Source organism: Micromonospora sp. C41, from assembly GCF_018070485.1.
GTDB lineage: Bacteria > Actinomycetota > Actinomycetes > Mycobacteriales > Micromonosporaceae > Micromonospora > Micromonospora chalcea.
Genome location: NZ_JAGPXP010000005.1, coordinates 1 through 56,772, shown reverse-complemented (window position 1 = coordinate 56,772; position 56,772 = coordinate 1). Strand labels below are relative to the sequence as shown.

Annotated in this window: 50 protein-coding genes, 3 tRNA genes and 1 rRNA gene (1 of these 54 only partly in view); 25 read left to right on the top strand and 29 right to left on the bottom strand. The window is 72.0% G+C overall.

The features are described 5' to 3' along the window. A protein-coding gene (locus tag KBX43_RS07525) for a hypothetical protein (protein WP_043327772.1) crosses the window boundary here: on the bottom strand, nt 1-159 show its 5' portion. The gene continues 681 nt to the left of window position 1, outside the view; 159 of the gene's 840 nt are visible here — the first part of the coding sequence; the start codon lies at nt 157-159; its stop codon lies off the left edge, out of view. 84 nt (nt 160-243) lie between these two features. On the opposite strand from KBX43_RS07525, the gene KBX43_RS07520 reads away from it, so the two are divergent. After that, nucleotides 244-774: a peptidylprolyl isomerase gene (locus tag KBX43_RS07520; protein ID WP_030499381.1), complete on the top strand. Its 531-nt coding sequence runs from the start codon at nt 244-246 to the stop codon at nt 772-774. A 25-nt stretch (nt 775-799) separates the two neighbouring features. After that, nucleotides 800-1,741 (top strand): rhomboid family intramembrane serine protease, encoded by a 942-nt coding sequence (locus KBX43_RS07515; RefSeq protein ID WP_069089219.1) that lies wholly within the window; start codon nt 800-802, stop codon nt 1,739-1,741. A gap of 3 nt (nt 1,742-1,744) precedes the next feature. Here the strand turns inward: KBX43_RS07515 and KBX43_RS07510 are convergent, their stop codons facing one another. Beyond that, nucleotides 1,745-2,179, bottom strand: coding sequence for a PH domain-containing protein (locus tag KBX43_RS07510; protein WP_064448113.1), 435 nt, complete (start codon nt 2,177-2,179; stop codon nt 1,745-1,747). A gap of 99 nt (nt 2,180-2,278) precedes the next feature. On the opposite strand from KBX43_RS07510, the gene KBX43_RS07505 reads away from it, so the two are divergent. The 6 genes from KBX43_RS07505 (at nt 2,279) to KBX43_RS07480 (ending at nt 7,656) form a co-directional block, all read left to right on the top strand. Then, nucleotides 2,279-3,451 carry an acetyl-CoA C-acyltransferase gene (locus KBX43_RS07505; protein WP_210883889.1) on the top strand — a complete coding sequence of 391 codons (1,173 nt, stop codon included), beginning with the start codon at nt 2,279-2,281 and terminating at the stop codon, nt 3,449-3,451. A 108-nt stretch (nt 3,452-3,559) separates the two neighbouring features. Beyond that, nucleotides 3,560-4,072: a hypothetical protein gene (locus KBX43_RS07500; RefSeq protein ID WP_064448114.1), complete on the top strand. Its 513-nt coding sequence runs from the start codon at nt 3,560-3,562 to the stop codon at nt 4,070-4,072. 68 nt (nt 4,073-4,140) lie between these two features. Continuing rightward, a complete protein-coding gene (locus KBX43_RS07495) occupies nt 4,141-4,824 on the top strand; it encodes a response regulator transcription factor (RefSeq protein ID WP_064448115.1) in 684 nt (227 codons plus the stop codon). Further along, the gene (locus KBX43_RS07490; protein ID WP_210883888.1) at nt 4,817-6,223 is read left to right on the top strand and encodes a sensor histidine kinase KdpD; all 1,407 of its coding nucleotides are present in this window, start codon (nt 4,817-4,819) and stop codon (nt 6,221-6,223) included. The genes KBX43_RS07495 and KBX43_RS07490 overlap by 8 nt, the downstream gene beginning before the upstream one ends. A gap of 59 nt (nt 6,224-6,282) precedes the next feature. After that, on the top strand, nt 6,283-6,867 hold the full coding sequence (locus tag KBX43_RS07485; RefSeq protein ID WP_210883885.1) for a hypothetical protein: 585 nt from the start codon (nt 6,283-6,285) through the stop codon (nt 6,865-6,867). Between the two features lie 78 nt (nt 6,868-6,945). After that, the gene (locus KBX43_RS07480) at nt 6,946-7,656 is read left to right on the top strand and encodes a glycosyltransferase family 2 protein (RefSeq protein WP_043327778.1); all 711 of its coding nucleotides are present in this window, start codon (nt 6,946-6,948) and stop codon (nt 7,654-7,656) included. A gap of 70 nt (nt 7,657-7,726) precedes the next feature. Here KBX43_RS07480 and KBX43_RS07475 read toward each other — a convergent pair whose 3' ends face one another. After that, nucleotides 7,727-8,602, bottom strand: a complete 876-nt coding sequence (locus tag KBX43_RS07475; RefSeq protein ID WP_043330831.1) for a transketolase family protein — start codon at nt 8,600-8,602, stop codon at nt 7,727-7,729. Nucleotides 8,603-8,616: 14 nt separating this feature from the next. Next, a complete protein-coding gene (locus KBX43_RS07470) occupies nt 8,617-9,300 on the bottom strand; it encodes a transketolase (RefSeq protein ID WP_210883883.1) in 684 nt (227 codons plus the stop codon). Nucleotides 9,301-9,346: 46 nt separating this feature from the next. Here KBX43_RS07470 and soxR point away from each other — a divergent pair, with 46 nt between their 5' ends. Next, entirely contained in the window at nt 9,347-9,799 is a 453-nt protein-coding gene (gene soxR / locus KBX43_RS07465) for a redox-sensitive transcriptional activator SoxR (RefSeq protein WP_174535741.1), read from the top strand. 3 nt (nt 9,800-9,802) lie between these two features. Here soxR and KBX43_RS07460 read toward each other — a convergent pair whose 3' ends face one another. Then, nucleotides 9,803-10,777 (bottom strand): NAD(P)H-quinone oxidoreductase, encoded by a 975-nt coding sequence (locus tag KBX43_RS07460; protein ID WP_210883882.1) that lies wholly within the window; start codon nt 10,775-10,777, stop codon nt 9,803-9,805. A 9-nt stretch (nt 10,778-10,786) separates the two neighbouring features. Then, complete coding sequence (locus tag KBX43_RS07455) at nt 10,787-11,326, bottom strand: AAA family ATPase (RefSeq protein ID WP_307851481.1); 540 nt, start codon at nt 11,324-11,326, stop codon at nt 10,787-10,789. Between the two features lie 96 nt (nt 11,327-11,422). Here KBX43_RS07455 and KBX43_RS07450 point away from each other — a divergent pair. The 3 genes from KBX43_RS07450 to KBX43_RS07440 all read left to right on the top strand — a co-directional run bounded on the left by KBX43_RS07450 (nt 11,423) and on the right by KBX43_RS07440 (nt 13,051). Then, nucleotides 11,423-11,512: transfer RNA gene (locus tag KBX43_RS07450), tRNA-Ser, on the top strand. Between the two features lie 275 nt (nt 11,513-11,787). Then, a complete protein-coding gene (locus KBX43_RS07445; RefSeq protein ID WP_210883881.1) occupies nt 11,788-12,477 on the top strand; it encodes a DNA alkylation repair protein in 690 nt (229 codons plus the stop codon). Nucleotides 12,478-12,517: 40 nt separating this feature from the next. Beyond that, the gene (locus tag KBX43_RS07440; protein WP_210883878.1) at nt 12,518-13,051 is read left to right on the top strand and encodes a YbhB/YbcL family Raf kinase inhibitor-like protein; all 534 of its coding nucleotides are present in this window, start codon (nt 12,518-12,520) and stop codon (nt 13,049-13,051) included. 53 nt (nt 13,052-13,104) lie between these two features. On the opposite strand, the gene KBX43_RS07435 is transcribed toward KBX43_RS07440, so the two are convergent. Beyond that, entirely contained in the window at nt 13,105-13,809 is a 705-nt protein-coding gene (locus tag KBX43_RS07435; protein ID WP_043327784.1) for a class I SAM-dependent methyltransferase, read from the bottom strand. 208 nt (nt 13,810-14,017) lie between these two features. Between KBX43_RS07435 and KBX43_RS07430 the strand changes: the two genes are divergently transcribed. Then, nucleotides 14,018-15,796 (top strand): hypothetical protein, encoded by a 1,779-nt coding sequence (locus KBX43_RS07430; RefSeq protein WP_210883875.1) that lies wholly within the window; start codon nt 14,018-14,020, stop codon nt 15,794-15,796. 4 nt (nt 15,797-15,800) lie between these two features. Here KBX43_RS07430 and KBX43_RS07425 read toward each other — a convergent pair whose 3' ends face one another. Next, nucleotides 15,801-16,583 carry an IucA/IucC family C-terminal-domain containing protein gene (locus KBX43_RS07425; RefSeq protein ID WP_210883999.1) on the bottom strand — a complete coding sequence of 261 codons (783 nt, stop codon included), beginning with the start codon at nt 16,581-16,583 and terminating at the stop codon, nt 15,801-15,803. A gap of 320 nt (nt 16,584-16,903) precedes the next feature. Here KBX43_RS07425 and KBX43_RS07420 point away from each other — a divergent pair, with 320 nt between their 5' ends. Then, nucleotides 16,904-18,436, top strand: coding sequence for a peptide deformylase (locus KBX43_RS07420; protein WP_064448840.1), 1,533 nt, complete (start codon nt 16,904-16,906; stop codon nt 18,434-18,436). A gap of 66 nt (nt 18,437-18,502) precedes the next feature. Here the strand turns inward: KBX43_RS07420 and KBX43_RS07415 are convergent, their stop codons facing one another. Then, nucleotides 18,503-19,624, bottom strand: coding sequence for a globin domain-containing protein (locus KBX43_RS07415; protein WP_043327787.1), 1,122 nt, complete (start codon nt 19,622-19,624; stop codon nt 18,503-18,505). 122 nt (nt 19,625-19,746) lie between these two features. On the opposite strand from KBX43_RS07415, the gene KBX43_RS07410 reads away from it, so the two are divergent. After that, entirely contained in the window at nt 19,747-20,520 is a 774-nt protein-coding gene (locus tag KBX43_RS07410; RefSeq protein ID WP_030499361.1) for a CPBP family intramembrane glutamic endopeptidase, read from the top strand. 91 nt (nt 20,521-20,611) lie between these two features. On the opposite strand, the gene KBX43_RS31385 is transcribed toward KBX43_RS07410, so the two are convergent. Beyond that, on the bottom strand, nt 20,612-21,667 hold the full coding sequence (locus KBX43_RS31385; protein ID WP_247677232.1) for a hypothetical protein: 1,056 nt from the start codon (nt 21,665-21,667) through the stop codon (nt 20,612-20,614). Nucleotides 21,668-22,160: 493 nt separating this feature from the next. On the opposite strand from KBX43_RS31385, the gene KBX43_RS07400 reads away from it, so the two are divergent. From KBX43_RS07400 to KBX43_RS07390, 3 genes are all read left to right on the top strand, one after another. After that, a tRNA-Ser gene (locus tag KBX43_RS07400) sits at nt 22,161-22,251 on the top strand. A 35-nt stretch (nt 22,252-22,286) separates the two neighbouring features. Beyond that, nucleotides 22,287-22,359, top strand: a tRNA-Arg gene (locus tag KBX43_RS07395). A 276-nt stretch (nt 22,360-22,635) separates the two neighbouring features. Then, nucleotides 22,636-23,703 (top strand): polysaccharide deacetylase family protein, encoded by a 1,068-nt coding sequence (locus KBX43_RS07390; RefSeq protein WP_043327788.1) that lies wholly within the window; start codon nt 22,636-22,638, stop codon nt 23,701-23,703. A gap of 104 nt (nt 23,704-23,807) precedes the next feature. Here KBX43_RS07390 and KBX43_RS07385 read toward each other — a convergent pair whose 3' ends face one another. The 4 genes from KBX43_RS07385 to KBX43_RS07370 all read right to left on the bottom strand — a co-directional run bounded on the left by KBX43_RS07385 (nt 23,808) and on the right by KBX43_RS07370 (nt 26,546). Beyond that, nucleotides 23,808-24,314 (bottom strand): hypothetical protein, encoded by a 507-nt coding sequence (locus KBX43_RS07385; RefSeq protein ID WP_210883873.1) that lies wholly within the window; start codon nt 24,312-24,314, stop codon nt 23,808-23,810. A 496-nt stretch (nt 24,315-24,810) separates the two neighbouring features. Beyond that, nucleotides 24,811-25,509: a hypothetical protein gene (locus KBX43_RS07380; protein WP_210883871.1), complete on the bottom strand. Its 699-nt coding sequence runs from the start codon at nt 25,507-25,509 to the stop codon at nt 24,811-24,813. Further along, on the bottom strand, nt 25,502-25,990 hold the full coding sequence (locus tag KBX43_RS07375; protein ID WP_210883862.1) for a SigE family RNA polymerase sigma factor: 489 nt from the start codon (nt 25,988-25,990) through the stop codon (nt 25,502-25,504). The genes KBX43_RS07380 and KBX43_RS07375 overlap by 8 nt, the downstream gene beginning before the upstream one ends. Nucleotides 25,991-26,135: 145 nt before the next feature. Beyond that, nucleotides 26,136-26,546, bottom strand: coding sequence for a RidA family protein (locus KBX43_RS07370; protein ID WP_064448836.1), 411 nt, complete (start codon nt 26,544-26,546; stop codon nt 26,136-26,138). A 79-nt stretch (nt 26,547-26,625) separates the two neighbouring features. Here KBX43_RS07370 and KBX43_RS07365 point away from each other — a divergent pair, with 79 nt between their 5' ends. Beyond that, nucleotides 26,626-27,003, top strand: coding sequence for a helix-turn-helix domain-containing protein (locus KBX43_RS07365; protein ID WP_166456754.1), 378 nt, complete (start codon nt 26,626-26,628; stop codon nt 27,001-27,003). Nucleotides 27,004-27,018: 15 nt separating this feature from the next. On the opposite strand, the gene KBX43_RS07360 is transcribed toward KBX43_RS07365, so the two are convergent. From KBX43_RS07360 to KBX43_RS07345, 4 genes are all read right to left on the bottom strand, one after another. Further along, entirely contained in the window at nt 27,019-28,311 is a 1,293-nt protein-coding gene (locus KBX43_RS07360; protein ID WP_210883853.1) for a hemolysin family protein, read from the bottom strand. 88 nt (nt 28,312-28,399) lie between these two features. Continuing rightward, complete coding sequence (locus tag KBX43_RS07355; protein WP_084789675.1) at nt 28,400-29,401, bottom strand: P1 family peptidase; 1,002 nt, start codon at nt 29,399-29,401, stop codon at nt 28,400-28,402. A 47-nt stretch (nt 29,402-29,448) separates the two neighbouring features. After that, nucleotides 29,449-29,790 (bottom strand): DUF1330 domain-containing protein, encoded by a 342-nt coding sequence (locus KBX43_RS07350; protein WP_030499352.1) that lies wholly within the window; start codon nt 29,788-29,790, stop codon nt 29,449-29,451. A gap of 96 nt (nt 29,791-29,886) precedes the next feature. Next, nucleotides 29,887-30,495 carry a class I SAM-dependent methyltransferase gene (locus tag KBX43_RS07345; RefSeq protein WP_210883851.1) on the bottom strand — a complete coding sequence of 203 codons (609 nt, stop codon included), beginning with the start codon at nt 30,493-30,495 and terminating at the stop codon, nt 29,887-29,889. Between the two features lie 166 nt (nt 30,496-30,661). On the opposite strand from KBX43_RS07345, the gene KBX43_RS07340 reads away from it, so the two are divergent. Together KBX43_RS07340 and KBX43_RS07335 are read left to right on the top strand one after the other, a co-directional pair. Continuing rightward, on the top strand, nt 30,662-34,123 hold the full coding sequence (locus KBX43_RS07340; RefSeq protein ID WP_210883849.1) for an NACHT domain-containing NTPase: 3,462 nt from the start codon (nt 30,662-30,664) through the stop codon (nt 34,121-34,123). Nucleotides 34,124-34,164: 41 nt separating this feature from the next. Next, nucleotides 34,165-35,085, top strand: coding sequence for an alpha/beta fold hydrolase (locus tag KBX43_RS07335; protein WP_064448831.1), 921 nt, complete (start codon nt 34,165-34,167; stop codon nt 35,083-35,085). On the opposite strand, the gene fxsT is transcribed toward KBX43_RS07335, so the two are convergent. The 7 genes from fxsT to KBX43_RS07300 all read right to left on the bottom strand — a co-directional run bounded on the left by fxsT (nt 35,063) and on the right by KBX43_RS07300 (nt 48,192). After that, nucleotides 35,063-38,998 (bottom strand): FxSxx-COOH system tetratricopeptide repeat protein, encoded by a 3,936-nt coding sequence (fxsT, locus tag KBX43_RS07330; protein ID WP_064448830.1) that lies wholly within the window; start codon nt 38,996-38,998, stop codon nt 35,063-35,065. The genes KBX43_RS07335 and fxsT overlap by 23 nt on opposite strands. Next, nucleotides 38,995-40,185, bottom strand: coding sequence for a TIR-like protein FxsC (locus KBX43_RS07325; protein WP_064448829.1), 1,191 nt, complete (start codon nt 40,183-40,185; stop codon nt 38,995-38,997). Before KBX43_RS07325 ends, fxsT begins: the two co-directional genes overlap by 4 nt. 129 nt (nt 40,186-40,314) lie before the next feature. Next, on the bottom strand, nt 40,315-41,130 hold the full coding sequence (locus KBX43_RS07320; protein WP_187692642.1) for an aminoglycoside N(3)-acetyltransferase: 816 nt from the start codon (nt 41,128-41,130) through the stop codon (nt 40,315-40,317). After that, complete coding sequence (locus tag KBX43_RS07315; protein ID WP_210883847.1) at nt 41,118-43,421, bottom strand: FxsB family cyclophane-forming radical SAM/SPASM peptide maturase; 2,304 nt, start codon at nt 43,419-43,421, stop codon at nt 41,118-41,120. The genes KBX43_RS07320 and KBX43_RS07315 overlap by 13 nt, the downstream gene beginning before the upstream one ends. A 6-nt stretch (nt 43,422-43,427) precedes the next feature. Beyond that, nucleotides 43,428-43,601: a hypothetical protein gene (locus KBX43_RS07310; protein WP_166456745.1), complete on the bottom strand. Its 174-nt coding sequence runs from the start codon at nt 43,599-43,601 to the stop codon at nt 43,428-43,430. 273 nt (nt 43,602-43,874) lie between these two features. Next, entirely contained in the window at nt 43,875-46,136 is a 2,262-nt protein-coding gene (locus KBX43_RS07305) for a hypothetical protein (RefSeq protein WP_210883845.1), read from the bottom strand. A gap of 10 nt (nt 46,137-46,146) precedes the next feature. Then, nucleotides 46,147-48,192, bottom strand: coding sequence for a hypothetical protein (locus KBX43_RS07300; RefSeq protein ID WP_205797524.1), 2,046 nt, complete (start codon nt 48,190-48,192; stop codon nt 46,147-46,149). Nucleotides 48,193-48,498: 306 nt separating this feature from the next. Between KBX43_RS07300 and KBX43_RS07295 the strand changes: the two genes are divergently transcribed. Together KBX43_RS07295 and KBX43_RS07290 are read left to right on the top strand one after the other, a co-directional pair. Beyond that, the gene (locus KBX43_RS07295) at nt 48,499-50,040 is read left to right on the top strand and encodes a non-reducing end alpha-L-arabinofuranosidase family hydrolase (RefSeq protein ID WP_209963658.1); all 1,542 of its coding nucleotides are present in this window, start codon (nt 48,499-48,501) and stop codon (nt 50,038-50,040) included. A gap of 175 nt (nt 50,041-50,215) precedes the next feature. Next, entirely contained in the window at nt 50,216-50,509 is a 294-nt protein-coding gene (locus KBX43_RS07290) for a DUF4287 domain-containing protein (RefSeq protein WP_069089878.1), read from the top strand. Nucleotides 50,510-50,655: 146 nt separating this feature from the next. Here the strand turns inward: KBX43_RS07290 and KBX43_RS07285 are convergent, their stop codons facing one another. The 4 genes from KBX43_RS07285 to KBX43_RS07270 form a co-directional block, all read right to left on the bottom strand. Then, nucleotides 50,656-51,177, bottom strand: coding sequence for an alpha/beta hydrolase (locus tag KBX43_RS07285; RefSeq protein ID WP_210883842.1), 522 nt, complete (start codon nt 51,175-51,177; stop codon nt 50,656-50,658). A gap of 70 nt (nt 51,178-51,247) precedes the next feature. Further along, nucleotides 51,248-52,966, bottom strand: coding sequence for an arginine--tRNA ligase (gene argS, locus KBX43_RS07280; RefSeq protein ID WP_210883838.1), 1,719 nt, complete (start codon nt 52,964-52,966; stop codon nt 51,248-51,250). 270 nt (nt 52,967-53,236) lie between these two features. Continuing rightward, nucleotides 53,237-54,295, bottom strand: coding sequence for a tryptophan--tRNA ligase (trpS, locus tag KBX43_RS07275; RefSeq protein WP_210883837.1), 1,059 nt, complete (start codon nt 54,293-54,295; stop codon nt 53,237-53,239). Nucleotides 54,296-54,565: 270 nt separating this feature from the next. Further along, entirely contained in the window at nt 54,566-55,009 is a 444-nt protein-coding gene (locus KBX43_RS07270; RefSeq protein WP_064448820.1) for a PRC-barrel domain-containing protein, read from the bottom strand. A 125-nt stretch (nt 55,010-55,134) separates the two neighbouring features. Between KBX43_RS07270 and KBX43_RS07265 the strand changes: the two genes are divergently transcribed. Next, nucleotides 55,135-55,398 (top strand): SCO4848 family membrane protein, encoded by a 264-nt coding sequence (locus KBX43_RS07265; RefSeq protein WP_064448843.1) that lies wholly within the window; start codon nt 55,135-55,137, stop codon nt 55,396-55,398. A gap of 632 nt (nt 55,399-56,030) precedes the next feature. Beyond that, a 16S ribosomal RNA gene (locus tag KBX43_RS07260) occupies nt 56,031-56,772 on the top strand; the annotation flags it as partial.

Sequence of the window (56,772 nt, the reverse complement as noted above, 5' to 3'; positions counted from 1 at the left end):
CGGGCCGACAGTGGCGCCGGCACCCTTCGCCGCGTGCGTCGCGGCTTGCCTCAGGTGACCGATGCCCTGGTTCAGCTCCACCTTGGCGAGCTGGCCCTGGGTCTTTCGCCGCCCGATTCCAAACACGGTCCCACCTCCTGGGAGTTGTTCCTTCGTCATCCTCCACCTTCGGATGCCTCCGCATGGCCAGATCGGGCACATGGGAGGATCCGCAAGGAACTGACCAACGAGTGAGGAGTACCCGTGGCCGAGGCTGTCTACGCCACCTTGCACACCAACGCCGGCCCGATCCGGCTGGAGCTCTTCCCGAACCACGCGCCGAAGACCGTCCGCAACTTCGTGGAGCTGGCCGAGGGCACCCGGGAGTACATCGACCCGCGTACCGGTCAGCCGGGCAGCGGGCCGTACTACGACGGCACCGTCTCGCACCGCGTGATCAGCGGTTTCATGATTCAGATGGGCGACCCGACCGGCACCGGACGCGGTGGCCCGGGCTACAAGTTCGGCGACGAGTTCCACCCCGAGCTGCGCTTCGACCGGCCGTACCTGCTGGCCATGGCGAACGCCGGGCCGGGCACCAACGGCTCGCAGTTCTTCATCACGGTGTCGCCCACGCCACACCTGAACAACCGGCACACCATCTTCGGCCAGGTCGCCGACGAGCAGTCCGCCAAGGTCGTCGACTCGATCGCCAACACCCCGACCGGCCCGAGCGACCGGCCGCTGCAGGACGTGGTGATCGAGCGGGTCGAGATCGAGCACAAGCAGGCCTGAGCGACACGCGGGTACCTTTGCTCGCATGACTGAGCGCTCCGGCCAGCCCGGCGACACCACCGGGGACCCGGTGCCGACCACTCCGGTCTGCTACCGGCACCCCGGCCGGGAGACGTACATCCGCTGCTCTCGATGCGACCGGCCGATCTGCACCGAGTGCATGCGGGACGCCTCCGTCGGCCACCAGTGCCCGGAGTGTGTCGCCGAGGGACGCCGCAGCGTGCGGCCGGCGCGTACCGCCTTCGGTGGCGGTGCCGCCGGCCGCCAGGGCAACGTCACGAAGGCGCTGATCGCGCTGAACGTGCTGATGATGCTGGTCTCCATCGCCTCGGCCCGCAGCGGCAACGCGGTGGCCGGCGGTGGCCTCGGTGGCCTGATGGGCGACCGCACCCCGCTGACCGACTGGGGCTCGGTGCTGGGGCTGGCCGCCTTCCCCGACGGCACCATCGGCGGAGTGGCCGACGGCCAGTGGTACCGGCTGGTCACCGCCATGTTCCTGCACTTCGGCGTGCTGCACCTGCTGCTGAACATGTGGGCGCTCTGGGTGCTCGGCCGGACGCTGGAGGCGGTGCTCGGGCCGCTGCGCTTCCTGGCGCTCTATCTGCTCGCAGGGCTGGGCGGCAACGTCGCGGCGTACGTCTTCACCGCGCCGAACCGCACCACGGCCGGCGCCTCGACGGCGGTCTTCGGCCTGTTCGCCGCGATCTTCGTGATCATGCGGCGGCTCGGCCGGGACACCTCGGCGATCGTCCCGATCCTGGTGATCAACCTGATCTTCACGTTCACCGTGCCGAGCATCTCGGTGGCCGGCCACCTCGGCGGTCTAGCAGCCGGCGCGGTGGTGTCGCTGATCCTGGCGTACGCCCCCCGGTCACGCCGGACCGCGTTCCAGGTGGCGGGCTGCGCGATCGTGCTGGTCGCGATGATCGGCCTGACCCTGGTCCGTACCGCCGCCCTGCTCGGCTGAGCCTCAGCCCGCGGCGGGGCGGGCCTCGTCCAGCGCCGCCGCCACCTCGTCCAGCGGCGCGTCCAGGTCGCGGTGGCCGAACAGGTGCAGCGACTCCCCGGCGTCGATCTCCAGCGTCTCGGCGGTGATTCCGCGCCGGGCGCGCCGCTCCAGGCGGATCGCCTCGACCGAGTCCCACGGCAGCCGGCGTCGCCCGGCGAACCCCCGCAGCACCGTCAGCCCGTCCCTGTCGACGGCGAGGCGGACCGGCGCGACCACGTCGCGCAGCGCCCAGAGGAGCAGGCCGGCCGCGGCCAGCCCGGCCAGCCCCGGGCGGACCGGGTCACCGCCGGCGAAGAGCAGCCCCAGGGCCAGCAGCGCGAGCGCGCCGAGCGCCTTGAGCACCGGCGCCTCCCGGGGCACCCGCCACTGCCGGACCGGTGGCGACTGTGGATCCATCCGACCAGCATGCCAGCCGTACCGTCGGCACGCCGGGGGAGGACGGCCGGTCCGGTCAGCACGTACTATCGGGGCAAGCGAGGTTACCCGGGAGTAGACATGAGTGACGCGGTCATCGTCGGCGCGGTACGGACCCCGGTCGGGCGGCGCAAGGGCAGCCTCGCCGGAGTGCACCCGGTCGACCTCTCGGCGCACGTGCTGCGTGCGCTCGCCGAGCGCACCGGCATCGACCCCGGCCTGGTCGACGACGTGATCTGGGGCTGTGTGTCGCAGGTCGGCGAGCAGTCCTGGAACGTGGCCCGCAACGCGGTGCTGGCCGCCGGCTGGCCGGAGTCGGTCCCGGGCACCACGCTCGACCGTCAGTGCGGGTCGAGCCAGCAGGCGCTGCACTTCGCCGCCGCCACTGTTCTCTCCGGCCAGGCCGACCTGGTGGTGGCCGGTGGCGTCGAGTCGATGACCCGGGTGCCGATGGGGTCCAGCGTCGCCGGTGGGATGCCGTTCAGCGCGGCGATCTTGGAGCGCTACCGGGGTGTCGAGGGCGTCGCGGCGGACTCGCCGCTGCCGTTCAACCAGGGCGTCGGGGCCGAGCTGATCGCCCAGCGGTGGCGCTTCTCGCGTACCCAGCTGGACGAGTTCGCGCTGGCCAGCCACGAGAAGGCGGCAGCCGCGCAGGACGCCGGCGCGTTCGAGGCCGAGCTGGCGCCGGTGGCGCTCGCCGACGGCGGCAAGTTCTCCGCCGACGAGGGCATCCGCCGCGACACCTCGCTGACCAAGCTGGGCGAGCTGGCCACCCCGTTCCGCGCCGACGGCGTGGTCACCGCCGGTTCCGCGTCGCAGATCTCCGACGGCGCCGCCGCGCTCGCGGTCACCACCGCCGAGTGGGCCAGCCGGCACGGCCTGCGCCCGCTGGCCCGGGTGCACACCGCAGTGGTCGCCGCCGACGACCCGGTCACCATGCTCACCGCGCCCATCCCGGCCACCGCGAAGGCGCTGCGCCGCGCGGGGCTGGGCATCGAGGAGATCGGCGTGTACGAGGTGAACGAGGCGTTCGCCCCGGTGCCGCTGGCCTGGCTGGCCGAGACGGAGGCGGACCCGGAGCGGCTCAACCCCCGGGGCGGGGCGATCGCGCTCGGTCACCCGCTCGGCGGGTCCGGCGCGCGGATCATGACCACGATGCTCCAGCACATGCGGGACAACGGCATCCGCTACGGCCTGCAGACCATGTGCGAGGGCGGCGGGATGGCCAACGCCACCATCGTCGAGCTGCTCTGAGCCGACCGGCCGCCGGTGTCGCACCTCAGGTGCGACTTGCACGTGTGGAAGTTCCAGAAATCGGGCGTGACCCATATCACCCCTGGTCATCGCGTCGTTGGACCGGGCATGGACGTGTTCTCGCGAACGTTCCTTCCGGCCGCCGCCGAGACCGGCCTGGCGACCCAGACCGTCACCCGGCACATGCCGGTGTTCCGCCGGTGCGTCGGCTCCGGCGACGCCACCATCCTGGTCACCCGGTGCAGCCGCCCGGACGACCCGGTCGGCGGCGACTACCTGATGCTGCTCACCCACCGCCGCCTGGTGGTCACCCGGCAGACCCGGGTGCTGCACCGGCTGCGCCTGCACCTCAACACGGAGCTGCGCGAGCTGAGCAACGTGACGTGGAGCCCCGACCCCCGCGCGCACAGTGTGGAGCTGGCAGCGACCGCCATCGACGGGGCGCGGGAGCGTTTCGTCATCCGTACCCACCACCCGAAGCAGGTGTGGCAGCTCGACACGCTGCTCAACCACGCCTTTCGTACCCGCCTGCGGGCTCCGGCCGAGCGGGTCGTCGCCACGATCGGCGAGCCGCCGGCGAGCGCCCGGCCCACAGTGCTCCGGCCGGCGCCGGCCCGCTGACGCCCTCCTTACCGGATCCGAACATTTCCTGACCGGCCGGGCGGTCGACCGTCGGTCATCATGAGCCGGTGACCACCGCCGCCCCGCCCGGGCTCGTCCTCGTGGTGGAGGACGAGCCCGCCATCGCCGACCTGGTCCGGCTCTACCTGACCCGGGACGGGTTCGGCGTACACCTGGAACGTGACGGCGAGGCCGGGCTGGCCGCCGCGCGGCGGCTGCGCCCGGTGGCCTGCGTGCTCGACATCGCGCTGCCCGGCCTGGCCGGCACCGAGATCTGCCGCCGGCTGCGCGCGGCCGGCGACTGGACGCCGGTCATCTTCCTCACCGCCCGGGACGACGAGGTGGACCGCGTCGTCGGGCTGGAACTGGGCGCCGACGACTACGTCACCAAGCCGTTCAGCCCGCGCGAGCTGCTCGCCCGGCTGCGGGCGGTGCTGCGCCGCACGTCCGGCGTGTCCGCCGAGCAGCCCCGCACGCTCGGCGCCGTCACGCTCGACCCGGCCCGCCGCACGGTGACCGCCGCCGGTACGCCGGTGCAGCTCACCTCCACCGAGTTCGACCTGCTCGCGCACCTGATGGCCCGTCCGGGCCGGGTGTTCACCAGGGAGGAACTGCTGGCCGGCGTGTGGGGGTACGCGGCGCACGCCGGCACCCGGACCGTCGACGTGCACGTGGCGCAGGTCCGGGCCAAACTCGGCCCGGACAGCGTGATCCGCACCCACCGGGGCGTCGGGTACGCCGCCGATGCCTGAGCAGCCGCCCGGACCGATGCCGGGCCGCCCCGGGCGGACGCTCACCGCCCGCGCGGTAGTGGCCACCTGCGCGGTGGCGCTCGTGTCGGTGCTCGTCACCGCGCTGGTGGCGGTGCCCCTGGCGGTACGCGGCGCGGAGCGCCGGGACCAGGAGGCGCTGGCCGCCCAGGCCCGGCTCGCCGCCGACGTGCTCCGGGTGCGGGCGGTACGCCAGCGCGACGGCGCCGGGGACCGGCTCATCCGCCAACTGGGTCAGCAGCGGATCGAGGTGTACCTGATCCGGGACGGGCAGGCCGACCGGCCGGGCCTGCCCCGACCGCTCGTGACACGGGTGGCCGGCGGCGACAACGTCTCCGGCCGGCGGCTGGTCGACGGGGAACGCCGGCTGGTCGAGGCGCGGGCGCTGCCCGGCGGGGACGGTGTGGTGCTGACCCGCGCCCGCAGCGCCGCGCCGTGGCAGCAGGTGCTGCGCGGACTCTGGCTGCCGCTGCTCGCCGGACTCGCCGCCGGGGCGGCCGCCGGACTGCTGCTCGCCCGCCGGCTGGCCCGGCCGATCCGTACCGCCGCCACCGCCGCCGCGCGGCTCCGGGCCGGGGACCGGACGGTCCGGGTGCCGGTCGAGCCGCCCGACGAGGTGGCCGACCTGGCGTACGCGCTCAACGGCCTCGCCGCCGCGCTGGCCACGAGCGAGGGTCGGCAGCGCGAGTTCCTGCTCTCCGTTTCGCACGAGTTGCGGACCCCGCTGACCGCGATCCGTGGCTACGCCGAGGCGCTGGCCGACGGGGTGATCGAGGCCGACGCGGTGCCGGCGACCGGCCGGACCGTGCTCGCCGAGGCCGAACACCTGGACCGGCTGGTCCGCGACCTGCTGGCGCTGGCCCGGTTGGAGGCAGTCGACTTTCCGCTGGAACCGGTGCCGGTCGACCTGACCCGGCTCGCCGCCGACGCGGAGCGTGCCTGGTCCGGCCGGTGTGCGGCGCTCGGGGTGCCGTTCCGGCTGGAGACGCCGGACGCGCCGGTGCCGGCGTACACCGATCCGGGCCGGATCCGGCAGGTGGTGGACGGGCTGCTGGAGAACGCGCTGCGGGTCGTACCGCCGGGGGCGCCGGTGGTGCTCGCGGTCCGGGCCGCCGGTCCGGCGGGCGGTGGGACGCTGGAGGTCCGGGACGGCGGACCCGGCCTCACCGACGACGACCTGGACGTGGCGTTCGAGCGGGGCGCGCTGCACCAGCGGTACCGGGGGGTGCGCAAGGTGGGCAGCGGTCTGGGCCTGGCGCTGGCCGCCGGGCTGGTCCGCCGGCTCGGCGGCGACATCACCGCCGGGCACGCCCCGGAGGGCGGGGCCGCCTTCACCGTCGTGGTGCCCCCGGATCCTTACCGGGCTCGAACATCGGCTTGACCGTTCCCTCGTGTCGGTGCGGAACGCTCGGGGTCGTCACCGCGAGGAAAGGACCACAGATGGCACGTCAGCGAATCGTCACCGGCGCCACCGCGCTGCTCGCCGCCGCCGCGCTCGGACTCGCCGGGTGCGGCGCGAGCCGGCCCGGCGCGGAACCCGACCGGGCGGTCGAGGTGAGCGCCGCCATGGGCGCGGAGGGCCAGGCGCTCGCCGCGCTCGGCCTCGACGCCGGTGACCTGGACGTCGAACCGGTAGCCGCACCGGCGTCCACCGGTACGCCGCAGGCCGGGCCGGACGGCAAGGGCGAGCGGGCGGAGGGGAACAAGCGCCACCGGGCCCGGGTGCTGCTGCGGCGCAACACGCTGCACGGCGAGGCGGTGGTGCGGAACAGGGACGGCGGCACCAGGACGGTGGCGGTCCAGCGCGGCGAGGTGACCGCGATCGACGAACGGTCGATGACCGTGAAATCCACCGACGGTTTCACAGCGACCTGGACGTTCGGCGACAAACTGCGGGTGGTCGAGCGCCGGACCGCGATCCGATCGAACGACATCAAGATCGGCACGACTGTCGCGGTGGCCGGAGCGAAGGACGACGGCGGGAACGTGGCCCGGCTCGTGGTGGTGCCGATTCGCCAGGAATAGGTGCCTGGGCTGTCGTGACGGAAGCAATGTGCCAGGCTACGCTATGCCCCGACCCGACATCGCCTCCGTGGAGAATCCGTGAAGCTCTCGATCCTCATGCCGGTCTACAACGAGGAAGAACGTATCGCGGATGCCCTCAAGCAGGCATTGGCGGTCGACTACCCGTGCGAGATCGAGCTTGTCGTCGTGGACGACGGCAGCCGGGACGGCACCGGCGAGATTCTGGGCCGGGTCGACGACGCGCGCCTCCGGGTGATCACCCACCAGCGCAACGCCGGCAAGGGCGCGGCCATCAAGACCGCCGTCGACAGCGCCGAGGGCGAGTACATGGTCATCCTCGACGCCGACCTCGAGTACGACCCGCAGGACATCCCGCGTCTGCTGGAGCCGGTGCTCGACGGTCGGGCGACAGTCGTCTACGGCAATCGGACCTTCGGCAGCCACAGCTCGTACAGCTTCTGGTACGTGATGGGCAACAAGGGCGTCACGCTCGCCGCGAACGTGCTCTACAACTCCTACATCGGCGACCTGGAGACCTGCTTCAAGCTGATGCCGCTGGAGCTGTACCGCTCGCTGCAGGTCCGCTCCCGGGGCTTCGGCATGGAGGCGGAGGTCACCGGCAAGCTGCTCCGCCAGCGCATTCGCCCCTACGAGGTGCCGATCAGCTACCGCGCGCGGGGCCGCGAGGAGGGCAAGAAGATCACCTGGAAGGACGGCGTCGAGGCGATCTGGATCCTGGCCCGCGAGCGCGCCCGCCGCCGCCCGGCCACTCCCGCCGCCGCGCACTGAGCCCGCACCGCCGCAACCCCGCGATCCCGGCACGAGCCGAGGCCGCGGGGTTGCGTCGTGTCCGGGGCGCTCAGCCGAGGAACGTGTCCACCGAGCGGCGCAGCCCCGCGGCGTCCAGGCCGTGCCAGCGTTCGTGGTCCTCGGCGCTGCCGTAGCGGCGCAGGTCCTCGCGGCCCACCCCCAGCGACAGCAGCCGGTGCGGCCGGTCGGCCAGCGCCTCCGACACCACCCGCGCCGAGGTGCCCGCCAGGTACGGCTCGACCACCATCACCTCGGTTCCGGCCAGCGCCCGCAGCCCGGCCGTGTCGAACGGGCGCGGCCGGTGGGTGTAGGCCACGGTCACCGCCCGGTCGGCGGTCGCGGCCAGCGCCGCGTCCAGCACCGGCCCGACCGCCACCAGCAGCGCCGCGCCCGGCCCGGCGTCGCGCACCACCCGCAGGTCACCCGCCTCCGGGTACGCCCGCGCGTTGGCCCGGATCGACAACCGCAGGTACGCCGAGTCCTGCCCGCACACGACGTCGCGCAGCAGCGGCCGGACCTCGTCCGGGTGCCCCGGCACGTGCACGGTCCAGCCGTGGAGCGTGTCGATCAGCGCCACGTCGGCCGGACCGAGGTGGGTGCGTCCCGCCTCAGCCCGGTCGTACGAGCCGCCGATGCCGACGAGCACCGCGCCGACGCCCTGGTGGTCGAGGTCCAGCTTGATCTGCTCGTACGCCCGCTCGACCAGGAACGGGGCGTAGCTGTGCACGATCGGCCGCTGCCCGGTCAGCGCCAGCCCACCGGCGACCCCGACCATCAACTGCTCCCGGATTCCGACGTTGATCACCCGGTCCGGGTACCGGGCGGCGGCCGGCTCGAACGCGGCGGCGGAGATGTCGGCGAGCACGACTGTCGTACGCGGATCGGCGAGCACCTCCTCGGTGCTGGTGACGAACGCGTCCCGCATGGTGCTGCTCATGCTCACTCTCCGTCCGTGACGACCGCGACGACGACGTGCGGCCGGTGATCGTCGTGCCCGGTGAGGGCGGCGTGCAGGGCGTCGTGGTCGCGCCCGTCGACGGTGGCGGCGCTCCACCCGTTCACCGCGAACCGGCTCGCCGCACCACCCGGCCAGCCGTACGTGGCCGAGCGGTTGTCCAGCACGATCGCGGTCAGGTTGCCCAGCCCGGTCGCGCCCGCGTACGCGATCGCCTCGTGGTTGGAGCCCTCGTCCAGTTCGGCGTCGCCGAGCAGCACGTACACCCGGGGGTCGGTGCGGCCCTGGGCCCGCAGCCCGAGCGCGGTGCCCACGCCCAGCCCGAGGCCGTGGCCGAGCGAACCGGAACCGATCTCGACGCCCGGCACGAGCGTGCGGTCCGGGTGGTCGCCGAGGCGGCTCGCCGGGCCGCCCTGGTCGTCCAGCCACTCGGGCGGTACGAAGCCGCGGGCGGCGAGCAGCGCGTAGTAGCCGGCGACCGCGTGCCCCTTGGAGAGCAGGAAGCGGTCCCGGTCCGGGTCGTCCACGGTGGCCGGGGTGATCCGGAGCACCCGGTCGTAGAGCACCTGGAGCACGTCCAGCGTCGAGTACACGTTGGCGCCGAACTCGCGGCCGGCGCGCACCCGGTCCAGCAGCGCGCCCAGCTCGGTGGCGGTGGTCGTCGTCATACCGATAGCCTCGGACTTGAAGCGAACTTCAACTCAAGGCCGTGTGATGCACGAAGCAACACTGACCATCGGGCAGCTCGCCGAACGCAGTGGCGTCGCCCCCTCGGCGCTGCGCTACTACGAGCGGCTCGGCCTGATCCACGCCGCCCGCACCGGCGGGAACCAGCGCCGCTACGCCCGCACCGAGCTGCGCCGGGTCGCGTTCATCCGGATCTCCCAGCAGGTAGGTGTCTCGCTGGAGGAGATCCGCGCGGCGCTCGACTCGCTGCCGTCGGGGCGTACCCCCACGCCCGACGACTGGGCCGCGCTGTCCCGCGCCTGGCGGGACCGGCTGGACGAGCGGATCCGGCTGCTCGGCAAGCTCCGCGACGACCTGGACGGGTGCATCGGCTGCGGCTGCCTGTCGTTGCAGCGCTGCACGCTCTACAACCCCGGCGACTCGCTCGCCGACGAGGGCCCCGGCCCACGCCTCATGCTTCCACGCCCCGGCCAGGGCTGACCGTCACCGGACCAGCAGCACCTTGCCCAGGTGGTCGTTGGTCTCGACCAGGCGGTGCGCGGCGGCGGCGTCGGCCATGTCCACCCGGGCGTGCACCACCGGCCGGACCCGGCCCGCCTCCACCAGCGGCCACACCTGATCGCGTACGCCCCGGACGATCGCCGCCTTCTGCTCGTCCGGACGGGACCGCAGCGCTGTCGCGTGCACCGCCGCCCGCTTCGCCAGCAGCATCCCCAGGTCGAGTTCGCCCTTGCGGCCGCCCTGCATGCCGATCACCACGAGCCGCCCGCCGGTCGCCAGCGCCGCCACGTTCCGGGGCAGGTAGGACGCGCCCATGATGTCCAGGATCACGTCCGCGCCTCGGCCGTCGGTCACCCGGCGTACCTCGTCCACGAAGTCCTGCTCCCGGTAGTCGATCGTGTGCGCGGCGCCCAGCTCCTGCAGCCGGTCGTGCTTCGCCGAGCGGGCGGTCACCACCACTGTCGCGCCGAGCGCCACGCCGAGCTGGATCGCGAACGTGCCGATCCCGCTGCCGCCGCCGTGCACCAGAAGCGTCTCCCCCTCGGCCAGCCGGGCCAGGTCCACCACGTTCGACCAGACCGTGCAGGCCACCTCCGGCAGCGCCGCCGCGTCGACCAGGTCCACCCCGGCCGGCACCGGCAGCAACTGCCCGGCCGGCACCGCGACCTGCTCGGCGTAGCCGCCGCCGGCGAGCAGCGCGCAGACCTCCTGACCCACCGACCAGCCGGTCACGCCGGGACCGAGCGCCCGCACCGTCCCCGAACACTCCAGACCGGGGTACGCGGACGCGCCCGGCGGCGGCGGGTAGTGCCCCTGCCGCTGCAACAGGTCGGCCCGGTTCACCGCGCTGGCCCGCACCTCCACGACCACCTCGCCGGGGCCGGGCTCCGGGTCCGGCACGTGGGTCCAGACGAGCGCCTCGGGTCCGCCGGGTTCCGTGATCGTGATCGCGCGCATGACTCAGTCTTACCCGATCTGCCCGTCGGTCCACGCGCGGGCGAGGATCTCGGCCACCGTCTCGTCCGGCGTCTGGTCGGACGTGTCCAGCCAGAGCCCGATCCGGGGCGTGTCGGCCCGGAACCCGGCGTCCAGGTCCGCCACCGGCCAGTCCCCGTACCCCGTCTTGGGCCGGTCCCGCTCGCGGGCCGCGACCACCTCGGCGCGGGGCGCGAGCACCACCACGGCGAGCGGCCGGTGCCGGATCCGGCCGACCATGGCCGGCAGGTCCGCGCCGAGGACCACATCCTGGAGTACGACGGTGAAGCCCGCCGCTGCGTACCGGTCGGCGGTCGAGGCGGCCAGGTCGTAGCGCAGCCGGAGCTGCCGCAGCGCCTCGTCGGTCGGCTCGGCGGTCATGTCGGCCCGCCCGTTGACGATCACGCGGCGGAACACGTCGCCGCGCAGATGCACCGAGCGGGGCAGCCGCCGGGCCAGCCCTTCGGCCACTGTGGACTTGCCTGCGGCCATGATTCCGCTGATCAGCACCACTGCCGGACTCTCCCACACGCACACATTCTCGCAACGGAGGTGGGACGGCGGCTTGCCCGGTACGGGGTTCGTGGCAGACTGGGTCCCGGTCGCGCACCCCTCGGGGGCGTGCCGGGAGGGTTCGCCTAGTGGCCGATGGCGCTGGTCTTGAAAACCGGTAAGGCAGCGATGTCTTCGTGGGTTCGAATCCCACACCCTCCGCCAACTCCCACCCCGCCTCGCCTCGGTCTGCCGCGCGTGCGGACACATGGGCGTGTCGCCCCGGAAGTAACCATCGCCTCTGCGGCTTATGACTGCTCTCTTCTTCGGCGACCCCCACGGCGAGTCTCGGCCGCACCGGATGTGCCTGACACCGCGGGAGTTGCCGGAATCGGGGGAACGCGATGAGACGGGACGACGCTGACCGGCGGGGCGGCGGAACAGCGGGAGCGCCGGGCGCGGCCGTAGGCTGCGGGGCACGGATACGGCGGGAGGGCCTGGTGGCGGAGACGACGACGGTGGCCGAGGTGACGGCCGAGCTGGCCGCGCTCGACGATCCGAAGATCCGCGCGGTCAACGAGCGGCACGGCGACGACCATGGGGTCAACCTGGGCAAGCTGCGGGCGGTCGCGAAGCGGCTGAAGACGCAGCAGGACCTCGCGCGGGAGCTGTGGGCGACCGGCGACAGCGCGGCGCGGCTGCTGGCGCTGCTGATCTGCCGGCCGAAGGCGTACGGACGGGACGAGCTGGACGCGATGCTGCGCGAGGCGCGTACGCCGAAGGTGCACGACTGGCTCGTCAACTACGTGGTGAAGAAGAGCCCGCACGCGGAGCCGCTGCGCCTGGCCTGGTCGGCCGATCCCGATCCGGTGGTGGCGAGCGCCGGCTGGGCGCTGACCACCGAGCGGGTGGCGCGGAACCCGGACGGGCTGGACCTGGCCGGTCTGCTCGACGAGATCGAGGCGGAGATGGCCGGCGCGCCGGAGCGCCTCCAGTGGGCGATGAACCACTGCCTCGCGCAGATCGGGATCGAGCATCCGGCGTACCGGGAACGCGCGGTCGGCATCGGCGAGCGGCTCGGGGTGCTCAAGGACTACCCCACGCCGCCGGGCTGCACGTCGCCGTACGCGCCGGTCTGGATCAACGAGATGGTGCGCCGACAGCACGGCGGCCCGGACAACGGGGTATGAAGGGGCGCAGGACATTCGCGTACCCGGAAGGACCGTTTCGATGACCCTGGAACGACCGATCGCCCCGGACCCGTACGAGCTGTTGCCGACGGTGCCGTCGTTCGACCTGACCAGCGAGGACGTGCACAACGGCGAGCCGATGGACGCGCGGTACGCGCACGGCAGCACCGGCGGCGAGAACGTCTCCCCGCAGCTGTCCTGGTCGGGCTTCCCGGCCGAGGCCAAGAGCTTCGTGGTCACGTGCTTCGACCCGGACGCCCCGACCGGCAGCGGCTTCTGGCACTGGGTGCTGGTGAATGTGCCCGCGTCCGTCACCGAGCTGCCCAGCGGCGTTGACGAGGGCGACCTGGGCGGCGCGTTCAGCGTCCGCAACGACTACGGCGAGACCGGCTACGGCGGCGCCGCGCCGCCCGCCGGGGACCGCCCGCACCGGTACGTGTTCGCGGTGCACGCCGTGGACGTGGACCGCCTCGACATTCCCGCCGGGGCGAGCCCGGCCTTCGTCGGCTTCAACCTGGCGTTCCACACCCTGGCCCGGGCGGTCATCCGCCCGACGTACCAGATCAAGGAGTGAGGTGTAAGGAAGGGCCCCTTGTTAACAGACGTCTGTTAACAAGGGGCCCTTCCTTACACGCGGGCGACCGCGAAGACGGACTGGCCGAACGGCGGGCGGACGCGCTGCTCGGCGGCCTTGGTGACGGGGAGCACGAGCGTGTCGTACACCTTCACCATCGGGCCCTCCTTCGGCATCAGCCGGAAGACCTTGGTGGCCATGAAGTAGCCGATCAGGCCGAGCGCGTTGGCGTAGTGGATCCGCTCCACGGTGAGGCCGGCCTCGGTCATGGCCGCGGCGAGCGTCTTCTTGGTGTAGCGGCGGACGTGGCCGGTGGCGATGTCGGCGGGGCTCATGGCGAACTGGAACGCCGGCACGATGATGACCACCGCGCCGCCGGGGCGGACCAGGTCGCGCATGCTGCGCAGCGCGCCCACGTGGTCGTCGATGTGCTCCAGCACGTTGTACGAGACGGCCGCGCTGTAGTCGCCACGCTCGTGGTGCGGGAGCAGCATCTGCCGGACCTCGACGCCCGGGTGGTCGGCCAGCCGCTCCTTGAGCTGGACCAGCCGGTCCGGGTCCGCCTCGGTGGCGGTGATCCGGGGCACCTGCTCGGCCCACGCGGAGGCGTAGTCGCCCAGGCCGCTGCCGATTTCGATCGGGTTGTCACCGAGGTAGGGCACCGCCAGCTCGACGAACCACTGCCGGTGGTTGACAGCGGTCGCGAGGCCTTCGAGCACCTCGGACTGGACGCGCTGGTCCCCAGTGATTTCTGCCATGCGTCGATTCCTCACGATATGACTGACCCGCGCCTGGACCGTCAGAGTCAACCATCTGGATGGCTGAGGGGGAAATCGGGGGACGGAGGGGGGCCGAATTGTGATGCGGAGGGGTGCCTGATCGGCGGTCGGCGAACTCGGCACATAGTACGTGAGTCTGCGGAACATTGCACCTGCCGGTCATACCCTGACTACGCTCTGAAATGTCATGACTACTCCGGAATCAGCGGCGGACCCGGCGAAAACGGGGCACGGCAGGCGGATCGATGTGCTCGCCGTGCTCAGCTTCGTGCTGCTCGCGCTCTGGGTCACCGCCCGGTTGTGGGTGGACCCCCGCAACGGGGTCCGGGACAATCGGACAGATCAGGCGCAATTCGAATGGATGATGGCGCATGGTGCGCGCGTCGTCACCGATTTCGCCTATCCGTTCACCTCGGACCGGATGAATGTGCCGGATGTCGTCAATCTCATGGCCAATACGTCCGTATTATCTGTTTCATTACCGCTGACCCCGGTCACGCTCTGGGCGGGTCCGCGCTGGTCATTCCTGATTTTCCTCACCCTCGGGCTCGCCGCCACCGGCGTGTCCTGGTATTTCCTTCTCTCCCGAGTTGTCGTGCAGTCTCGCGGTCCGGCCTGGCTGGGTGCCGCCTTCTGCGCGTTCGCGCCGGCGATGATCTCGCACGCCAACTCGCACCCCAACATCGTCAGCCAGTTCGTGGTGCCGCTGATCATCTGGCGGACGCTGCGCCTGGCCGAGCCCGGCCGGTGGCTGCGCAACGGCGTACTCCTTGCCCTGGTGATCGTCTGGCAGGCGTTCCTCAACCTGGAGATCCTGCTGATGACCGCCATCGGCCTCGGCGTGGTGGTGCTGGCGCTCGTACTCGGCCGTCCCGCGCTGCGCTCGGCGGCCCGCCCGTTCGCCGCCGGACTCGCCGTGGCCGCGGTGGTCGCCGGGGCGCTGCTCGCGTACCCGCTCTGGGTCCAGTTCTTCGGTCCCGGCGCGTACAGCGGGCTCTCCACGCTGATCCGGGGCTACTCCACCGACCTCGCCGCGTACGTCGCCTGGTCCCGGGAGTCGGTGGCCGGTGACGCCCGGGGCAGTGAACCGCTGGTCAAGAACGCCACCGAGGAGAACGCGTTCTTCGGCTGGCCGCTGGTGATCCTGGTGGCCGCGCTGGTCTGGTGGATGCGCCGCAACGCGGTGGTGCTCGGCCTGGCCGCGGTCGGCCTCGTGTTCGCGCTCTTCTCGCTCGGCCGGGAGATCCGCTACGACGGACGCGACACCGGCATCCCCGGCCCGTGGGCCGCGCTGGAGAACCTGCCGGTCCTGCACTCGGTGGTGCCCACCCGCTGGTCGCTCGCGCTCACTCCGATCATCGGCGTGCTGCTCGCGCTCGGCGCCGAGCGGGTCCGCCGGCTGGCCGCCCGGCATCCGGACGCACGCGGGCAGATCCGGTTCGCCACCGTCACCGTGCTCGCGATGGCGCTGCTGCCGATCCTGCCCACCCCGCTGCCGGCCAAGCGCCTCGAACCGACCCCGGCGTTCGTCACCTCCGGCGCCTGGCGCCCCTACGTCGCCGACGGACGCAGCATCGTCACGCTGCCGCTGCCCGACACCACGTACGCGGTTCCGCTGCGCTGGTCCGCCGAGACCCGGCTGGACATGCCGCTGGCCCGCGGCTACTTCCTCTATCCGGACACCCGCCCCGGCGGGGACCGGATCGCGCTGTTCACCGCGCCGCCGCGTCCCACCAGCACGTTCTTCGAGACGGTACGGCGCACCGACGCGGTTCCGCCGATCACGCCGCAGGACCGGGTGGCCGCCGTCGACGACCTGCGCTACTGGCGGGCCGGCGCGGTGATCCTCGACCCCCGGCTGCCGCAGGCCGACGCGCTGCGCCGGGCGATGACGGAGCTGAGCGGGATCACGCCCACCCGTACCGGCGGGGTGTGGTTGTGGGACGTCCGGCCGCTGGCCGACTGAGCGGTCAGCCCTGGCGGACGCAGCAGCCCTGGCACACCTTGGGCCGGGGCAGCGTGAACGCCAGGCAGCAGGTGCGCCGCTGCACTGTCGGCTCGCCGGCCGGGCCGGGCACCAGTTCGACCAGGTCGTTCAGGTCGAGCGCGCCGAGCAGCGCGCCGACGGTCGCCACGGACGAGCCGGGCAGCGCGTCCGCCGCGCGCAGGATGCCGTGCGCGATGCCGGAGGCCACCGAGCCGAGCAGCGTACGGGTGCCGATCCGCACCTCGCCCTGGATGGCGGCGATCAGCGGGGCGAAGTGCGCGTCGAGCAGGGACGCGCGCAGCGCGCCGAGCAGCGCGGCCTCGTCCGGCACCACGACCACACCCGGCGCGCCGGCCAGCGCCAGCGGGTCACCGGGCAGCACCGCCACCGGGGTGAACGCGCGCAGCCCCAGCGTGAGCAGCTGGTGGTGGTCCTCGAAGTGCACGAGGACGTCGGCCGGGTCGAGCAGCGGCACCCGCCGGGCCGACGCCCAGCCGAGCACCGCTGGGAGCGCCGTCCAGTAGCTGTAGGACTTCCACGCGAGCGCGGCACAGGCGTGCGGGGTGCCGCCCCAGCGGCGGCCGGCGCGGGTCAGGAACTCGGGAAGCAGCGTGCCGTCGATCAGCCGGGCGGCCGGGGACCAGCGGTCCAGCTCGTCGCGGACCAGCAGGCCGGGCGCGAGCCCGGGCAGGTCGTCGGTGCCGAACATGGCGCGCAGGGTCGCGGTCACCGGGGCGAACGGGGTGGCGGCGTCGCGCCCCGGCATCACCGCAGTCACCTGGCCGTCCCCTGTCTGGTCGCCCTGTCGGCCGGCGCGTGCCGTCGACCGAAGCTAAGGCTAGCCTAACCACTCCCTCGGCGGGAGGGGAAGTGACGTCGCGGTGTCGCGGGGAGGTCCCGGTCACTCCGGCGCCGGTCGCGTACTACCCGGCCCGGAAGACGAAAAACGCCGCCGGAAACGGCGACGCACGGTGTAAGGATCGATGCGCTCCGTTCAGATGTCAAGGTGTATGTCGAATATGAGGCAGTTTCCGTACACGTTCGGCCACCCAACGTGAAAATGGGCTTCCCGCCACGAGGAAGCTGATGACGACCTCACCGATCGAGCGTGCCGCGGACTCGTTCGCGGCGGAACTTGCCCGGCACCGGACCGGCCGAGGGCTGTCCAAGAAGCAGTTGGCGACGCTGATGGGCTTCGACCCGTCCTACGTCAGCCACGTCGAAGGGCGCCGGCACCGGCCCACCGAGGACTTCGCCCGCCGCGCCGAGGCCGTCCTGGAGGCCAGCGGCGCGATCTGGCAGCGCTTCCGGGAGTACGACGAGCTGCGGCACGGCCGCGCCGGCGGAGCGCACCGCGACCCGCCGGTCCCCGGGCAGTGGCTGCCGCCCGGCACCGGCCTCGTGGTCGAGCGCGAGGTGGCCACGCTCACCCACATCGGCGACGGCTACCACTGCGCGATCCGGCGGGAGCTGTACAACGCGGGCACCGAACCGGTCACCCGCTACCTGGTCCGGGTCGCCGTCGACCGCTACCCGAACGACCCGGGCCGCTCCAACCGGCACCACCGGGAACACCCGCTCACCTTCGCCGAGCTGCAACTGACCGCGTACCGGGACGACGGCAACGGACGCGAGCCGATGCACTGGCGGGCCAAGCACGACCGGGACGCGTTCAAGGAGATCTGGCTGCTCTTCGAGAACGACGAGGGACGCTTCCCGCTCTACCCGGGCGACCGGGTCACCATCGAGTACGCGTACCGCGTCGGCCAGGACAAGTGGGGCCCCTGGTTCCAGCGGGCCGTACGCCTGCCCACCCGGCACCTGGCGGTGCGGCTCGACCTGCCCGCGGACCTCGACCCCAAGGTGTGGGGCGCGGAGACCTCGCTGTCGGCCGAGGAAGGACCGCTGCGTACGCCGATCCAGCGTGCCTCCGACGGCGACCGGGTGATCTTCGACTGGGGGACCGACGACCCGCCGCTCAACGCCCGCTACCGGATGCAGTGGCGGTTCCGCAGCCCGCAGGCGGACGCCGAGCCGGACAGCGCGCCCACCGGCGGCGCCCGGGTTCGGGCCAGCGACCGGATGCGTGCCGTGGGCATCGTGCAGCGCGGCGACGACCTGCTGCGGCAGCCGGCCCGCCAGTTCGACCTGCCGGCCGAGGAACGGCACGCCCGGCAGGTCATCGACCGGCTCGCCGCGATGCTGGCCCGGCTGGACGAGCTGCACCCGTTCAGCAAGGGCGTCGGCCTCGCCGCGCCCCAGCTCGGCATCGGCTGGTCCGCCGCGCTGGTCCGGCCCGCCGACCGCGCGGCCGAACCGGTGGTGCTGCTCAACCCGCGCGTCGTGGACACCGCCGCCGAGACCGACGAGCAGTACGAGGGGTGCCTCTCCTTCTTCGACCACCGCGGCCTGGTGCCCCGGCCGCTGCGGATCGACGTGGAACACGCGCTCTGGGACGGCAGCCGGGTGATCACCTCGTTCGAGTACGCGATGGCGCGGCTGGTCGCGCACGAGATCGACCACCTGGACGGGCGGCTCTACGTCGACCGGATGGCGCCCGGCGTGCCGCTCGTGCCGGTGGAGGAGTACCGCGAGACCGGCACCCCCTGGCGCTACTGAAACGGGGGGCCGGGTCGCGTGCCCCAGGGGGCGGGGGCCCGCGACCCGGCTCGGGGGGAGCAAGGTTCAGAGGTTGCCGAACGTGTCGTACCGGATGTGGTCCGGCGGGACGTCGTCGGCGGCGAGCGCCCGCAGGGTGGCCCGGACCATCGCGGCCGAGCCGGAGACGTAACAGTCGTGCGTGGTCCACGGCCCGTACCGGGTGACCACCTCGGACACGTCACCGAGTTCGCCGCCGAAGTCCGGGTCCTCGCTGCACGACGGCGTCACCGACAACCACGGGTGGGTCGCGACCAGGTCCTCCAGGCCGGCCAGCCCGTACAGCTCGTCCGGGCGGCGCGCGCCGTAGAAGACGTGCACCCAGCGGGTGCGGTTGACCCGGGTCAGCTCCTCCACCAGCGCCTTGATCGGCGCCAGCCCGACCCCGCCGGCCACGCAGAGGACGTCCCGGGTGGACTCCGGATCAAGCGTCATCGAGCCCATCGGCGCGGCCACCCGCAGCAGGTCACCCGGCTTGGTGCGGCGCACCAGCGCCCCGGACACCCAGCCGGCCGCGCCGGGCGGCGTACGCACGTGGAACTCCAGCACGTTCTCCTCGTTCGGCGCGTTCGCCACCGAGTACGTCCGCCACACCCGCGGGTGGTAGCGGGGCACCTCCACGCTGACGTACTGCCCCGCCTGCCAGGGCAGCGGGTGCTGGAGCGCGCGTACGGTCAGCACCGCCGTGTCCGGGCCGTGCCGCTCGTGGGTGAGCACCTCGGCGTGCCAGTACGGCGGGTTGCCGTCGGCCTCCGCGCCGGCCAGCATCCGCGCGCTGATGCTCGCGTACGCCTCCCGCCACGCCTGGTCGTACTCCAGGTTCCAGCCGTCCCCGGCGGTGCTGCGCAGCGCGTCGAGCAGCGCGACACCCATGGTCGCGTAGTGCTCGGCCGTCACGTGGTACTTCCGGTGGTCCCGGCCCAGCGCCCGCAGGTACTCGTCGAAGCTCTCCGGGTCGCCCACGGTCTGGGTGGCGGTGACGATCGCCTCCAGGATCCGGTCGCCCTGCCCGTTCATCTGCACCGGGAATAGCTTGCGCAGCTCCGGGTCGAGGAGGAACAGCCGGGCGTAGAAGTGACCACTGAGCCGCTCCCGGTCCTCCTCGACCAGGGCCCAGCTCTCCTTCAGCAGCCGCGCGAAGTTCTCCACAGGGGCACGCTCCTTCTCCGTACGGGCGGATCGGCAGCCATAGAATCTCCACGGAGCGTGTACGTCGGTCGCACAGAATGTGCGATCGCCGGGCCGGGACGCCGAAGTGATTTCATGGTCCGGTGACGGTTGACGAGCTGGCCCGCCCGGTCTCCCGCCGGATGCTGGGCACCGAGACGCTGCTCGTGCTCGGTCTGTCCCTCGGCCAGTCGGCCGTGTACGCGCTGGTGTCGCTGATCGCGAAGCTGACCGCTACCGGTGGGCTGTCCAAGCAGACCGCCGCGCTGAACACCTCAGCGTCCGCCCGGCCGTACCTCGACCTGACGTACCAGCTGCTCGGGATCGTCTTCGCGCTGCTGCCGGTGCTGCTCGCCGTACACCTGCTGGCGCGCGACCCCGGCGACCCGGCACGGACGCTCGGCGTCGACTTCCGGCGGCCCGGCTCGGACCTGGCCCGGGGCGCGGGCCTGACCGCGCTCATCGGCCTGCCCGGGCTGGCGCTGTTCTGGGCGGCGGCGCAGCTCGGCCTCAACGCCACCCTGGTCCCGGCCGCGCTGCCCGACCTCTGGTGGACGGTGCCGGTGCTGATCCTCGCCGCCGTGCAGAACGCCGTGCTGGAGGAGGTGATCGTGGTCGGCTACCTGATCACCCGGCTGCGGCAGCTCAACTGGCGCATCGGCGCGGTGCTGGCCACGAGCGCCCTGCTGCGCGGCTCCTACCACCTCTACCAGGGCTTCGGCGCGTTCGTCGGCAACGCCGTCATGGGTGTGATCTTCGGGCTGTTCTACCTGCGCACCCGCCGGGTCGCCCCGCTGATCGTCGCGCACACGCTGCTCGACATCTTCGCGTTCGTCGGGTACGCGATGCTGCCCAAGTCCTGGTTCGACTGGCTCTGATCCCGGCTGTCGGCCTGATGGCTTCGCCGGGTCGGCGAGGTGGCGGTGTCGCGGCCCGACGGACCCCGCCACCTCGCCGAACCGGCGTCGATCAGGTACGGCCGGGCCGGTACCGGGCGACCGCCCGCGCGGCCACCCGCTCGGCCGTCGCCGTACCGCCGATCGCCGCCGCCAACGCCGCCGCACCCGGCAGGCGCCGGGCGGCCAGCCGCAGCCCGAGCCACCCGCCCGCCTGCGCCGCCACCGGCGTCGCCAGCCGCCACGCCGCCTCCGCCACCCGCCCCAACGGCCCGTCCGCCGGCTCGTCGGCCGTGCGAGCCGCCGCCAGCGCCGCCCGTGCGGTGCCCTCGTCCGGGTGCACCAACGTCAGCACCAGCAGCTCGGCCGCCCGATCCGGATGCGCCGGATCCCGCCCGTACGCGGCGGCCAGGTGCAGCACCAGGTTCGCCTGCGTCCACAGCACCGCTGCCAGCTCCGCGACCGGCGCGAACATCCCGGCGCCGGCCGCCAGCGCCCCACCCGTACCGGCCATCCGGACGAACCGCCGGGTCGCCAGCCGGGCCACCCCGTCGGCGTCCGCCTCCGGGTAGGCCCGCCGGACCTGCTCCACCCAGTCCCGGGCGCGCGGCCCGAGCGCGTCCACCGCCGCCAGCGCCAGCAGCTCCGGGGCGAACCCGGGGTGGTCGCGCAGCTGCGGCCCCACCGCCCGCCAGCCCTTTTCCTGGGTACGCGCGGCGTGCCGGCCGTCGACGGTGGCCGGCAGGTTCTCGGTCTTGTCGTGCGGCTGCGCTTCTTCCGGCGGGTCCAGGGCGGGCGGTTCGGTCTTGCGACTCTCGTCGACGGCGGGTTGATCGACGGCCAGGGCTTGATCGCCGGCTGCGGCTGCGGGCTCGGCGGGGTCGACCGCTGACGGGGGTGTCTCCGGTGCCGGAGGGGTCGCCGTGACGGCGGTGGCGTCCGTGGCCGCCGTCGAGGCCTCCGTGGTCGTGGGGGTCTTGGCGCTCTTGACGGTCCGGGTTGCCTTCTTGACGGCGGGAGCGGCCTTCTTGACCGGGGGAGCGGCCTTCTTCGGGACGGCCTTCTTCGCGGCGGGCGCACGGCGGGTCCGCTTCGGCGTCTCGTCCTCGCTCGGCGGCTCGGTCGGCACCGACTCCTCGGCCGGACGGCGTGATCGCGCGGCCGGCTCGGGGGAAGGCGTACTCGCTTCGGCCTCCGCGGGCACGGGGTCGGGCTGCGCGGCGGCAGGCGTACCCGGATCGTTTGTCGAAGGCTCGGCGGCCGGGCGTGGTCGCGGTGCCGGCGCTGCGGCGTCGGCCGCCGGCGGCTGGAAGACGACAGTCGGCGCGGCCCGGCGCGGACGCCGGGGTGGCGGTGTGTCGCTCGTCGCGCTCCCGGCGGGAGGCTCCGGCGTGGGTGGCGGGCTGAACGTGGGTCGGGTGGAGCGGGTCCGCCGGGCCTTCGCGGCAGGCTCGCGACGGGGCGGATCGCTCGGCGGCTGCTCCTGCATATCGATGGAGCGTAGCCGTGGACGTGATCTGGCACACGACGGAAACGCGTCGTGAGGGCCGGTCCCGGCATCCGCTTTGCCCCGGGCGGGTGCGGGCCTGTATCCTCGGGCGCGGTGACCTCAGGGTCGCCAGGGAGACTTCGCCTAGTCTGGTCTATGGCGCCGCACTGCTAATGCGGTTGGGGTCTTAAAGCCCCTCCCGGGTTCGAATCCCGGAGTCTCCGCGCGAAAGCCGGTTGTGTAGACTGGCCGAGCACAAGCGCCCGTAGCTCAACGGATAGAGCATCTGACTACGGATCAGAAGGTTAGGGGTTCGAGTCCCTTCGGGCGCACAGCAGTTGAGGGGCCGCTTCGGGAAACCGGGGCGGCCCTTTTTCGTGCGCTCCACCGGCGGTCATGCCGCCTCGCGTCGCCCAGCCACCGAGCGATGGCGACTGATGGGTCCGGATGCGCAGCGACTGACTGGGAGCCGATCCTTCCGGAAAACTTCCGGAAAATCATTGACCTGTTCGAAACGCCGCTGCAATACTCCGAACACTGCGACATCAGCATGCGTCGATTGAAGCCATGCGTCGTCGGGTGTCACTCGTCCCAAGGAGGACCTGCGCATGTACGCCAGCATCCGCGGCTCCCGCCGCCCGTCCACTCCCCGAAAATCGCGTCTCACCTTCCGGTTGGCAGTGCTCGCCTCCACTGTGGCGCTGGGCGCCGCCGGCCTTGCGGTCGCCGCCACTCCGTCCAGCGCCGCCACCTGCAACGGGTACGTCGGCCTCACCTTCGACGACGGGCCGACCGGCAGCACCAGCGCGCTGTTGTCCGTGCTGCGCGCGAACGGCGTACGGGCGACCATGTTCAACGTCGGCCAGAACGTGCAGAACAACCAGTCCGCCGCGCGGGCCCAGGTCGACGCGGGCATGTGGGTGGCCAACCACAGTTGGAACCACGCGCACATGACCTCGATGAACCAGAGCCAGATGCAGTCGGACCTCTCCCAGACCAACTCGGCGATCCAGGCGGCGACCGGCGTCCGGCCGCAGTTGTTCCGCCCGCCCTACGGGGAGACGAACTCGACCCTCCAGTCGGTCGCCTCGTCGCTCGGCCTGCGCCAGGTGATCTGGGACGTCGACTCCCAGGACTGGAACGGCGCCAGCGTCAGCCAGATCGTCTCCAACGCCAGCCGCCTCCAGGACGGCCAGGTGATCCTGATGCACGACGGCATTCAGAACACCCGCGACGCGATTCCGCAGATCATGGCCAACCTGACCAGCCGCAACCTCTGCCCGGGCATGATCTCACCGAGCACCGGCCGAGCGGTGGCCCCGGACGGAACTCCGCCGCCGACCACTCCGCCGCCGACCGGCACGCCGACCACTCCGCCGCCGACCACTCCGCCTCCCAGCGGCGGATGCACAGCGACGGCGACGACCCCCAACGTCTGGGGTGACCGGTACAACACCTCGGTGACGGTTCAGGGGGCCAGCAACTGGACCGTGGTCGTGGCTCTGACCCCGCCGCAGCGGGTCTCCACCACCTGGAACGGCTCCCCCAGTTGGGACAGCACCGGTTACGTGATGACGATGCGGTCCAACGGCAGCGGCAACACCTTCGGCTTCACCACGATGATGAACGGCAACAGCGGCGCCAGACCGCAGATCCGTTCCTGCACCGCGGGCTGATCCCGGTGGCCCACCCAGGTCACCGGAAACGGCTCGGGTGAGCGTGGTCGACCAGGTGCCCCTACGGTCCAGCTGACCCTGGACCGTAGGGGCACGGTTCGCTTCTACGCGAGCGTTTCGGTTCTGATGTAGAGCACCATTCCGACCAGAGCCAGCACGTCCACCGTCAAGAGACCGAGGTGCGCATACCGGTAGCGGCGCACCATCGTGCCGGCTACGGGCGTCGCCGGCGTGTGGTCCAGGAGCGCCGCGATCTTGTTCAAGCGCGTCTGGTACCCGCCCGGACGCACCCGGTGATGGCCACCCACGCTGGGGGTCAGGGCGGCAATCGGAACAGGCGGGTGCCCGGAGACTCGCAGCTCGATGTCGAACCCGTCGAGCCGGACTCCGTCGACCAGTGACCGTGGAACGCTGTATCTGACGAGTGGGTTGCCCACGACGACATGCGTGCGGGTCACCGCCACGAAGGCAGCCGGCCCCGCGAGGTACATGAGCAGTACGCACGTGCCGAGCGGCGTGAGAACCATCAGCAGCAACTGCTGGGTGTCGACGATGCGGGAGGGCGTTACGAGGCCGAAAGCGCCGGCCGCCGTGCACATGACGATCGTCATCAGAGCGAGCGGGTCGTTCCGCCGGATCACGGTCTCAACTCCCCAACAGGTCGTGACCTTGGCAAGGCAGGATCATGATGTACGCGTGGCCTGGCGTGCGCGAGAGGCGCTGTTCCGCCGACGCGGGCGGAGGCCCGGGAGAACAGCTCGGGTCGGCTGGTCTCTCGCCCTCCTTGCCGGCTATGCGCTGTGGAGTTGGGCCGTGTACGGCTGGGCTGATGCCCACGACTACCGCGGATTGCTCGACGGATGGCGTCCCTGGTATCTCGCCGTCGCCGCCGTGACCTACTGGCCACCCGCGTACCTCCTGTGGTGGTGGATCTATCCGAGGGAGGGGCTCGTTCCATGGATGCGCGGATGACGATGGACGCGGAAGTCGCAGGCCTCACCCAAGCGCGCTCGTAGCCGCTCGTACCCGAGCCGGCGACGGCGACGCTGGACGAGCGGAACCGGGCGACGCGGCCGCCGACGAGACTCGGGAGCGGCCCGGGCGGCGCTACGGTACGCGGACGAGTGACGCGTGGGCGGCGCGCCCTTCGGCCGCCTGGTCCGGCTCGATCGAGACGTAGACCTTCTTGGGCCAGGGCGCGCGCACGCTGAGGCTTACGCGCTCCGGCTCGTCACTGCAGGGCACCTGCGCCTCGGCGGCGTCGGGAGGGATGGGGGCCGGATCCCCGGCCTCGTCCGCCCCCGAGGTCGCGGCCCAGAACCGCGTCCGGAGCGTCCCTTCCCCGACGCACAGGACGTCGAGCACGTAGACGCCGGTCTTGTTCTCGTTGTACCCGGTGCCACTGATGCCGCCGCGCCGGGCGGGCTCGGAGCCGATCATGAGGATGGGCCCTTTTCCCTCACGTCTGCGCTGCTTGTTGTCCACGGAGGTGATCCCGAGCGCGGCGGCTGCTGTGGCGGCCATGCGGTCGAGTTGTTCGGCGGGCAGTTCCGACGGGGACGGCGACAGGCTCGGTGCCGCAGGCGGGGTGGCGGATCGCTCGCTTGTGGCCAGGTGGGTCACGGCGACGCCACCCGCCACCACGATCCCGACGCCGGCGGCGAGGGCGGCGATTCCGGTGCGGCGCCGGTTCCGTACGGTCCGCTGCGCCGCCGCGGTTCCCGGTGGGCGGATGTGTGTCAGAGTCTCCGCGCGCATGAGGGCGAAAGCGTTCCGGGTCTGCTCCTCGGTGATGTCCTCAGGCATGCGACTTCTCCATGTGTTCGGGGCCGAGCCGGGCGGCGAGCGTGGCCCGACCGCGATGCAGCCATGACCTGACGGTGCCTTCGGGCACCCCCTCGCGGTCGGCGATCTCCGCGACCGGCAGGTCGGCGAGATAGCGAAGCACCATTGCCCGCCGCTGCGCGGCGGGCACCGAGGCCAGGGCCTCGACCAGCGCGACGTGGTCCGGTTCCGGTCCCGCGACGACCGGCTCGCCGCGCTGGCGTCGGTGAAACGCCCGCATCACGCGCAGTCTCCGCCAGCGGCTGGTCGCGAGGTTCCAGGCGACCCGCCGGACCCAGGCGGCGGGGTCGTCGTAGCCGGAGACCTGCCGCCATCGGGCGAGCGCCCGGCAGAACGCCTCCTGAACGACGTCCTGGGCCTCGTGCAGGTCGCCGAAGTAGGCGTACACCTGCACCGTCAGGTCCGCGTAGCTCGCCGCGTAAAAGTCGTCGAAGTCCCTCATCGGCGACTACACGCGCGGCCTGATCGCAACGTTGCGGGTGTCCATCAGATTTCACCGCTCCCTCGACCACGCAGCAACCCGCGGCCGGCGGAAATCCGCCGACCGCGGCCCCGGGTCGCTGTCCGGTGATGCTGCCTGCTCCATCTCACTCCGCGACGGCGGTCGCCTCCAGCTCCACGAGTACGTCGGGCTCGAAGAGGGACTCGACGCCGATCAGCGACGCCGGCGGAAGCGGCTGGGGCAGCCCGAGTTCCTCGGCGACCGACTCGATGCCGGCCATGAACGGCCCGATCTTGTCCGGCGTCCAGCCGGTGACGTAGAAGGTCAGCCGGACCACGTCCTGGAACGAGGCGTCGGCGCCGGCGAGGGCGCGCCCGGTGTTGCGCAGCACCTGCGCGACCTGCCCACCGAGGTCGCCCGGTGCGACAGGGGTGCCGTCGCCCAGTCGCGCGACCTGGCCACTGACGTGGATGTGACGGGCGCCGGTGCCCACCGCCACGTGGTGGTACGGCGTGTGCGGCTGAAGACCGGCAGGGCTGAAGCGGGTGACGGACATCGTGTCTCCTCCATCGGGACCTAGGTGGTTTACCATTGATACCTAGTTGACGAAGGACACTTCAAGGAGACCTGGTTTCATGGGCGATACCGCAGGCGCTCGCGCCGACGAGCTGCGCATCGACGCCCCGCACCGCGAGCTGCTCGATCAGGTGCTGGACAAGTGGTCGCTGAGCGTCCTCAACGAGCTGTGCGAACGCCCTTGTCGCTTCAACGAGCTGCGCCGCGCGATCCCGGCGGTGACACAGAAGTCGCTCACGGCGACGCTGCGACGGCTCGAACGCAACGGCATCGTCGAACGCCACGTGGTGGCGACCCGGCCGGTCGCGGTCGAGTACCGGATCACGCGGCTGGGCAAGACCCTGCGTGCGCCGATCGACGTCCTGCTCGACTGGGCCGACGCGCACCTGCCCCAGATCGAGCAGGCCCGCCGGAGCTTCGACGCCGAGCCAGGCTGACGAGTACGGCCGGACTCAGGAGTCCGGCTCGTCGCGCGTCGGCGTCGTCCGCAGGCGTACCCGGGTGATGGCCCGGCCCGTCACCTCCGCCACCTCGGCGCTCAGGCCGGGCAGCTCGACCGTCTCGCCGGGGGCCTTCGGGATGTGGCCGAGATGCGCCAGGACCAGGCCGGCCACCGTCGTGTAGTCCCCGGCTTCGAGGGTGGCCTCGTCGAGGTCGATGCCCACGTCGACCAGGTCGTGCAGCGGGAACCCGCCGGGCATCAGCAGCGCGCCGTCCGCCTCCCGTACGACGGCCTGCACGTCCCGGTCGGTCTCGTCGTAGATCTCCCCGACGATCTCCTCGACCAGGTCCTCCATCGTGACGATGCCGTCGATGGACCCGCGCTCGTCGACCACGAGCGCGAACTGCTGCCGTTGGGCGCGCAGCTCCCGGATCGCCTCGGTCACCTTCAGCGTCTCCGGCAGGTACACCGCCGGGCTGGCGTGGTCGGCGACCGGCCCTTCCTGGTCGAGTAGGTCACGCATGTGCACCACGCCGACGGTGTCGTCCAGTCCGCCGCGACCCACGACCGGGGCGCGTGTCTGCCCCGACCTGCCCAGCTCGCGCAGCGCCTGCGGCGCGGACAGATCCGCCGACAACGTGACGACGTCGCGGCGCGGGACGAGGATCTCCCGCAGGATCCGCTCGGCCACCTCGAACGCGCCCGAGATGATCGTGCGGTGCTCCGGGGTGAGGTTGCGCTGCGCGGCGACCATGTCCCGCAGCTCCTCGGTGGTGACCTCCTCCCGGCGCGCCCGGGGGTCGCCGCCGGCCAGGCGTACGACGGCGTCGCTCGACCTGCTCAGGAGCCACACCGCCGGGCGGGAGAACGTCGACAGCGCGTCGATCGGGCGGGCCACCAGCAGCGCCCAGCCCTCGGCACGCTGCATCGCGATCCGCTTCGGCGCCAGCTCGCCGAGCACCAGCGTGACGAAGGTCAGGATGATGGTGACGACGACGACCGAGACCGGCTCGGCGGCCGACCCGAGGAATCCCAGCGGGCTCACCAGCGGCGCCGCGAGGGACACCGCGGCGGCGGCCGAGGCGAGGAAACCGGCCAGCGTGATGCCGATCTGAATGGTGGCCAGGAAGCGGTTCGGATCCCGCGCCAGCTTCGCCAGCACCCGGCCGCCCCGGGAGGTCCGCTCCAGGCGCTGCAGTTGGCTCTCCCGCAGCGACACCAACGCCATCTCGCTGCCCGCGAACACCGCGTTCACCAACACCAACACGAACACGAGCGTGACCTGCACGCCATAGCCGTCCACGGCCAGTTCGACGCCTCCTCGGCCGGACCCTCCGGCAGCGTCAACCGTAGCCACCGCGGCTGGGCGGGGCGGGCCGGGTTGCGAGCAATCAGCGCGTTTCCGCCGGTGATTCCGGAATCAGCCGGCCAGCCGCCGTCAGCCGCTCGAGCACGGCCCGGTGCGGAACCGCGTGACTGGTACGGCCACCCACGCCCGTGGTGGTGACCGCGGTGAACAGCGAGTTCAGCAGCGCCTCCTCGACCGCGTCCAGCACGGCCGCGAACACCGGGTCGATCTCCCCGTCCGGGATCGGCTGCTGATCCGACGTGGTGAACCCGATCGCGTAGTCGCCGCTGGTGCCGCTGAAGGACGCGCCGACCCGGGCCATGGCGAACACCGCCCGGCGGGCGACCCGCCCGAGCTGTCGCGCGTCCAGCGGTACGTCGGTGGCCACCACGATCATGCACGAGTTGCCGGGCGGCTCGGCCCGGTCGGCGGCGGGGACCAGTTCTTCGGCCGGCATCGGCACGCCGAGCACTCTGAGGACGCCGCCGAAGTTGGACTGGACCAGCGCGCCGACAGTCCCCGTACGGCCGGCGGCCCGCACGGTCCGGGACGAGGTGCCGATGCCGCCCTTGAAGCCCAGCGCGGTGGTGCCGGCGCCGGCACCGACGCAGCCCTCGGCGGGCGGCCCGTCGGTCGCCTGAGCGATGGCGGCCAGGACGTGGTCCTCGGTGATCGGGCGGCGGCGGATGTCGGACAGGTGCCCGTCGTTCGTCTCGCCGACCAGGGGGTTGAACGACACCCCGTCCGGCCGGCGCTCCATCAACCAGCCGAGCAGCGCGTCCGCCGCCCGGAACACCGACAGCGTCGCGGTCAGCACGACCGGGGATTCCAGTACGCCGAGTTCGTCCACCTGGGTCGAGCCGACGAGTTTCCCGTGCCCGTTGCCGGAGAACACCGCCGCCGGCAGAGTCCACCGTCCGGGGCCGAGCCCGCTCGGCACGATCGCTGTGACGCCGGTGTGCAGGTCGCCGCCGTCGTCCACGGTGGTGTGCCCCACCAGGACGCCGGGGACGTCGGTGATCGCGTTGTGGCGTCCGGTGGGCAGCGTTCCGACGACGACGCCGAGGTCACGGGCGCGCCGGCCGGTCCGGCTCAGGGCAGCGCCGCCCGGATCGCCTGCACGATGCCGGTCGGTGAGTAGTCGTCGGGGACGCCCTCGACCAGGATGATGTCGCCCTCGATGTGCCGGGAGCGCAGGGGCGCGATCTCCTGGTACGCGGGCGAGTCCCACCACGCGCGCGCCTCGGCGATCCCGGGGAAGCCGAGCATCACGACCGCGCCGGGCCAGGCGCCCTCCTTCACCTCGTGCGGCGTGGCGTGCACGAGGAAACGGCCGCCGTACGGGGCGAGGGTGGCCGGGAGACGCTCGATGTACTCGGCGATGTCCGGGTGCGGGGCGGCGTCCTGGAGGTGGGCGATGGCGTACGCGGGCATGGTGTCCTTCCGGCCGTCGAACTCCGAACGCCGATCCTGACACAGCGGACGGCAGACGTTCGCGCCCATTTTCCCGGCGCCGACGACGGCGCGCGCTCAGGCGCCGGACGCCACGGCCGCGATGGCGGCGTGCGGCCGGTGGGTCTCGTCGTACAGGCGTGTCAGGCGTTCGACCTCGGCGAACCCGGCCCGCCGCAGCCGCGCGGAGAACTCGTCCACCGGCCAGCGGTACGCGGTGGCGACCTTGTGGTCGAAGGCGCTCACCTCGTCACCGGCGAAGATGCCGACCACGAGCGGTCCACCCGGCACGATCGCGCGCCGGAACCCCGCCAGCACGGCGTCGAGATCCGGTGGCGGGAGGTGGATCAGCGAGTACCAGGCGAGGATGCCGTCGACGGAGTGGTCGGGGACGGCGAGGTCGTGCAGCGACCCGAGCCGGTACGCGCCGCCCGGATGGGTGGCCCGCGCGTGCGCGACGAACTCGGGAACCATGTCGATCCCGGTGGCGTCGACGCCCAGCGACCGGAGGTGGTCGGTGAGGTGCCCCGGTCCGCACCCGAGGTCGAGCACCGGGCCGGTCCGGCCGGCCAGGTGCCGCCCGATGAGGGCGAGGTCGTCCGGGTGCACCGCGGCGGTGCTGCCGAACAGTTCGATGTAGAGCTCCGCGAACGCCCCGTACGCCTGCCGTACCCGTGTGTCGTCCACCGCTCGACCATAGGGGTCCGACGCCTTGGCCGCATTTAGCAGATGAATGAGATGAATGAATGGAAAAGTCGTCGCAAAGCAGCCGCCCGGTGCGGAATCGATAGCTTTCCGTCACTGAAGTTTCTATCCTTGAAGAATCCCGATCGCCAGCAGCGGAAGGGGCGGCATGCCGCGCCGTTCGAGCCTCAGCTATCGAGATGCGTTGAAGCTGCTGGCCCCGGGCAGCACGCGCATCACCGAGACCGACAAGGTCGTCAGCGCGGGGATCCTCGGCGCCGGGGCGCTCACCCAGGGCGCGGCGCTCGCTCTGCTCGGCCCGAAGAACGCGCTCATGCAACTCGTCCGGGACGCCACCGGAAACCAGGCCGGCCGCATCCGCACGACCGGCGGAAAATCGTATTACAAGCTGCTGGAGGCCAGCCATACCGTGCTGGCGCTCTCCGCGTTCTTCGACGGTTTCCGGGACGAGGTCGGGCCGGGTTTCGACCGGCTGGAGCTGACCGACGCCGAAAAGGTGGGCATGGTGGCGGCCGACCGTCGCCAGCACACGCTGCCGAAGGAGATCGACGGCGGATACTTCCCGCTGCCGTCCTCGGTCCACGGCATGGACGACACCCGGCGCGACGTCGAGGCCGCCTACGTCAAGCTCTACGACGCCACCATCGCGTTCTGCGAGGGCCTCGCCGCCTGGCCGTCGGTGCGGCGTGGGCTCGACCTCACGTCGCTGCGGTCCCGGGTGGTGGGCCGGGCCATGTGGCACTACGAGGACCGTTTCGACCGGCTCGCCGCGGACCTCCCCGAGTTCGGGTTCCGGATGCTCCGGCAGGCGATCGAGCACAACCTGCTCGACAACCGGAACCTGACCACCGAGGTCTCGGCCCGGCTGGACGCGCTGGCGCAGCTGTACCGCAATCTCGCCGAGTTGTCCGGCCCGGCCCCGGCCGACCGCCCCGACCTGCTCCGGGAGTCACTCGACCGGCTCACCGGCTCGCTGGCCGCGGTGTTCCGGCAGCCGCTGCTGCGGATCAAGGACGTCGACTTCCACCTGCGTCTGCCCACGGTGGAGGAGGGGTTCATCAGCCCGGACTTCCGGGCCGCCGAGTACGGCAAGCACACGTCCCCGGAGCGTGATGCCTGGTGGGACGACCAGCCGCGCCGGGGCGACCTGGTCGGTTTCCTCTCCGAATACCTGACCGATCCGGCGAGCCTGCACCGTCCGCTGCTGCTCCTCGGTCAGCCGGGCGCCGGCAAGACGTTGCTGACCCGGGTCATCGCGGCCCGGCTGCCGGCGAGCCGGTTCACCGCGATAGTGGTGCCGCTGCGCCGGATGTCCGGGGACTCGTCGCCGACCGAACAGATCGAAGCAGCGATCGAGCAGATGATGGACGAGCGCATCCGCTGGGCGGACCTGCGCCGGGCCACCGAGCACACCACGGTGGTGGTGATCTTCGACGGGTTCGACGAACTCGTCCAGGTCACCGGCACCGCCCACTCCCAGTACATCGACCGGGTGGCCGAGTTCCAGGAGACCCAGTGGGACCTGGGCTACTCCGTCATCCCGATCATCACGTCCCGGATGCTGGTGATGGACCGCGCCAGCGTGCCGCAGGGCACCGCGCTGGTGCGGCTGGAAGACCTGACCGACGCCCAGGTGACGGCCTGGTTGGCCGCCGTCAACGCGGCAAACGAGGACCGGCCCGGCTACCGTCGGCTCTCCGCCCGCGAGCTGCTGTGGCACGGCGAGCTGGCCCGCCAGCCCTTGCTGCTCACACTGCTCGCCATCTACTACAACGAGCACTGGGCCGACCGCCGTCCCGGCGCCATGTCATCGTCCGACCTGTTCACCGGCCTGCTCACCGCGTTCATCAGACGGCAGGTGAGCGAGAAGGCGCCGACCGCCCTCCCGACGCACGAGCGGGAGGCCCGCGAACACCAACTGCGGCGCGATCTCGCGATCACCGCGTTCGCCATGTTCAACCGCAACCGGGAACTGGTGAACCGGGCCGCGCTCCGCGCCGACCTCGACTGTTTCGGGCCCGGGGCCGGCGACGGCTCCCGGTTCGAACTCGGCGACGTGCTCGGCCCGGAGCAACTGGTCACCGCCGCCTTCTTCGTCGTGTACGGCCCGGACGACGTGCAGGGCGAGGACGCCCGGCGCACGTACGAGTTCCTGCACACCACCATCGGCGACTTCCTGATCGCCGAGTACGTCATCGGGGCGCTGCGGAGTCTGGCCGAGCTGCGGCGGCGCACCCTCAGCCCGGCCGGGTTCGGCTATCAGCTGGACACCGGCCAGTTCCGGGCGCTTCTCTCGCACCAGCCGCTGGTCAAGCGGGAGGCGGTGGTGGGCTTCGCGCGGGAACTCGCCTTCCGGCACCCACGGGACCGGGACGCGATCGTGGAGACGGTCGCCGGACTGCTGGCCGAGGCCCGGCAGCGGACCAACCTGGCCGGTGTGGACGGCTACCGGCCCGCGCCGTACGACCCGGTGCGGTTGCTCGCCGCGTACACCGCGAACCTGGTCGCGCTGGCCGCGCTCGTGTCACCGGACGGGGTGCGCCACAGCGACCTGATGGACGACGAGACCTGGGTGTCCACGGTGCGGCTGTGGCGGGCGGGCCTGGACGAGAAGGGCCAGCTCGCGATGATCAGTTGGCTGCGCCGGGACGCCGACGGCCGGATCGTCGCCGGGCTGCGGCGGGAACGGCGGGGGGAGAAGGTGAACGTGGCGGCCGAGGAGGCCCGGCTGCTCGGCGACGTCACCACCTACGGCCAGTTGCAGGCCGGCGCGCGGACGTGGCGCGGCCAGGCGCCGACCAGCTTCGAGGCGGGCCGGTTCCACGCCGACCTGGTGGAGCTGGCCACCCGCCGCTGGCCGGTGCCGTCACTGCACCAGCTGATCCTGTACGACGAGCGCAGCTACCGGCGACTGTGGGCGCGTGCCGTCGAGTTCCCGGAGGCGGTGTCCAGCACGAGCGCCACGGTCCTGCTGGAATGCCTCGCCGAGGACGGCGCGCAGTTGCCACGCGAGGTGGTGTGCGGGCTGACCCGGGTGGCGCTGAGCCGCTTGCCCAGCTCACCGACAGCGCCGCCGGAGCTGATCATCTCGTGTCCGTACCTGATCGACGAGTTCCCCGAGCTGGTCGACTCGCTCGGCACGACCGACGACCACGCGGTCCTGCACGCGCTCATCCTGCGGCACGGGCTCGACCGGCTGCCGCAGCGGTACGTGGCCCGGGTGCGGGAGGTGCTCACCGACATCGAGGGGCGGCTCGCGGAGCTGCCGCTGGAGGACGGCGTGGTCTCGGCCGAGATGGCCGAGCAGTTCGCGGCCGCGCGGGTCGACAACCGCACCGCGCTGTGGCTGCTCATGGCGTTGACCGAGTACGGCGACCTGGCCTGGCGGAAGATACCGCCCCGGACGATGGCCGAGCTGCTGGCGCACCGGCTGCCGGACGAGTTCCTCGACGAGGCGAGCCTGTGCCGGCTGCTCGTGGACTACCTGCGGGCGCACGACCGGGCGCCGGCCGAGGTCTCGCTGGTGTCCGCCCTCGACACGCTGCGCGTCCTCGCAGCGACCGACCAGCCCGACCAGCCCGACCAGGTCCCGGCCGCCGAGGCGGTCTGACCACGCCACCCGTACCGCCACCACCCGTTCGGAGGCCCCGATTGGCACACTCGCCCCGGCATCGAGAGCACATCGTCCGAACAGGAAGGAGGGATCTGGCGGTCGACATCGCCGGGGCGGAACGCGGCTGGCCCGTGTTCCTGATGCACGGCACACCCGGCAGCCGGAACGGTCCACGACCACGCTCGATCGTGCTCCACCGCCTCGGCGTACGCCTGATCTCCTACGACCGGCCGGGTTATGGCGGTTCCAGCCGGCTGCCCGGCCGCCGGGTCGCGGACGCCGCCGCCGACGTCGCGGCCATCGCCGACGACCTGGGCCTGGACGGGTTCTCGGTGGTCGGCCGGTCCGGCGGCGGCCCGCACGCCCTGGCCTGCGCCGCGCTGCTGCCGGAGCGGGTACGGCGTACCGCCGTCCTGGTCGGTCTCGCCCCGGCGGGGGCGGCCGGGCTGGACTGGTTCGGCGGCATGACCGATGCCAACGTCCGTGACTACGGTGCCGCCGAGCGCGCCGTGCCGGTGCTCGCCGAGCAGTTGCGGCTGCGGGCCGAGCGCACGATGGACGATCCGGGCTCGCTGCTCGCGCTGCTGGTCGAGCAGATGACCGAGGCCGACCGCCGGGTGGTGGCCGGGGTGCCGATCCGCCGACAGCTCACCGACGCCTACGCCGAGGCGCTGCGCCAGGGGCCGGACGGCTGGATCGACGACGTGCTGGCACTGCGCGCCGACTGGGGCGTCACGCTGGCCGAGATCCGGATGCCGGTCCGGCTCTGGCACGGCGCCGACGACAACTTCGCCCCGGCCAGCCACACCCGGTGGCTGGCCGAGCAGATCCCCGGCGCGCAACTGCACGTGCAGCCGCGCAGCGCGCACTTCGGCGCGGTCGAGGTGCTGCCGGAGATCCTCGCCTGGCTGGCCGACCCGGTGGAGCGGGCCACCGTCAGATCGGATGCGGGTCGATGATGCGCCGCTGCAACCGGCTCTCCCGGACGGCCTCGACGGCCGGGTGGTTCTCGCCCAGCCGGTAGGTCAGCTCACGGGTGACCGCCTCCAGCTCCGCGCGCCGGCCGCTCTCCACCCGCTCCTGCATCACCACCAGGTTCGCCTGGCAGCGCAGCGTGTTCGTGTGGTCGCGGCCGAGGATCCGGACCAACCCGTCGTACGCGCGCCGCAGCAGGCTCAGCGCCTCCACGTCGGCTGCCTCCCGACCTTCCGGCGGGTCGGGCTGTTCGGCGATGCAGATGCCCTGGTTCATCCAGCCGGAGAGCGGGTACGGGTGCCCGCTGCCCAGCACGCCGGCGAGCGCGTCGGCGGACCGGCCGGCGAGCTGCCGGGCCTCGGCGAAGTCCCCGGCGCGGCGGGCCACCATGGCGAGGTTGACCATGCAGACCAGCGTCAGCGGGTGCGCCGGGCCGAGGTTGCGCTGGTAGATGCGGTGCACCTCGGTCAGTTCCCGGCTGGCGCGCTGGAACAGGTCGACGGTGAGCAGGTTGATCGACAGGCTCAGCCGGCAGGTGAGCGTCTCCGGGTTGTCCGGCCCGAACCGCTCGTTCAGCAGCTCGTAGGCGGCTTCGAGGAGCTTGCCCGCCTCGACCGCGTGCCCGGCCGCGCGCAGCGACACCGCCAGGTTCGTCTGCGTCCGCAGGGTGATCAGGTGTTCGGCTCCGGCCGTGTTCAGCAGTTCCCGGTGGACGCTGCGCAGGCGGGTGACCGACTGCTCGAAGTCGCCGGCGTCGCGCATGTCGATGCCGACGTACGCGGAGGAGGCGAGCGTGTCCGGGTGGTTCTCCCCGAGGATCGCGCGGCGCCCGGCCAGCACCATCTCGTCGTTCTTGCGGGCCTCCCGGAAGTCGCCCATCAGGCGCTGGGTGCTGGCGAGGTTGTTGAGCGCGGCGAGCGTACGCGGGTGCTCCTCGGTGAAGTTCCGCTTCCACGCGTTGAACGTGATCTCGTCGAGGCGCAGCGCCTCGTTGTACATGCCCATGCCGCGCAGGTCGCGGGCGAGCCCGCCGGCGGTCATCAGCGTGTGCGGGTGGTCCTCGCCGAGCAGTTCCCGTTGGGCTGCCAGCACCTCCTCGTCCAGCGCCCGGGACTCGGTGAACTGGCCGAGGAAGGCGAGGATGTTGGCGAGGTTGAACTGGAGGTGCAGCAACTGCCGGCGCAGGTCGTCGCGAGCCCGCGGGTCGGTCTCCTCGGCGAGCATCTGCTCCCAGGTCTGCGCGACCTCCTGCCCGAGCCGCCGGCCGGTCTCCAGGTCGCCGCGCAACTGGAGGTAGCGGACCCGGTCGATCATCAGCGCCCGCACCTCAACCTTGCTGCTCAGCGGCGCCTTGGACGCCTCCAGGTGCGGCCAGATGACCCGGAACCGCGGCCACCCGTCGGGGTCGTCCACCTCGCCCTCGGGCCGGGCGGCGGCGAGCACGAGGTGGACCTGCCGGCGGGCCTCGTCGAGTTCCGCCTCCGTCATCCGGGACCGGACGGCGTGCTGGAGCAGGCGGTGCATGAGCACCAGGCCGCCCCGGCCCCGCTCACCGCCCGCCGGGTTCTCGGCCCGCAGGTCGACCCGCACCAGGGCGAGCCGGTTGGCCTGCTGCACCAGTTGCTGGCGGACCAGCCGCTCCTTGGCCTGCGGGTGGAACGGCACCAGCGCTTCGGCGAACTCGTCGCTGTAGACCAGGTCGGCGGAGATCTCCGGCGCGAACACCGAGCAGAGTTGCAGCACCCGGTAGGCCGCCGGGTTGCGGGTGCGCAGGTGGTTGAGCGACAGCTCCCAGGTGGCCTCCACCGAGACGTTGCTGTTCGGCTCCATCACCGCGCCCGGACCGAACTTGGCGATCTCGGTGAGGTAGCTGTCGACGGAGTGGCCGGTGTCGGCGAGCCAGGCCGCGGCGGCGGTGACAGCGATCGGCAGGTCGCCGAGCAGGGCGGCGATCCGGTCGGCCTGGTCGACGCGCATGTTCGGCACCCGCTCGGTGAGGTGCTGGATGCTCTCCGCGCGCTTGAACACGTCGACCTGGACGGTGGTGGCCCGCTCGACCCACTGGAGGTTCCGGGACGTGATCAGGACGTGGCCCTTGCCGTCCGGCACGTACGGCAGCACGCCCTCGATCTCGTCCGCGTTGTCCATGATCAGCAACCAGCGCAGGTCGGTGCGGCGCAGCGCCTGGAGCACCAGCCGGGCGTTCTCCCGGTTCGATTCCGACGACGGCACGCCCAGGTAGGGCGCGAGGTCACCGATGGCCGACTCGATGAACGGCACCTGGTCGGCGTCGATCCACCACACCATGTCGTACGCGGCGCGGTAACGGTGGGCGTACTCCAGCGCGAGCTGGCTCTTGCCGATGCCGCCCATGCCCTGCAACGCCACCGGCCCGGTGCCGGAGAGCACCACCTTCGGGCTGCTGCGCAGCAGCGTCCGCAGCTCGCGCAGGTCCGCCTCGCGGCCGGTGAAGCGCTTGTTGCGGCCCGGCACCTCGAACACGGTGTTGTCCCGGCCGGGGAACCGGGGACCGGTGGGCAGCTCCAGGTCGGCCGGCACCCCCTCGCGGCCGACCAGGCGCAGGATCCGCGCGGCGGCGGTCCGCGCCTCCAGGCCGGCCACCGAGACGGTGTGCGCCGCGGGCACGTTCGCCAGGCGCCGTACGTCCGCCACGTAGACGACGAGCGGCACCTGGTCGGGCGAGCGGTCCGGCGCGGCGAGCACCGCCTCCTCGTTGGCGTTGGACTCGGAGACGATGATCAGCTCCCGGGCGGTCCGGGGCACCTCGTCGTCGGTGAACCACGGGTCGGTCACCCGGACGTCGGCCGAGACCAGCAGGTGGCCGATCCACTCCGCCCACACCCGGTCGTACGGGGCGTGCCGGAGCACGATCTCGCTCTCCACCGACGTGGAGGTACGGGTGAACCGGGCGTTCACCCGCTCGCGTACCGCGCTGCTCATCGGCGGCAGCGACTCCACCTCGCCCCGGGTGATCTCCCGGGCCAGCACCTCGTACGCGGACAGCAGCGACCCGTTGACGCCTGGTTGGTCGGCGAACGTGGCGAGCAGCTCCTCGTACGCATAGAACGCCTGGTAGGGCACCTGCATCCGGGCCCAGTACCGGTCCCGGTCGGCCTCGCTCATCCCGCTCGGCAGCCCGCTGAAGCGCTGCCGGGCCACCGCCCGACCGGTGTCCGCCTTGACCTTCTCCGCCGGGTCGATCCGCATCGGCACGGGCAGCACCCGGATCCGCCGCGACCCGTAGCGGTGCTCGACCAGCCGCGCCACCTTCGCCGCGCCGGTGATGCCCTGCTCGCTGAGGGTGAAGCAGGTGACCAGCACGTCCGGCAGTTGGATGGTGCAGATGTCGGCGACGTCGGAGAACCCGGTGCGGCTGTCGATGAGCACGTAGTCGTAGTTGCGTTTCATGTCGGCGCGCAGCGCGTCGAAGAAGTAGCCGCCGCCCTGCCGCTCGTAGAACTCGTCCCAGTTCATCCCGGCGAGCGCGCCCGCGTAGTCGTTGTTCTGCTGGCCGGCGCCGAGGAAGTCCAGCGTCCCGTCACCGGGGAAGTTGGACCAGTTCAGCGAGAACGAATACTTGTGCACGCGGGCGTACTGCTCGTGCCAGCGGTCGTCGCCCTTGTCCTGCTTGGTGGTGGTCGCCCACTCGTACTCGCGGATCAGGTCGATCACCCCGCCGGTGCTCTCCAGCGCGTCCCGGTCGATGAACGGCGCGAAGAAGCGCGACAGGCCGGGGGACTCCAGGTCCCAGTCGACGGCGAGCACCCGCTTGCCGTTGGCGGCGAGGATCCAGGCGACGTTGGCCAGCGCCATCGTCCGGCCGGTGCCGCCCTTGTAGGAGTAGAAGGTGACGACCTGTCCCTCGCGTCGGGTCATGTGTCCACTCCCTCGTCGGGCGGCGGGTTCTCCCAGAGCCGGGGTTTGCTGATCGGCCGTCCTGGCGGCGGGTAGGCCGGTCTCGCCTCCAGGTAGCGGCGGCGCATCCGGTCGACCAGGCCGTGGATCCCGGCCCGCCAGTCGTCGTACGTGGTGATCGCCAGGGGGCGTGCCGCGGCCGGGAAGATCGCGATGGCCCGGTCGAGCAGCACCGTCGCCTGGGAGCGACGGCCGGGTGCCGGGTCCTCGATGATGACCACGACGCCCACCCAGCGGTGCAGCGAGGCGGCGGCCGCGCGGACGGCCTCCGCACCGTCCGGCGTCTCGACCACCCGAGGATCGATCATGAGTACGCCCGGGCAGCCCCGGAACAGCCCGGCATCGGGTACGAAGTCGCGGACGTCGATCGGCATCCGCAGCCGCTGCACCGCGTCGGTCACGTCGTCGACCACGGGAGGCCGGCCGTGGAACGGGCGCCACCGGCCGGCGTGCGTGTCGGATCGTCCGTTGAGCCGGCCCGGCTCGTGCGGTTGCTCGGGCGCGATCACCACCGCCCGGAACGGCACCTCGCTGGTCGGCGACGACGGCAGGTCGGTCGGGCCGGTCGGCGGCTCGGCCGCCTGCAGCGGGGTCTGCTCGGCGGTGTCGACGATGTGCTGCGCGAGCCGGCCCAGCACCTCCTTGTAGGCGTGCTGGAACTTCTGCAGCCGGCAGAGCGCGCTCATGCCGTTCGCCGCGTACGCGTCCACGTCGGCGGCCATCGCCACCGCCCGGGCCTGGTCCGGCGCGTGCACGGCGGCGGGCGACGGGATCCACAGGACCGGCAGGATGTTGTCGCCGTCGGGCGGGCGGCCGGCCCGGATCAGCCGTTGCCGGAACCACTCCCGTTCCCGGCGCGAGTCGTCCCGGTTGAGATAGTCCGGCGAGTACAGCGGCACGAACACCTCGGCCTCGGCGAGCGCGGTGCGTTTTCGTTCCGTCCGGTCCTCCGGCGGCCGCACGATGAAGTCGGCGAAACCCTGCCGGCGTAACCGGTCGCCGGGCCGGCCGTCGATGGCCAGGTTGAGATCGTGGTAGAAGCGGCGGACCCAGTGGTCGCCCGGGGTGCGGTCGTTGTGCGTCGGCGGGGGGACGTAGCTGAGGAAGAAATAGGGCGGGCCCGGCAGCGCGGGCCGCTCAGAGGTCACGGCGACACGACCGTTCCACGGGTAGTGCGCCTGACCCCCAACCGTCAATGATCACGCGCTGCTCCCCGGTCGACACGATACGGCGTCTATCGATCAGGGTAGAGAGGTTGCGCTCGGGTTGCCAGGCCCTCACCGTCCGATGTGGGCGTCCATCCACGCGACCGTGGCGCGTACCGCCGCGGCCATCGGCAGCAGCCGTGCCGGGGCGCTCCCGACCGTGCCGCGCCGGGTGAACGGTTCCCTGTCGAGTTCCACTCCGACCTCGGCGAACGGGCTCGCGTCGAGGTGCGGCGCCTCGAAGTCCAGCCGTTCCCGGCGGCCGTCGCGCAGCACGTAGCAGCGGTACGGACGCCGCTGCGGCGGGCGGCGCAACCGGTACTCGGCGAGGTGCAACGCGGTACATGTCGAATAGCCGACACCGAGCAGCAGGGTCCAGGCCCCGGCGGCCTCCAGCGCGGCCAGCGGCGAGCGCTCGCCGAGATGCGAGTCCAGGTCGTGGACGCGCATCAGCTCCTCCGCCCGGGGGCCCCAGGCGCTGAACGACGTCTGCGGGTGCGGGCTGCGTACCGCGCCGGGCAACCGGCGTACGTGCTCGGCGAACGCGCCCACGCCGAACGACGGCGTGACGGCCGGGTCGAAGCCGGGCATCCGGTCCTCGTACGCCCGGCGTTCCTCGTCGGTGAGTCCGGCGGTCGCGGCGTGGTACGCGGGGCTGCTCACCGAGTTGTCGGGGGTCTGCGCCGGGACGACGACGGTGCCGGACGGCCCGACGACGGCCCGCAGCGCGTCGGCCAGCGTGGCCGGCCCGCCGGCCACCGGCCCGAGGGCACGCAGGGAGCAGTGCACGAGCACCACGTCACCGCTGCCGAGCCCGAGTGCCCGCAGGTCGGCGGCGAGCGTGTCGACCCGGTGCGCGGGCGGGACGGCGGTGGTCACGACGGCCATCCGGACATCGAGCGGGCCACCTGCCGGACCAGCCGTGAGCCGGCCGGGGTGAGCGCGTCCGCCCGTTGCAGCGCACCGATCGCCTCGGCCGTCCAGTCCCGGTACTGCCGGTAGACCGCCTGCGCGCCGTCGACCTGGCGGTCCGCCCGGACGCGCCAGATGTCGGCCACCGCCGCGTGCGCGTAGATGCCGTGCAGGACGGCCTCCGCCGGCCGCGGGTCGGGCCGCCAGCCCACAGTGATGTCGATCGGCCCGGTGCCGTCGACCAGGTCGCAGACGTCCAGCAGCGCGTTCATCTTGCTGTGCTGGAACTCGTGCACGAGCAGCACCGCCAGCGACCCGGCGTCGGTCTCCGTGGCCGCGACACCGCCGAACGCCTGCCGGGCGGTCGACGCCTCGCTGACCCCGTCGCCGCTGCGTCGCAACGGCACCACCGCCCGCAGCCCGGTACGCAGTTCCTCGGCGTGGCCCGGCACCTCGTCCCGGATCACCTGCCACGCCGCCGCGAACGTCTCCGCCCAGCGCACGGCGCCCGCGTCGTCGAGCCGGTCATCGGCGGGCAGCCGGTGGCAGTCGCGGTGCGGGTCGCCGTCCTCCAGCAGCACCGACACGTCCGGTGCGACGAGACGGCGGGTCGGCCACCAGCGGGGCCCGCCCGCCGCGCCCGGACTCACGGCCACCGTCACGTCCCCGGCCCGCACCCGCAGCGAGCCCGGGCCGGTCTCGACCCGTGCGGTGCCGTCACCCACCTCGGGCAGCAGCACCGTGCCGACCGTCGGCAGGTGCAGGCGGCCGGATCGCACCGGCACGTCGAGGCGTACCGGAACGCCTGCGTCGAGCGCGGCGGCGGCGGCGAGCGCGCTCAGATAGCCCGGCCCCTGGCGGGCACCGGTGCCGGTGCCGGCGAGGCAGTCGACAGCCCACGCGCGCACGTACGGATGGGCCGCGATCCGGGCCACTGATTCCGGCGCGCTGCGGTCGAGCGCGGTCAGCGCCTCCCAGCCGTCGGCTCCGGCCCCGCCGGCCGGCAGGCGGTCGGCCACCTCGGCGAGCAGCGCGCGGACGATGGCGATCTGTGCCTCGACGAGCCGGCCGATGGCGACCCGGTCGCCGGTCGGCGCCGCGAGGCGGTCGATGAAGTCGTCGGGCAGGCCGGCGTCGAGCCGGACGGGTTCCGGTGGGTTCTCGTTCACGTGCACGATCAGCTCTTTCAGATCGGCGCAGTAGACACTCGGATGGTCGAAGTGCCCGGCGCCGTACCGGTGGGCGAAGAGTCCGCCGCCGCACTGGTCGACCACCGGGCAACGCCGGCACTCGTCGCTGAGACCGGCCCGGCCGGAGCGGCGGCGGGCCAGGAGCGGGCTGGCCGCCACGTCATCGGCCGCGTGCGAGAAGACGGTCATGCCGGTGGCCGGCGCGCCGTCGTACGCGGTCTTGAGCGAGTCCGCCTGCTCCCACTCGCCGTCCGTCTCGATCACCGCCAGGTCGACCGGGTCGAGGCCCAGCCATTCGGTGCCGCTGGGCCCGCCGCGGGCGGTGGACAGGAGCGAGTCGAACAGGCGCACCGGGACGGGTCGGCCGCCCGCGCGCCAGCGGTCGTGGACGGCGCGCAGCCAGCGGGCGTACGCGGTGTCCCCGGCGGCCGGCCGCCACGGCGGGTCGTCCCAGGTGGCGTGCGGGAGCAGGAAGTCGATCCGCGAGGGCTCCTGGGCGAGCAGGGCCTCGTACACAGCGATCGGGTCGTTGCGCACGTCCACCGTGCAGAGCAGGCCGGACCAGAGCCGCCGGTACGCCGGGCGGCGCAGCAGGGCGAGCGCGCGCAGCACCTGGTCATAGCTGCTCGCGCCGGACCGGTAGATCCGGTGCCTGTCGTTGGCGGCCCGGTCGCCGTCGAGCGATACGCCGACCGCCACGTCGTGTTCGGCGAGTACGTCGCAGAACCGCTCGGAGAGCAGCACGCCGTTTGTCTGCATGCCGATCCGGAGCCGGGTGACCGGCCCGATGACGCGCCGCAGTTCGGCGAGCACCTGGCCCAGCCCGTCGGGGCCGAGCAGCAGCGGCTCCCCGCCGTGCAGGACGACTGTGACGTCCGGCAGCCCGTGGGCCGCCGCGTGCTCGGCGATCCGTCCGGCCGCGGCCCGGAGCACGTCCGGCGTCATCCGTACCGGGCGGCGGCGCCAGCTCTGGTCGGCGTGTTCGTAGACGTAGCAGTGGTCGCACGCCAGGTCACACCTGGCGTGCACCTTGAGGACGAACTCGGTGAGCGCCGCGCGGGCGGGCCCCGGGGCCATCGCGGATCAGATGAACGACGAGAACTTCGCCGCCGGGATCCGGGTCTGATCGAGGTGAGCCGCCATCACCCGGCGCACGATGGGGGAGATGTCCGCGGCGGAGAGCCGGTCGAGCGGCTCCGCGCGGACCCTGACCAGCGAGACCGGGGGCTCATCCTGGCGCAAGGGTGCGGTCGTCATGAGTGTTCCTTAGGTTTGTGAATGCCGGCCGAGCACAGCGGCGACGGCCAACCTAGTGGCTTTAGGGATCCAGCGCCATCGACCCACCGGTGGGAGACGGTTCTTTTTGGACGGTTCGCCGGCCGGCGTCGTCGTCGCCCCGAGGGAGCGAGCGTAAGGGATCAATTATGCGCCTTTTTACCGATCTAGGCCACGAATCGAAAGTTCAGACTTTGCCAGAAATCGTCCACCCCAATCCCCTGGTCAGGCGAGGGATCGGGGTGGACGAGCGGCTCAGGCGGTGGGGCCGCTCCCGGACGGCGTGCCGAGGTGGATGTCGACGTCGGCCGGCTCGGTCATCTGGTCGTACGCCCTGGTCCGCAGCCGGTTGGTCTGCACCTCGCCGTCGAGCAGCGCCGCCCGCAGCGCCTCCGCGTCGCTGATCTCCTTGGCGGTCACCTCGTCGGCCGCCGTGGTGGCGCCCTGCACCACCTCCAGGTGGGTGCCGTCGGTGGGCATCAACTCGGTCCACTTCGCCAGGCAGTACACCCGCTCCGGCACGTCCTGGCACTCGGTGCTCAGCTCGGGCATCTCGTCGCCGCTGCCGAGGTGGCCGGCCCGGTACGCCGTCAGCTCGTCCACGAACGCCTTCAGCTCGTGCTCCACCTGCGGCGAGAGGCTGGTCGCCACCACCTTGCCGAAGATCCACCGCAGCGCGGCCAGCTCCATGCCGGCCCGGACCGGCAGGTAGAGCTTCGCCCAGCTGGCGTTGACGAAGTCGCCGGGGTCGCGCTCCGGGGCGCGGGCGTCGCCGCCGGACCACCACCCGGGGTACGCCACGAACGACGCGCGCTCCCAGTCGAAGACCCGGTGCCAGAAGTCGATCTCCCACGCCTCGTCCCGCACGCTGGCCGGGAAGTGCGCCTCCACGATCTGCGAGACCATCTCGTTGACCGGGGAGAAGCCGGCCCGCAGCCGCGCCTCGAACTCGTCCCCCGCCGTCTCCGCCGCCGCCAGCGCCGCGTCGCGCCGGTCCTGCCACTCCTGAAGATCGGTCAGGTAGCCCGCGACCAGCGCGTTGTACGCCGCGTCGTCGGCGGTCTGGTCCACCACCGTCGGGGTACGCCGGAACCCGGCCGCGATCTGGGCCTGCGCGCCGGGACCGCCCAGCCAGCTGGCCGCGCCCACATGGATGCGGACGCGCAGGACTGGTCGGCCGTCCGCCTCCGTCACCACCGGCACACCGACGACCTGGGCCGCGATGGCGGTCGGCGGGCGGCGGGTGATCAGGTTGAGGTTCTGCCGGATCGTGTCGACGTTGCCGTCCCACTCCCAGCCTGCGTCGACGGGGACGTCGATGTCGTAGTCGGCGCTCATGTCGCCGGTGAATCCCCACTTGTCGAGCGTGACCACGGCGGAGTACACGACGCGCGTCTCCACCGCGGCGGGCGCGCCACGCGGCGGGCGCTCCGGCTTCACCGGCATCGGGGGCAGCGCGGCGACCGCGTTGTCGCGGATCCGCTGCCGCCCGCCGGTGATCTTCTGGGCGAAGGCGAGCGCCGGGTCCTTGATCGTGGGGGCCCAGCAGACCCGTGCGCCGTACCGCTCGTGGGCCAGCTCCAGCCGTTGCAGCACCTTGAAGTAGTGCAGCGTGATCGGCGTGGCCCGGTTCGGGTTGCGGACGGTGCGCTTCGAGGACGACTCCGTGCCCGTCTCGGTGACGAGCTTGAAATCGGTCTTGTGCTGGGTGCGGTAGCGCGCCGCGACCTTCGAGGTGGCGGTCCGGCTGTCCTTGACCGCGCGGCGGCTCGTCTCCTGGCTCGCCGCGGTGACGCTGGTGGCGAAGCCGATGGTGTGGCTGGCGTTGAAGGTGCCCCAGATGCCGGTCGGGCTGGTGTACTGGCCGGTGTGGCTCGCGTTGAGCCCCCAGGTGTCGGTGAGCGACTTCTGCCGCTCGAAGCCCTCCTGGAGTTCGGTGGTGAGCGCGCTGGTCAGCTCGACGTCGGTCTGCTGTTCCGACTCGTTCTGCTCCTCCAGGGTCAGCTCGCGCTTGGTGTAGGTGCGCTGCTCCAGCACGGCCTCCTCACCGGGGGCGAGCGCCAGCGCGTAGACGTGCTCGCCGAGCGCGAAGCCCACCGGCCGGATCCGGGTGCGGTCGAGGAACGCGATGCCGACGTCGGACTGGAGCAGGCCGGCGAGGAACTCCGCCTGCTGGTCGCCGAGGAGCGTCTGGCGTCGCGCCGGCGGCTCCCGGTGCGACATGCCCGAGTCGGCGCCGGGCAGCGCCTCGGTGGCGGCGTCCATCTCGTTGGCCTTCCACAGGTCGTAGAGGCCGAGTTGTTTGAGCAGGTGCGGCAGCCGGTCGCCGTCGAGCCCGCCGTAGCGGATCGCCTCGATCAGCGCCTGCTTGACGTAGAACGGCAGGATGGGCGTCTCGCCACCGCCGAACGTGAGCCGGACCGGTACGAAGTAGTTGGAGTAGACGTACCTGTCGGAATGCGCGGTGCTGAAACCAAGCGTCGCCGGATCGGCGTCGGCGACGACGACTCTGCCCATCGGTGCTCCTCTACAGCGGCAGTGTGAACAGGGAGTGCAGCCCCTGGTACGTCATCTCGTGCGAGGTGACGAAGAATCCGGGGAACAACTGGCTGAGGGCGGCCTGGCGGACGACCGTCTCGCGTACGGCGTGCGCGGTCAGCTCTTCGAGACCGGCGACGACCTCCGCCGGCACCCCGCCCTTGGCGGCCCGCTGGTACGCCTCCGCGATCGCCTCCCAGCGACCGTCGAACGTCTCCCCGAGGTCGTCGGCGACGGTGCCCCAGGTCTTCTCGAAGCGCTCCAGTTTGGTCGAGGAGGTCCAGTCGACGTTCGTGACGCGGGCCGCCTCGGGGTCGACGAGCAGCAGGTCGGAGCGGAGGTCCCCGACGGTGGTGGACGCCTTCCACCGGAACCGCTCGGCGAGGTGGCCGGCGAGGGCCTTCTCCGCCCCGGTCGCGGCCGGGTTGCCGGTGAAGCCGACGAGGCGCAGCAGCAGATCCCGGTCCGGGTGGCCGAGCAGCATCTGGGCGACGGTCTGGCGCAGCACCGCGTCGGAGCCGCGCAGCGCGGGTGCCAGCTCCGGGTGGGCCGTGCGGACCGCCTCGACCACTGTCGCCAGTGACTTCTCCGCGAACGCCTCCAGGCCCGGTGACCGGCCGACGAGCTGGGCGACCTCGGCGGCCATCCGCCGGTGCACCTGCTGGCCGAGCCGCCACGGTTGCGCCTGCCCGGCCTTGCGCAGCGCGCGGAACTCCTCGTACGCGGCGGTCTGGAGCGCCCTGTTGAACGCGGTGGTCAGCCGCTGCTCCAGTTGCCGGGCGATGGCCGCGCGCACGACGGCGGCCTGGACGTCCCGGGGTGTCTTCGGCGGCTTCAGCTCGCGCAGGTCCTCGACCCGCTTGATGATCTCGTCCAGCGCCTCGCTCAGCTCGGCCCGGGTCGCCGCCCGGCCGGCCGACGACACCGCCTCCGACATGCTCGCCATCAGCACCGGCCGACCGTCGAGGCTGACCAGCGCGCCGAGCCGGGTGCCCGCGCCGGCGCCCGCGAACGCCTCGGCGTGCGCCGCCTGGTTGAACACGCTCAACGTCAGCTCGGCGTCGGCGAGCAGCACCCGGCCCTGCCGGAACAGCGCGTCGAGCACCTTCGGCGGGAAGAGCGTGCGCAGGACGGCCAGCCCCACCCGGGGCGTGGCGGCGATCGCGGCCCGGCCGATCGCCACCAGCAGCGCGGCCATCTGTGCGGTCAGCAGGCGCGCCTCGCGGGCGCCCGCGAGCAGCAGCGGCACGTACCGGACGGCGGCGCGCACCGCGACGCCGCCGAGCAGCCGGGCGAGGTGCACCAGGCCGGTGAGCACCTGGTACAGGTCGCCGGCGACGCGGCCGAGCAGCCGGCCGGCGGCGAACGGGTCGAGGTTCTCCAGGTGGCGGGCGAACTCGGCCGCCCAGCCGCGCCACAGCGCCAGCAGCCGATCCGGGACGGTGGTCGGGTCCAGCGCGGCCACGATCCCGGCCAGCGCCTGGCGTACGACGGTGGCCTGGTCGGCGATGCGTTGCACACCGGCGCGGGGGTCGACCGTCAGCACGATGAGCGTGGTGAACTGTTCCTGCTGAAGGCGGCCGATCAACTGCACGAGCTTGCCGAGGTCGACCACCACCGTCGCGACGGATTCCCCGACGCCGACGGCGAACCCGTCGAGGAACAGCTTCGGGTTGATCCCGTTCCAGGCCGCGTAGTGCCGCATCGCGTCGAGCAGCGCGGGGTCGAGGCCGAGCAGGAGACGGCGGAACGCGCCGTCGGTGTCGACGTCCGAGGCGGCCAGGTCGAAGAACGCCTCGGCCAGCCGCAGTCTCGCCAGCATCGCGACCAGGTCCCAGACGTTGTCGGCGGTGATGCGCCCGCTCATCGCGGTCAGGACCCGCTCGCGGGTCATCGACCGGGTGGCGTGCGCGTCCAGCCAGTACTTGACGGTCAGCGCGACGAACTCCACCCGCGGGTCCTGGGTGCGTACGCCGAAGATCGCGGCCCGGTCCTCGGCGGACACCCGCGGCACGCTGAACCAGTCCCGGATCATGACGGATTCGTTCGCCGGCTGCCCCAATTCCCCCACCCCCTCCAGCCGTGTGCACTGTCGAGCCGTGGTGCGGGCAGCGGTAGTGCTGGGTCGAGAAGCTGACATGGGCCGGTAACGTCACGCGCCCGCCTTCCATCGACTGTTACGACTTGACGAACGGCGTGTTATCGCTCACAGTCGATGGCACGGGGCGGCGGGAGCGATGGGTCGCCGAGCGGGCGCGGACGGCCGCGTGGCAGGCCGGGTGTGGGGTCAGTGCGCCAGTGCTAATTGTTAGCGCTCACAAGTGTGATCTGAGGGAGGAACATGTTTGCTTTTGGTAGATCCCCATCGACGGTGTCGCCCCCGCGACGGCGCGGATGGCTGCCGCGAGTAGTCGCGACCGGCGCTGCCGCGGTCCTCGTCGGCGCCGCCGCCGTGGCGGCCGTGTCCGCGCCCGCCGCCGCCGCGAGCGTCGACACGAACGCCTGGTACGTCCTGGTCAACCGCAACAGCGGCAAGGCGCTCGACGTCTACAACCTGGCCACCAACGACGGCGCGCGGATCACCCAGTGGACGCGCAACAACGGCAACCAGCAGCAGTGGCAGTTCGTCGACTCCGGCGGCGGCTACTACCGGCTGAAGTCCCGGCTGTCCGGCAAGGTGCTCGACGTCTACAACTGGTCGACCGCCAACGGCGGCAGCATCGTGCAGTGGTCCGACCTGAACGGCACCAACCAGCAGTTCCGGCTGGCCGACTCCGACAGCGGCTACATCCGGCTGATCAACCGCAACAGCAACAAGGTGGTGGAGGTGCAGGGCGCCTCGACCGCCGACGGCGGAAACATCGTCCAGTACGACGACTGGAACGGCGCCAACCAGCAGTGGCAGCTCGTCCGCGTCGACGGTGGTGGCGGCAACCCCACCACGCCGCCTCCCACCACGCCGCCGCCGGGTGGCACGTGCAACCTGCCGTCGTCGTACCGGTGGTCGTCGACGGGCGCGTTGGCGCAGCCGCGGTCGGGTTGGGTGTCGTTGAAGGACTTCACGGTGGTGCCGTACAACGGGCAGCACCTGGTCTACGCGACGACGCACGACACCGGGTCGTCGTGGGGGTCGATGAACTTCGGTCTGTTCTCGAACTGGTCGCAGATGGCGTCGGCCAGCCAGAACGCGATGTCGTCGGGGACCGTGGCGCCGACGTTGTTCTACTTCGCGCCGCGCAACATCTGGGTCCTCGCATACCAGTGGGGACCGACCGCGTTCTCCTACCGCACCTCCAACGACCCCACCAACCCCAACGGGTGGTCGTCGGCGCAGCCGCTGTTCACCGGCAGCATCTCCGGCTCCGGCACCGGCCCGATCGACCAGACGCTGATCGCCGACGACCAGAACATGTACCTGTTCTTCGCCGGTGACAACGGCAAGATCTACCGCTCCAGCATGCCGATCGGGAACTTCCCCGGCAGCTTCGGCTCGAACTACACCACGATCATGTCCGACAGCACGAACAACCTGTTCGAGGCCGTGCAGGTCTACAAGCTGCAGGGCCAGACCCGCTACCTGATGATCGTCGAGGCGATCGGCTCGCAGGGCCGCTACTTCCGCTCGTTCACCGCCACCAGCCTGAACGGCTCCTGGACCCCGCAGGCGGCCACCGAGTCCAACCCGTTCGCCGGCAAGGCCAACAGCGGCGCCACGTGGACCAACGACATCAGCCACGGTGAACTGATCCGCACCACCGCGGACCAGACCTTCACCGTCGACCCCTGCAACCTCCAACTGCTCTACCAGGGCCGCTCCCCCAACTCCGGCGGCGACTACGGCCTCCTGCCCTACCGCCCCGGACTGCTCACGCTTCAGCGCTGAGCGCGTACCCCGAGGTGTGGAGAGCCCGGCCCGCGACCACGCGGGCCGGGCTCTCCGGCGTCTCGCCCGATCGTTGTCCTGGAGGCAACGACGGTGGCCCGGTCCGTCGTTGATCGGACCCGCGCCGCCCGGGAGGGTGGAGTTGTCACCACCTCCCGGACGAAGGGTTGAGCAGATGTCCTTCCAGGCATACCTCGACGCGATCGAGGACAAGACCGGCAAGACCCCGCGCGCCCTGGTCGACCAGGCCCGGGAGCGTGGCTACGACGCCGCCGACGTGAAGGCCGGCGTGATCGTCGGCTGGCTCAAGGACGAGTACGGCCTCGGCCGGGGACACGCGATGGCCCTGGTCCACGTGATCAGGAACGGGCCGAAGATCAGCGCCAAGCACGTCGGCTCCACCGGCTCGCACCGCGACGACAGCGACACGCTGTGGCTGGACGGCAAGGCCGCCCGAGCCGCCGCGTAGCGGGGCGTGGACAGCGACGCCTATCGTTCGCGGCATGGGAGCGATCAAGCCGTGGCACCTGTTCATCCTGACGCTCTGCTGCCTGCTGCCGCTCATCGCTGCGGTGGCGGGGGTGGTGTGGACGCGGCGACGCCGCCGCTGACCCGTCAGCGGCCGGCGACGAACTCCTCCACCGCCGTGCAGACCCGCCCCAGCGCCTCGGCCGAGGCCGCCAGCGGTCCGGGCACCATCATCGAGTGGTCGGCGTCGGCGACCTCCACCACGTACGGGGTGAGCCGGCGCGCCCCCGCACCGTCCCAGACCGGGTCGGCGGTGCCGCCGGCCAGCAGGAACGGCGCGGTGGCCCGGGCCAGCGGCTCCCGTACCGCGGGGTCGGTCAGCAACGGCGTCAGCCAGACCGCCGGGATGCCCCGGTCGGCGGCGAGCGGGGCGGCGAAACTGCCGAGCGACTTGCCCACGAGCAGATCCACCCCGGCGTCGAGGACCGGATCCAACTGCTCGGCGACCCACTCCGGCGCGGCGTCGTGGCGCAGATCGCCGATCGACCGCCAGGTCACCTCGTGCACCTCGAAACCGCGCCGGCGCAACGCCTCCCCGATGTAGACGAACAGCGGCCCCCGGGTGTCGTAGCCCCGTCCCGGAGCGAGTACCGCGCGTCGATCCGCCATGGCCGCCTGCCTCTCGTTCGATCGATGCGTCACGCTAGCCGCCGCACGGGCTTCCGGTGGCCCCGCTGCCTCACAACCGTTCCGGGGTACGGATGCCGAGCAGGTCCAGGCCCTGCCGCAGCACCCGCCCGGTCAGCTCGCACAACACGAGCCGGCTCTCGCGTACCGGCCCGTCTGCCCGCAGCACCGGGCAGCGCTCGTAGAACGCGCTGAACGCGACAGCCAGCCGGTGCAGATACGCGGTCAGCCGGTGGAACTCCAGGCTGCCCGCCACCTCCTCGACCACAGCGGCGAAACCGACCAGTTCCATCGCGAGCGCCCGCTCGGCCGGCTCGGCGAGCGAGACGTCCGCGTCCGGCCGCGCCGCCGCGCCGGCCCGCCGGAAGATCGACCGGACCCGGGAGTACGCGTACTGGAGGTACGGCGCGGTGTTCCCGTCCAGCGACAGCATCCGCTCCCAGTCCAGCACGTAGTCCTTGTGCCGGTCCCCGGACAGGTCGGCGTACTTGATCGCGCCGATGCCCACCGCGCGCCCCACCTCGGCGGCCTCCGCCTCGCCCAGCTCCGGGTTGCGTTCCCGGGCCAGCGCGGTGGCCCGCTCCACAGCCTCGGTGAGCAGCCCGACCAGCTTCACCGACCCGCCGGCCCGGCTGCGCAGCATCCGCCCGTCCGGGCCGAGGATCGAGCCGAACCCGACGTGCTCGGCCCGCACCGGCGCGGTCAGCCAGCCGGCCTGCGCGCCGACCGCGAACACCATCTCGAAGTGCCGCCGTTGCGGCAGCCCGACCACGTAGAGCAGCCGGGTCGCGCCGAGCGTGCCGGTCCGGTGCCGCAGCGCGGCCAGATCGGTGGCCGGGTAGCCGTACCCGCCGTCGGACTTGCGCACGATCAGCGGCAACGGCTCGCCGTCACGGCCCACCGATCCGGGCGGGAACACGCAGTCCGCGCCCTCGCTGCGCCGCAGCAGGCCGAGCCGGTCCAGTTCCTCGACAGTCGGCGCGAGCTGGTCGTGGTAGCTGCTCTCGCCCCGGAAGTCGTCGCCGGTCAGCGTCACGTCGAGCAGGTCGTACACGGTCAGGAAGTAGCTCTCCGACTGCGTCACCAGCAGCCGCCACAGCCGCAGCGTCGCCGGGTCACCGCCCTGCAACGCCACCACCCGCCGCCGCGACCGTTCCCGGAACGCCTCGTCGTCGTCGAACTTCGCCCGCGCCGCCTTGTAGAACCCGTCCAGGTCACCCATCGACAGCTCCTGCGCCGCCCCGGCCTCGCCCAGGTCGAGCAGGTGCTCGATGAGCATGCCGAACGGCGTGCCCCAGTCGCCGAGGTGGTTGGCGCGCAGCACCCGGTGCCCGAGCCACTCCAGCGTCCGGGCCGCCGCGTCCCCGATCACCGTCGACCGCAGGTGCCCGACGTGCATCTCCTTCGCCACGTTCGGCGCCGAGTAGTCGACCACCACCGTCTCCGGCTCGGCCACCGGCGGCACGCCGAGCCGCGGGTCGGCGGCCAGCGCGGACACCAGCCCGCCGAGCGCGTGGTCGGCCACCGTGAGGTTCAGGAAACCCGGACCGGACACCTCGACCGACGCGCAGACGTCGGCCAGCGCCGCGCGCTCCCGTACCTCCGCGGCGATCTCCCGCGGCGGCCGGCTGAGCCGCCGGGCCAGGCCCAGCGCCGCGTCGGACTGGAAGTCCGCGTGCTGGGAGCGCCGCACGGCCGGGTCAACCGGCACGCCGGCCACCGCCGCGAACGCCGGCGCCAGCCGGTCGGTGAGCAACCTTTCAAGATCCATGGGTACGCCGATCTCGCTGTGGATCCGCCGCGCGGATCACCTGACGGGAACGCGACGGCGGAGCGAGAACGGTCGATGACGACCGGCGGCTCGATCCGCCGGTCGCAGGAGGGAAGGCTCAGCGCAGGCGGTCGCGGGACCGCCGGCGTCGCAGCGCGCCGAGCCGGACGTCGGAGGACGTCATCGGGTACGCGTGCGAACTGGCCATGTCGGCAGCGTAACCGGCCGGCCCGGGGCGTGCGCAAGCGCGTACCCCGGGCCGGTCTGTCGTCAGGCCGAGGTGGCGACGGCCTTGCGGTAGCGCTCGGCCCGGCGCCGCACCTGGGCGTACGCGCTGCTCAGGCCCATCGCCCGGCGGACCTCGACGAGCGTGCGGCGCACCTCGACGCGGGTCCGCTCGGTGCCGGTGACGATCAGCTCGTCGACCAGGCCGGGCTGCGCCTCGAACCGGGCCCGGCGGTCCCGGATCGGGTCGAGGAACCGGTTGAGCGCCGCCGCCAGCGCCTCCTTGACCTCGACGTCACCGACCCGCCCGGCCCGGTAGCGGTCCTTGAACTCCGCCACCTGCGCCCGGTCCGGGTTGAAGATGTCGTGGTACTCGAAGACCGGGTTCCCCTCGACGGTGCCGGGCACGTCGGCGCGGACCCGGTTCGGGTCGGTGTACATCCCCATCACCTTGCGGCGCACCGTCGCCGCGTCGTCGGAGAGCGCGATCGCGTTCCCCTTGCTCTTGCTCATCTTCCCGGCGCCGTCCGTCCCGACCAGCGTGGGCGTTTCCGACATGAGCATGTCGGGCACCGGGAAGACCTCGCCGTAGAGGTGGTTGAACCGCCGGGCGATCTCCCGGGTCACCTCGACGTGCGCGGCGTTGTCCTTCCCGACCGGCACGACCTGCCCCTTCACGCAGAGGATGTCGGCGGCCTGGAGGACGGGGTAGCCGAGCAGGCCGTACGGCATTTCGTCCTTGCCGGCGTCCCGGGTCATCTCCTTCAGCGACGGCACCCGTTCCAGCCGGGGCACCGTGATCAGGTTCTGGAACAGCGTGTTCAGGTCGCCGACCTCGGGGATCGCCGACTGGAGGTAGAACGTCGCCCGTTCCGGCTCCACCCCGGCGGCGAGGATGTCGGTGACCATCTCGCGGGCGTTGTGCGCCACCTGCTCGATGTCCGCGCGGCTGTTGCGCGTGGTGAGCATGTGCAGGTCGGCGATGATGAAGAAGCTCTCGTAGCGCTGGTGCAGCCGCACCCGGTTGGCGATGCTGCCCACGTAGTGGCCGAGGTGCAGCCGCCCGGTCGGGCGGTCTCCGGTGAGCATGCGTGCAGAGGACATGGTCGTACGCCTTTCGTGCCGGTCGCTGGCGGGGAGAAGCGACCCGGGTGTCACCCGGGTCGGTGGAGCGGGCTCGTCAGAACGAGCGCCGCCATCGCCCGCCGGCGCGGAATCGGAGTCCGCCGGCACGGAGTACGTCGAGGATCTGCTCCCGGCCGTCGACAGCGTGGCCCGGAAGACCGCTACGGGTCTCCGGGAGGCAGCTGCGCGGCCGGACCATGCCTGACACGGTAACCGCTCACCGGTCTGCGCCGCTGCCTCCTGCCGCGCTTACTGCTGTCGATAGCTCTCGGAGTAGTAGCTGCCGACCCGCTCCCGGTACTCCGGGTGCGCGAAGTGGTCGCTGTCGAACGCGGGCGACTCCTTCACCTGGTCGCGGGTGCGGTCCACGTGCACCACGCGGTCCAGGTGATCGACCCGGGCCACGGTGCCGGCCGGCAGCAGCACCTTCTTCCCGAAGATCCACGGCCCGGTGTCCACCACCAGGTAGCGCGCGTCGGCGTCCTCGTTCGCCTCGTCGATCGACCCGATCCGGCCGTCAGTCGCCTCCACCCGGTAGCCGGTGAGGTCGAGCGGCGTACCGGGACCGGGGGCGTCGAGCTGGTCGTCGGTGTCCGCGGCGCGCTGCCGCGGTACGTCTCCGGGCCGGGTCTGGTCGTACCCACCCGCCAGGGCGGACGGGTCCCGCCAGGCCCAGGGGTTGAACGGCTGCATAGGTGGCACCTCCCGCGCATCGGCTCGACGCCGGGAACAGTGCCCCGGCGGCCACGCCGGAAACACGCGTCGCCGTCCCCGACGCCCTGACCTGCGGGTACGGCCTGCTGGCATACTGGCCGACCATGGTCCTGTCACGTGGTTGGTCACTGTTCCTGGTCGCCGTCGGAGTGTGGACCTGGGCGATCTGGCCGAGGTTCGCGGTCGCCATCTGGAACGACGAGCGCGCCTGGTCTGCCGGCGTCGTCGGCGAGGGCAGTCCGACGGGTTTCCTCTGGGTGCACGCCCTGCTGATCGGCGCCTCTCTGGCGATCGGCACGACTGTCGGTGTCCTGGGCATCCGCGCCTACCGTGCCTCCCGCCGCCCTGCCCCCGTCGGACGGGTGTGACGCGCGCCGCTACCCACCGATTTGACGATCAAACCTGTGGCCGCGTAACTTTCTCTCTGCCAGCGCGGAACGGGGCAAACGGGACGAAAGTCCTGAAGTGCCGAACCGGGATTGGCGCCGGGTCCGAACGAGGTTCTCGCCTCCGCAGGACCTGGTCCGGGCGATGCTCACCAAGACGCCGGAGGGCGGATTTGGCGGAGCGAAACCGACCGGGTAAGGTTGTCGACCGGCAGGGAACCGGGCGAGCTAGCGGGAGACCGCAGCGGCCGGCCTGCCAAATCCGATGATCAGACGCAGCGGGTGACTGCTGCGTGGGTTCAGCGGCGCCGACCCGTACGAAGCGTGACAGACCGGGACACACGGTTTGACACGGCAGAGACGGTGAGGTAACGTAGTAAAAGTGCCCGGCGCGAGAGTGGCGGGTGGTTGAACGAAATGCCCCGGCTGGGGGTTCTGCTGATGCGGGGCCTGGTGGTTGGTGTGTGGTTGTTCTTTGAGAACTCAACAGGGTGCTTGTAAAGCCAGTGCCAATTGTTTTATACCCCGGACTGGTGGCTGTTCTTTGGAATGGTTGCTGGTTGGGATTCCTTTGGCAACACTTTTGTTGCCAGGATGCTGTTCGACAAAGATTTTTGTTGGAGAGTTTGATCCTGGCTCAGGACGAACGCTGGCGGCGTGCTTAACACATGCAAGTCGAGCGGAAAGGCCCTTCGGGGTACTCGAGCGGCGAACGGGTGAGTAACACGTGAGCAACCTGCCCCAGGCTTTGGGATAACCCCGGGAAACCGGGGCTAATACCGAATATGACCTCCGATCGCATGGTCGGTGGTGGAAAGTTTTTCGGCTTGGGATGGGCTCGCGGCCTATCAGCTTGTTGGTGGGGTGATGGCCTACCAAGGCGACGACGGGTAGCCGGCCTGAGAGGGCGACCGGCCACACTGGGACTGAGACACGGCCCAGACTCCTACGGGAGGCAGCAGTGGGGAATATTGCACAATGGGCGGAAGCCTGATGCAGCGACGCCGCGTGAGGGATGACGGCCTTCGGGTTGTAAACCTCTTTCAGCAGGGACGAAGCGTAAGTGACGGTACCTGCAGAAGAAGCGCCGGCCAACTACGTGCCAGCAGCCGCGGTAAGACGTAGGGCGCGAGCGTTGTCCGGATTTATTGGGCGTAAAGAGCTCGTAGGCGGCTTGTCGCGTCGACCGTGAAAACCTGGGGCTCAACCCCAGGCCTGCGGTCGATACGGGCAGGCTAGAGTTCGGTAGGGGAGACTGGAATTCCTGGTGTAGCGGTGAAATGCGCAGATATCAGGAGGAACACCGGTGGCGAAGGCGGGTCTCTGGGCCGATACTGACGCTGAGGAGCGAAAGCG

Coding starts and splice junctions, on each gene's coding strand:
- KBX43_RS07485 (WP_210883885.1), top strand. CDS start 6,283: ATGGCACGTCAGCGAATCGTCACCGGCGCCACCGCGCTGCTCGCCGCC.
- KBX43_RS07290 (WP_069089878.1), top strand. CDS start 50,216: ATGTCCTTCCAGGCATACCTCGACGCGATCGAGGACAAGACCGGCAAG.
- KBX43_RS07470 (WP_210883883.1), bottom strand. CDS start 9,300: ATGACGACGACCACCGCCACCGAGCTGGGCGCGCTGCTGGACCGGGTG.
- KBX43_RS07475 (WP_043330831.1), bottom strand. CDS start 8,602: ATGCGGGACGCGTTCGTCACCAGCACCGAGGAGGTGCTCGCCGATCCG.
- KBX43_RS07300 (WP_205797524.1), bottom strand. CDS start 48,192: ATGATCCGGGACTGGTTCAGCGTGCCGCGGGTGTCCGCCGAGGACCGG.
- KBX43_RS07320 (WP_187692642.1), bottom strand. CDS start 41,130: ATGGCCGTCGTGACCACCGCCGTCCCGCCCGCGCACCGGGTCGACACG.
- KBX43_RS07500 (WP_064448114.1), top strand. CDS start 3,560: ATGGACGTGTTCTCGCGAACGTTCCTTCCGGCCGCCGCCGAGACCGGC.
- KBX43_RS07515 (WP_069089219.1), top strand. CDS start 800: ATGACTGAGCGCTCCGGCCAGCCCGGCGACACCACCGGGGACCCGGTG.
- KBX43_RS07375 (WP_210883862.1), bottom strand. CDS start 25,990: ATGAGGGACTTCGACGACTTTTACGCGGCGAGCTACGCGGACCTGACG.
- KBX43_RS07365 (WP_166456754.1), top strand. CDS start 26,626: ATGGGCGATACCGCAGGCGCTCGCGCCGACGAGCTGCGCATCGACGCC.
- KBX43_RS07285 (WP_210883842.1), bottom strand. CDS start 51,177: ATGGCGGATCGACGCGCGGTACTCGCTCCGGGACGGGGCTACGACACC.
- KBX43_RS07420 (WP_064448840.1), top strand. CDS start 16,904: ATGACGACCTCACCGATCGAGCGTGCCGCGGACTCGTTCGCGGCGGAA.
- KBX43_RS07315 (WP_210883847.1), bottom strand. CDS start 43,421: ATGGCCCCGGGGCCCGCCCGCGCGGCGCTCACCGAGTTCGTCCTCAAG.
- soxR (WP_174535741.1), top strand. CDS start 9,347: ATGCACGAAGCAACACTGACCATCGGGCAGCTCGCCGAACGCAGTGGC.
- KBX43_RS07270 (WP_064448820.1), bottom strand. CDS start 55,009: ATGCAGCCGTTCAACCCCTGGGCCTGGCGGGACCCGTCCGCCCTGGCG.
- KBX43_RS07305 (WP_210883845.1), bottom strand. CDS start 46,136: ATGGGCAGAGTCGTCGTCGCCGACGCCGATCCGGCGACGCTTGGTTTC.
- KBX43_RS07295 (WP_209963658.1), top strand. CDS start 48,499: ATGTTTGCTTTTGGTAGATCCCCATCGACGGTGTCGCCCCCGCGACGG.
- fxsT (WP_064448830.1), bottom strand. CDS start 38,998: ATGACCCGACGCGAGGGACAGGTCGTCACCTTCTACTCCTACAAGGGC.
- trpS (WP_210883837.1), bottom strand. CDS start 54,295: ATGTCCTCTGCACGCATGCTCACCGGAGACCGCCCGACCGGGCGGCTG.
- KBX43_RS07505 (WP_210883889.1), top strand. CDS start 2,279: ATGAGTGACGCGGTCATCGTCGGCGCGGTACGGACCCCGGTCGGGCGG.
- KBX43_RS07340 (WP_210883849.1), top strand. CDS start 30,662: ATGCCGCGCCGTTCGAGCCTCAGCTATCGAGATGCGTTGAAGCTGCTG.
- KBX43_RS07460 (WP_210883882.1), bottom strand. CDS start 10,777: ATGCGCGCGATCACGATCACGGAACCCGGCGGACCCGAGGCGCTCGTC.
- KBX43_RS07265 (WP_064448843.1), top strand. CDS start 55,135: ATGGTCCTGTCACGTGGTTGGTCACTGTTCCTGGTCGCCGTCGGAGTG.
- KBX43_RS07380 (WP_210883871.1), bottom strand. CDS start 25,509: ATGCCTGAGGACATCACCGAGGAGCAGACCCGGAACGCTTTCGCCCTC.
- KBX43_RS07430 (WP_210883875.1), top strand. CDS start 14,018: ATGACTACTCCGGAATCAGCGGCGGACCCGGCGAAAACGGGGCACGGC.
- KBX43_RS07490 (WP_210883888.1), top strand. CDS start 4,817: ATGCCTGAGCAGCCGCCCGGACCGATGCCGGGCCGCCCCGGGCGGACG.
- KBX43_RS07310 (WP_166456745.1), bottom strand. CDS start 43,601: ATGACGACCGCACCCTTGCGCCAGGATGAGCCCCCGGTCTCGCTGGTC.
- KBX43_RS07370 (WP_064448836.1), bottom strand. CDS start 26,546: ATGTCCGTCACCCGCTTCAGCCCTGCCGGTCTTCAGCCGCACACGCCG.
- KBX43_RS07350 (WP_030499352.1), bottom strand. CDS start 29,790: ATGCCCGCGTACGCCATCGCCCACCTCCAGGACGCCGCCCCGCACCCG.
- KBX43_RS07425 (WP_210883999.1), bottom strand. CDS start 16,583: ATGCCGGGGCGCGACGCCGCCACCCCGTTCGCCCCGGTGACCGCGACC.
- KBX43_RS07510 (WP_064448113.1), bottom strand. CDS start 2,179: ATGGATCCACAGTCGCCACCGGTCCGGCAGTGGCGGGTGCCCCGGGAG.
- KBX43_RS07390 (WP_043327788.1), top strand. CDS start 22,636: ATGTACGCCAGCATCCGCGGCTCCCGCCGCCCGTCCACTCCCCGAAAA.
- argS (WP_210883838.1), bottom strand. CDS start 52,966: ATGGATCTTGAAAGGTTGCTCACCGACCGGCTGGCGCCGGCGTTCGCG.
- KBX43_RS07440 (WP_210883878.1), top strand. CDS start 12,518: ATGACCCTGGAACGACCGATCGCCCCGGACCCGTACGAGCTGTTGCCG.
- KBX43_RS07385 (WP_210883873.1), bottom strand. CDS start 24,314: ATGACGATCGTCATGTGCACGGCGGCCGGCGCTTTCGGCCTCGTAACG.
- KBX43_RS07435 (WP_043327784.1), bottom strand. CDS start 13,809: ATGGCAGAAATCACTGGGGACCAGCGCGTCCAGTCCGAGGTGCTCGAA.